Raw genomic sequence first — 51,894 nt, 5'->3', positions numbered from 1 at the left:
GCGGGGGATGGAATCCCGGAGTCAATCGGGTGAGTACTCACTGGAGCGTTTTATATTTAATTGCGCCTAGCTACTTAGATCTCCTGCATGAATACTCTGCCCTCCTCACGAAGTGGGGCGAAGCCCTCGCCAACCCTTCTCCCTGGTGAGAAGGGAGCCATCTCTTGTTCCCTCTCTCTGGGGAGAGGGCTAGGGTGAGAGCAGAGTATTTATGCAGGAAGCGCATTCAGAGACGAAAGAACTTTCAGTTGATCACACTATGCAAACTTCACAACATCTTTGTTGAAATTGATGCGATTCTCTCCGGTGGGGAACCCGGCTCTACCGTCGCCATCGCCATCAATGTTGGTGTGAAGATTGGCATAGAGATCGCCTGCCAAGAAAGCAGCTTGCTCGGTTGGAGTCAACTCAAACTCAGCCGAGATCGTGCCAGACTTAGCATCGGTTGGGGTATTCGTTAAGAAGCGAACAACGGTTGCATCAGCAAAGTTTCCGCGACTGTCTCCAGAAGGGCTAAAGTGCAGATGAGTTCCAGAAAGGAGATTGCCTTCGACATCTTTCGGAACTTTCAAAAAGTTATTCACCAATGACACTGGGTCTGAGCCATTGAGAATTTTAGCGTTGGGGTCAATGGTAGTTTCGCCCTGGCTAAAGAGTGGGAAGGCATCAAAATTTTTGTAGGCGCCGTTGATTTTGAGAACTCCGTCCTTTAACTCACTGTTGAGTTCTGTCGTTCCGGGGCTGTCGTTGGCGAAGGGAAACTCAGCCGGGCCGGTGCCTTTAGCAGTGACCGTCTTGAAGCCATCGTTGCCGACATAGAGGAAGTCATCTCCGCTTCCGCCGACTAAGCGATCGTGCCCCAGGGTGCCCGTGAGCTTGCCATCGCCTTTCTGAGACTTAAAGCCTTCTTGCTTGAGATTTGCCAGACTTTGGTTTGCCTCACGACTGTTGAGCGCAAAGTTTTTCTCAGAGAGATCAGATGCTTTCACAAACGGCAACGATGCGAGAATGTGTTCTGTTTTTTTGTCAATGACTAGCGCATTGTTGACTGAATCGAGGGGTTGGTCTAGTCCCCCTTTGCCGGGGTTTTTGCCTTGAGCAATGATGATGTTTTTGGGGTTGACTCCTGAGATCACAAAGCGATCGCTGGAGGCATCAAAGTCAAGCACCCGGTTGGTCGTTTCCTTTCCAAGAATGACGGTATCTTTACCTGTGCCAGTGGTAATCGTGTTAAAGCCGCGTCCGGTTCCTCGAATCACGTCACTGTCGCCCGACCCAATCACGACATTGTTGCCCCCTTTGGGGTTTAAGTAGTCGCCTTTAGAGCCAAGGTTATCTCGAAATGAATCCTCACGAGTCAGTTTGCTCGCATCAAGACCCCTAGCAGAGGCAACCTGATCTAACTCAATATGAGTTTGAAACTTACCAAAGACTGGCGCGTGGTCGTGGTCATCGGGGGTAGCGACAATGGTTTCGCGCTCGTCTGGTGCGAGTGATTCATTAAGCGATCGTTCGAGGGTCACATCTTGCTCAAGGGAGCCTTTTGATTGGCTAGTCGAGGCATTAGAATTTGCAGTGCCGAGAGTTGGATCTGCGATTCCAGCCGCATTTTGTTGTGCTAACTGAGATTGGTTGTTCAAGGCTTCCATAGTGACTCCTAAAATTTCAGGAAAAGGACAATGTACAAAGATTAAACTGCTTGCATCAATGCTGATGTAGAGTTTGGTTAGTCAGTTTTTGACAGGCAAAAATCACTTCTAATAACGATAGATGGATTAACTCTGATTGCTGATGTTGCCGTAAATTTAGAAGTTATTGCTTCATGATTTAGAGGCTTGTTGAATATTAGCGGTAACGAGTGGTTGACACCTACTAATTCTTCAGAGTTAAGCCATCATCGTATTCAGCAGTGAGTAGATGATGATGAACTTGAAAAATAAAACTCTCAATCTCGCACAAGCTAAGAGAATCATCAAGAGATTTATGGGGTCTATCTTAGAAGGCTCTAAAGATGACAGGTGTAGTTAAAATCTCTGCGGTAAATGCTGGTAAGTCTAGAGAGTTAAAACGCTTGGGCAAAGTGGAGTTTTGAATTCTTCTGAGTCACATCGTCGCCCTGCACCTACTATAACAAACTTCAATCAAATGGCAACCCTATTTTCAATTAAATTCTCGTAATTAGAACCAGAATATTGTGAGTTCTAATTAATAAGGGGCACACGTCTAATAATAAATAGGGGCACGACATGTCGTGCCCCTACAGAATTACAGAATATTTAATCGATGATCGTTAGCGAACAGATTTCATGCCATCAAACGCCTTGGTGATTTCTTCGGTGACGTAACTGATCGGTGCTCGTTGTCGGACTTTGATCAAGGTGGTAATCGTCATGCCCGGTGTCAACGAAAATCGCTGCGATCGCCGCTCAAGAAACTGGCGATCGAGCCGCACTTCGATCGGAAAAACGGTCGATCGTGGGGACTGCTGACTCACCGGAACCGCTTCACTGCCCACTTTTGAGATCACTCCTTTTACAGCGCCAAACTCGGTGAAAGGGTAAGCATCAATGCGAACATCTACAGGCATACCCACACGAACATTGGCAATATCAGCATTTGCTACCTGAACTCGCGCCGTCAGCGACTCATTGGGCACTACTTGCAGCAGCGTTTGACCTGGCTGAGTGACCGCACCCGGCAGTTTTGACCCCAGTTCAAACACCACACCATCGGCTGGGGAGCGCAACCCCTGATTTTTGAGATCAAGACGAACTTGATTGAGCTGCGAGTTGACTTCAATCATCTGACGCTGATTGTCCTTAATGATGCTGTCAAACTTGGTATCTAATTCAGCCAACTGTTTTTGCAAATCCTGTTGGGTTTCATTCAGCAGTTTGCCGTCTTCAACCCTGGTTTGCAGTTGCCCAATTTCTACCTGTTCTTTTTGCAGACGACTCTGGATCAGTTGTTTTTGCAGATCGCCAACCCCTACCTCACGCTGCAATAATGTGACACGAGGAATCGCACCTTGCTTGACTAACGGGCGCAATCTCGCGAGCAGTTCTTGCTCGCGCTGTAGTTGAAACTGAGTTTGAGTAATTTGTGCATCAGAGTCAGCAATTTTGGTTTGCAGACTAGACTTTTGTAGCTGACTGAGGGATTGACGATCGCGCAATTGCTGTTGATAGAGGTTATAGCGTTGGAGTTGTTCTGGGGCAAGACTGCTGGGGTTCCCGGTGAGTTGAGCCACCAACAGCAAGCGCGTTTGTACTTGGCCCGTGAGTTCGGGTGTCATCTCAAGATTGCTTTTTCCTAAAGTCTGCAATGATTTTCCCTGTTGGGCAACTCGCAGCACCGCTGTTTCTTTAACAAGTCTCTGACGTTGAAGCAACAATTCCTGCAACCGATTCAGCAGCGCAGTTCGATCAAATTGCATCAACAGTTGCCCGTGTTTAACCGATTCACCTTCACGCACTAGCACAGCCGTTACGACCCCTCCTGCTCTAGCTTGAACAACCTGAGACTGTGATTGTGGCTCTAATTTACCGCTAGCGTTGACCACCACATCCACTCGCGCCAAAACTGACCAGCCTACCCCAACCGTGATTCCTAGCAAAATCACTTGCGTCAATCGCTTTGTCCAATTGCCAGCAGTGGGCAACCCTGTGGCTTTGGTCTCCAGGTCATGTTCGACCTGATCTTGCATGGTTCGGTAGCGCGTTTGCAGTGCCGCTAAGGGAGCAAACAATCGAGGACGACTCATAGATCTTCTCCAGGGAAGTGATGGGTTTCTGTGAATAAAAATGGACGGTGGGAGTGGGCGATCGAACACAGACGTTCAACAATCTTTTGACCGATTATGGCTGCCGTGATTGTTGGGCATAGAGGCAGTAATAGAGTTGACGACGTGCCATTAAGTCTTGGTGGGTTCCCTGCTCGGCGATGATGCCAGATTGCATAAAGAGAATCCAGTCGGAACGGGCGATCGTATTCAGTCGGTGGGTAATAAAAAAGCAGGTGCGACCCTGAAAACGCTGCATCAAATTGGTGCAAACTCGACGTTCGGTTTCATAATCTAAGGCACTAGTTGCCTCATCGAAAATCAACAATCGTGGATTGCGAAGCACCACACGAGCGATCGCAATTCGTTGTCGTTGTCCGCCTGACAGTGCCGAGCCACGTTCGCCAATTTGCGTCGCGTAACCATCGGGCAACTGCATGATAAAGTCGTGAGCTTCGGCCACCCGCGCTGCTTCCATCACGACCTCATCGGGCAGATTTTCAAACAAGGCAATATTGTCGCGAATTGTTCCTTGAAACAAAACGGCATCTTGAGAGACGACACCGACCTGCGATCGCAAAGAATGCAAATCAACTTTGCAAACATCATAATCGTCAATGGTAATGCTGCCGCTTTGTGGTAAATATAAACGCGGTAATAATTTCATTAATGTGCTTTTTCCAGAGCCACTCTGACCGACGATTCCGACAAAGGTGCCCGGTGCAATGTCTAACTGAATCGTTGATAATTGCAGTTGCCCTGGTTTAAATCCAAAACAAACCTCGTGATATTGAACCCGACCAACAATCGGTGGAATTTGAAGCTGTTGCTCTTGAGATAACTCCTCTTCGGCGGGAGAGTCTGCAATGTCGGCTAACAGTTCCATCGAAAGCGAAGTTTCTTGAAATCGCTGCCAGAGCCGTGCCAAACGCAAAAGTGGGCCTGTCACATATCCGGTTAAAATGCGAAAGGCGAACAGTCCACCCAGGGTTAATTCACCTGTCAAGACTAGTTCGGCACCCACCCACAACACGATTAGACTGCTCACCGTGTTGAGAAAGTTGCTGTAGGAATAAAAGACTGTATTGATGTTGGAGGTTGTGAAGCCACTGGTTAAATATTGCACGTAGCGATCGCGCCAGGTTGCTTCGACTAGAGACTCCATGTGCTGAGATTTGACCGACGCAATTCCGCCTAAGACTTCGACCATATAGGATTGCACTTTCGCGCCCTGATCGGCTTTAACGCGAAGCAATTTTTGCTGAATTTTAGACATCAGCAGGGTAGAAACAATCACAATCGGAACGGTAGCGAGAACGCAGAGAGTTAGACGAACGTTATAGAGCAGCATTACGCCAATATAAAACAGCGAAAACACCACATCCATCACAGTGGTGATCGCAGTTTCTGTCATAAATTGACGAATATTTTCTAATTCTAATAATCGCGATGCCAACTCTCCGACCGATCGTTGCTCAAAAAACTTGAGCGGTAAGTGCAGCATGTGACGCACAATCTCAACGCCCAGATGCAAATCGATGCGGTTTGTGGTGCTGATCAACATTTGCGTTCGGAGAATGGTCAACACGCCCTCTAAGAGCGCAAACATGATCATCAACATCCCAAACGTAGACATTGCTCCTACATTGGCACCGATAATCACCTTATCGACCACCTGCTGCACCAACAAAGGATTGCCCAAACTCAAAAGCTGAATCACGATCGAGGCGAGCAAGACCTGCACTAAAACATCGCGCTGTTTGATCACCATTGGCACAAACCGCTGGAAGCCAAACCGCTTGGTCGGCGTGGTCGCAAATCGCTCTAGAACAATCGCTCGGCAAGTAGTCGGCGCTGAATCTGAAGGATCATCGATCGTCAACTGTTTTGCTAACCGATCGGGAGTTAGGCGCACCAATCCGGTTCGGGGTGAACCTAACACAGTTGTTGTCGGAGTCACGTCATACAGCACAGCAAACACGTCACCAAACTGAATCAGTGCGGGGGTAGTCAGCCGATTGATGCCGCCACCTGTAGGCGTAAAGTTAATCACTTGAGCATTTAGCCCGATCGCTTGAGCAATCCGCAAATAGAGATCGACGGGTTCAAATTTATCGATCGCTTGCTGCTTTAATGAGCGGCGCATTGAATCAGGGCGATAAGGAACTAGTAAGCGTTCGCAGACCATGCCAAAACACGCCACAATATCTTCGATCGTCTCTGGAGAACGTGACTTCCAAGCGGGATAAGCTTTGTCATCAGGTGGAGAAATTTTGGGAACAGTTGAGATAACGGGTTCGATCGAAGCAACACTTGCCGGAGTTTGTTGAAATGTTGAGGTTAAGCAGGCACGATCGAGTCCTAACAAACGCACCGGGAATCGAGAGGGACGAGTTTGCTGCAATTGGTTGACGTGGGTGATAGGTGTCCCGATCGGTAAGTTAAGACCTTCACCACTGCTAACCAGCCAGATACGATCGTCTGACAGCGTAGCCGACCCATTTGACATTGCTGCATCCCAATGTTTTGCAATGGCAAACTGTTCTCGATCAATAGACTGCACGACTTCTAATAAATCGAGATCAGAGGCAGGATCAAGCAAAAGCGACCGATCGCGAGAAAGCGTATCAAAGAGTTCTAACAAACTCACCTGTTGTGTTAACACAGGCATCAAATATTTTAAGGCGAACGATTCAAACTCATCGGCAGAGAGCGCCAGCGTTAACACTTCCCGATCGGCAGTTTGAGAACTCATCGCGGCTCTCACTGACCCTGCCCCAACGCGACGAATCAAGCTATCCCAACCCACCACAGTGCCTGCGCCCGACACTGCCAGCGTTGGGGTTTGCTGTGAGTCAGAGCCGAGAATCCGCACACTTCCCTGCACAATAAAATGCACGGCTGAGGGCAATTCTTTAGGAGGATAAATTACTTCTCCTGGCTGAAAAGAACACAACCGCAGTTTTGACGCGATCGATTCTCGCAGATTAGGAGGCAGCGGTTTGAACAGCCATGCCGTAAAAAAATCTGTCAGAAACGATTGCATTCGTTCATCACTTTGCATCATCGACACGAATCCTCACGCGGTGAACTCTGTTAATCCTGTCTTCTGATTGGTGGACATTAATTGTTATCGCCGAGAGGTGCTGCTTTGCGGGGTTGGTAGGGTTGCTCTGTCGAATTTGACTGCACCGCGATCGCTCCCGGCGTATTAATCACTCTTTGAACTTGTGTTTGCAGCCATTGAGTATAAAGACGATCGACCACAGCCGTACGAGTCACCTCAGTCAGTCGGGCAGCGATCACCCGCTCTAATCGCACGACCCAAAATCGATCGTTTACAGGCACCGGAGCGTAGACAATTCCGGTCTGTTGGTTGCGAAATAAGGCTGCAACGTCGATCGGCAGCGTCGAGAGTGCCACCGGGCCCACCAAGCCGCCTGTGTGTCTCTCACTTCCTAATGAGTATTCTTGCGCCAGTTGTGCAAACTCTACGCCGTCATCTCGAAGCTGAAAATAGACTTCTTGCGCCAACGACCCATCATCAAGCTGAATCAGCGAATATTCCACGCGATCGAGGTCTGACTTGATGCGAAGAAATTCTGACTCTACTTGATCAGCAAACCGCAGTTGCTTAAATTTTTGCAGTTGCCACTCGCGCATCATCACTGCCTTGAAATAATCGAGTGTGATCTCCTTCTGTTGACACCATTGAGTGACAAAATTCTCAAAATCCTCCGGTATTGGTGTATCGGCCGCGCCTACTAGGGTGTGAAACACCTCCTGTTTTAATAAAGGAACTTCCTTGAAGACTTCATCTAACAAGAGATGCCCGACTAGGGGTTCTAGAAGCTTGTATTGAACTAAAGCAGAGATAATTTGGTCACCGTTTAATAGGCGACTACCAATCTTTAAGCAGCTACTCATGAGAGTGTTCCAAACGTTCAAGTAGACAATCTTTTCGATCAACTAATCTATGTCACGGCTTCTATAAAGCAGTAAACAATCAAGATAGTGACAGTCCTTCACTCTTTGATAGGCTACAACACAACTTGCCGTGCGTCTAGACTAATTAGAACCAACGTTGATATAGTTCTAATTAATTTTCGGCTGACTAGTCGTTAGTTATACCCTGACTGTTATTTATACAGGTTCATCCGCAATAAACCGGACGATATTCAATAATTTATTTAATTGGAACAATCTCCTAAACCAGTAGGTTCTAATTAGCAAAATTACCGCCTTTTGGTTAAAAATATAACACTACATACTAAGTATTGTTTTTATTTTGCCATTCAGATTATTCTAAAACCTTTACAGAATGGGTATTTATCCTAAACGCATTCTAAATTTGCAAGTTTCTCTAAGTATAAAAACCTTAAGCAAGCCCCAAAAAGTTCTGAGATTACCAGGTTGGATAAATCCTTTTACTTCTTTACTCTTGGTATAAGGATGTGCTTCATAGTAAACTTATGGAGTGTGCAACCTTAGTTAAGCTTCATCCGCTAACTCTCAGAGACTTGTCAAAACAGAATCAACGGCAGAGTCTATCAGTGGTGTTAACTTCAGGGTGCTGAGGTCGTGCTGTTAATCGTCTTTTTCAAATAGCGCGATCGCGCCTCACATTATTTCAACCAACCTGATTCAGATGGCAACAGCTTCTAGTGTGTAAGCCGATCTGAGCAGCTTCAAAGTTTAATCAACCATAAGGAAATCACCATGACTATTAGCAACCCAGTTGGACTACAGGCACTTTCAGCGCTTCTAAGCGAGACTACCTCAGTTACCGTCGCAACCGATGGAGTGAACTTTAACGGCACCGAGCTAACCAATGATCTATTTGTTGGAAACGCAACCAGCAACACGGCTAGAGGCAACGAAGGCAACGATTTATTTCTCGGCGGTGATGGAGATGATTTGATTTTTGGTGATGCGGGTAATGATGCCCTGTTTGGAGAAAATGGAGCCGATCAGCTCAGGGGTGGTGTAGGCAACGACACGATCGATGGCGGTGTGGGCAATGATCTACTAGTTGGAGACAGCGGAGTCGATCAACTCATCGGGGGCGAAGGAGCTGATCAATTTGCCTATGCAGGCGATGTGTTTGCAAACGGCATTGCTGCACCTGCTGGAAAAACGGGTATTAATGTCCTAAACCAGCCTGATGTGATTTCAGACTTTACGATCGGCGAAGACCAATTTGCGCTCAACAAATTTGATTTGAACCTTGACACCCTCACATTTCAAAAAGGACAGTCTTCACAAATTGCGGGCAACGGCAACGTGATTGTGCTCACCGATCCTTTTCCGGCGGCGGGGGCTGCGGCTCGTGCGATCGCCAACAACAACAACATCACAGCCGATGCAGGCGCTTTTATCTACTTCAACTCGACGCTAGGCTTGACCCGTTTGGCCTACTCTCAAGATCTGGGTGACGGTGGAAATGTGAGCGTGCTGGCCAATTTAGACAATCAACGGGGCGAGGCTGGGTTGGCAAATGTCGCACAGTTTTCAGAGGCCAATTTCACCCTCGTCTAGTCTTCGATCTCGAAGTTTTTTTAGTCAATTAACTTCCTGCATCAATACTCCGCCCTCCTCACGAAGTGGGGCGAAGCCCTCGCCAACCCTTCTCCCCAAGGAGAAGGGAGCCAGAACTCTCTTGTTCCCTCTTCTTGGGGAGAGAGCTGTCCGGATTCATGCAGAAGGTCTAATTAGGGTGCATCTATTACGATCGTTTATTGTGTAATTTTCCAATTATGAGCCATCAGCTATTAGAGCCGATTACCGACCCCTCGATCGCACCCTCGTTTAAGACAAACCGCCGCTTGCCCTTCAATGCTTCTGACCTCAGAATGGCTGCCAGCAGTGGCATGATTGTTTGCTCTGCACTGTTGATCAACAATGGTTCACAAGCAGCCGCAGAGATCAATACCCAACCCTGCGAACAGCCATCTAACAGTGCTGGAGTAGAAAAACATTGTTCTAAAGCAGTACAACACTCCACAGCCGCGTCTCCAGAGCAACTTTCTAATCATCAATGGAGTGATCAGTTGCAAAGCCATGAGCAGTTAGACAAATTGCCCAGCCAAATGGAGGCAGCATACGCCGACTTACTAAACCAGGCGCAAGCTGCTGCAAGTCGCGACCAGTTAACAGAAGCCGTCAACACCGTTGCTGGAATCCCAAAAAACAGTCAGCACTATGAGTTGGTGCAACAACTTCAGGAAGAATGGTCACAGGAGTTAGTGCGCCAGGCAACCAGCCACATTCAACAAGCTGAGATTACACCTGCGATCGCTCTATTAAACAGCATTCCAGAAACTAGCCAATGGCACGATCGCGGCACAGAACTAAAGCAGCGCTGGAGTCAACAAGCTAAATTGTTTAATCAGGCAGTTGCCGCTAAATCGGCAGCAGATTGGCAGGGGGTGATTGACGCAATCAAGTCGCTTGAGGGTTCTCCCCTCTACAATAGTCTCCCGGTTCAGGAGTTGTTGCAGCAGGCAATGACAAAACGCTATGAGCCAGACGCGGCTCTGCTGCAAATCGCCACCGCAGACGCACCGATGATGCCAACCGTTGTGCCGCCAGAGACGGTGAAGATTACGAAGACTGGGTTTAGATATAGCAATCCTAAGTGAATTGTGGGACAGGCTTCTAGTCTGTATGGGTAAGATGCCCATCCCACAATAGTCTGAAAGAAGGCACAGTAGGGGCACGACATGTCGTGCCCTCTAGACATCGTTTGTTTGGTATTAGCCTTTGGTCGGAGCAGGTTTAGAAAACTCTAGTCCAAACAATTTCTTCAGGGCAATCAGGGGATCAGTCTGAGGAAGACTCATCTCTATAAACAGGGTGTGAGCCAGCTTTAATTGAACAGCACTATATTGTCTCTGGCTTTGGGCCTGGGACACCGCTAAACTCAAATCGTGAAACCACTTCATTAAAACGGGAAGTGAATGTTCTAAGACAACAGCGCTCAGATTGGGTGAGAATCGCAGAATTCGCCGCTTAAACCGGGCATTCATCAGGGTGTAATCGCCCGCATCTTGAATAATTTCCCATTTCGATTGGGGCATAGCTTTCTCGCTCCAAGCCACCCATAAACGCATTCGTTTTAAAATCGCATCTGCGTCACCCCGATCGCTCAAATAAAAGGTCAGTAGTTTTGGTTGCAGTTCTAGCACTCGGCGCAGGGGTTGAGCAACCTGCTCAGCGCGATCGAGGGGCGAGTTGAGGTCGAGTTGCGGCGATGAGACAGAATTTGTTGAAGGCAAAGGTTCAACCACAGACGTTTGAGGGAAATGCTGACGTGCGATCAGCAGTTCGGGAGCCTGGGTGACTGTGGTCACTTCCCAACGATAGCGATCGAGCTTGCCGCCCTCGTGCATGCACATCGGAAACGGGTAAGTCAGCTTTGCGATCGGCTGATGGGTTTGGAGATCGAGATATTCTAGATGTAGCTGAATTTCGGGCAGATCATTTTGCTGTTTGGCGAAGGTGTAATCTGGCGGCGGAGGCTCTAAACAGAGCAAACGCACGACTTGAATAATGTCAGGATTCTTGCTGTCTCGCAGTTGAAAGACATTGTGAGGGGGGTTAAAGATCAGCCGTTCTTCAGCATCTAGAAAGTAGGAAAGCGCGCAGCCTTGAGGCAGATGAAACAGCGTACCAATGTATCGATCTAACTTGGGTTTACGCCGCCTTAAATAGACAAAATATTGAGTGGGTTCAGTCAACCCGCGAGCTTGATAACTGTAGTCTTTTTTGAGCAGCAGACGAGTGTTGTGCTCGACTGGGGCAGATGCAGCGACACCATGACGATGACGATCGCCAATCTCTCTTAGCCCAAATTCGACAATGGTTTGAATGTTGTCAGCTTCGAGTTGAGAAATGAGTCTGCGAATCAAAGCCACCTTAGCCTTGGCGGGAAGTTGAATCGCATGATCGAGTAAGTCAGCCTGACGCTCAAGGTCGTCTTCAAGTATGGTTTCTGCTGGATCAAGCGTATTCTGAAAAACCCTTTCAGTCACCGCCTCAACGTCTGATTTGATCGCTGCTTGAATTAGCCGCTCGTCAACGCCCACCGGGGAAATTTCACGACTCATATTAGGGCAAAAAAATTGTGGAACCTACACACCACGGAGCGATTTGATTAAACTAACTCGATCGACCCAAGTGGGTCAACTCGGTGAACTTATTCTATCCTAAAGCTCTCTTAATCTAGAAAGTCTAAGTAAAAGATTAGACGAAGAAGCCCGGAGATTTGTTAAGAATCGCCTTTCGATACGATTCAATTTCAGGCGTTGCTGAAGGGTGACATTAATTGCAAAGTTTGCCCTCACCCTCAACCCTCTCCCAAAGGGCTACCGTGTGTACATAAGTCATTTCGCTTCGTTGTGAGCGGCTTCTGCCCCCTAAATCCCCCAAAATTGGGGGACTTTGAAACTGAAAGCCTGGGTCAAAGTCTCCCAGAATGGGGGATTTAGGGGGCGAAGATCTCGGCAATGACGAATTGAGAGACTTGTGTGTACACGGTAGCCCTTTGGGAGAGGGGACAAGAATTCTAGGGCAAATTCATGCTTCGATTCAGCAATACCCAATTTCAGTCGATCGCTTCACGGTGACGTAATACCTTTAGAGGCTTACGATCGCTGATATCTAGCAGCACGCCATCGAGCCATAATAAATTACCGTTCTGGTCAAAAAATCCTTGTTTACGTTCGCTCACCCAACGAATCTGACCGTTAGCATCAATAATTCGATAGTCGATCGAACTGCGATAGCGGTCTAAAATCGCTTGAACGAGGGAGTCTTTGAGAATGTGAATGTCATCTGGGTAAACAATACTGAGATACGATCGAACTTGATTATTGACAAACACTGAAGCTGGATACCCGGTAATGTCTTGAATTCCGTCACTGGCGAATTCCATCATGTAGCTAGAATCACAGCGGAACACAGCGCCTAAACTGTTGAGAACCAGCGATCTAAACTTTTCTTCATTAGCTCTCAGTTCGACTTCTAAACATTTACGATCGGTAATATTGTGTCCACTGATGATCACGCCATCAATTTCTAACGCTGATGGAAACTGTTGCCCTTGAATCGACAATGCAACCCATCGATTAGACTTCGATCGCCACCAACATTCGATGCTGGGCTGATTGGCTTGAATGTGGCTGTTCCATAGCTGTAGAGCCAGTTCAACTTCATTGAGATTGCTGGGGTGAATGAGTTCTTTGATCTGCCGACCGAGCAACTCTTCTTGTTGATAGCCCAACAAGTCTTCAACCGCAGAACTCACATAGATCATTTGTCCGCTAGGGCTGGTTTGAATAAACAAATAAGGGCTATTTAGAAAGAGTGTCTTCCACTTTTCTTCGGTTCTGACTAACGTGCTATAGATTTTTTTACTTTCTGTAACATCCTCTAATAGCACCGCGTAATAGCGTTGATGCCCATGGATGCAAGCAGAAATTGCGATCGAGGAAACGTTAACATTCAGCCAAAGAACTTCGTTGTTTTTAGCAATGAACCGCTTCTCGATCGTATAAGTGTGAATGCTTTCATTCAGCAAATTCTGCTTTAAATGCTGATCAATTAGCCGATCGTCAGGATGCACAAATTGCTCAAGATTGAGGAGGTCTCGATCGCTCGTTCCCAAAAGCTTGTGCAGATTTTGATTACACTGAATGATGCCACCCTGCGGATTGATCAAAACAGTCGCCAGGTTAGCGTGAGCAGATCTTGAAATTGCTCGTTCATAAGCTTCTGTGAGGTTGCGAATCCTTTCTACGGCATCAATTTTTTTAGCATTGACCCACATCAGTTTTGCATCTGAGTCAAATTGAAGGGAACATTCAAGCGTTTCTTCTGCGTCTCTAGTTTTAGAGAGAAAACGAGTCGTTTCTCCTTGCAAAGCCCGATCCCAAAACTTTGTCAGTTCGGTGAAGGCGATCGATGTGGATGGAAAACAATCCAAGAAGTTAGCTGGCACAACAGGGGTTGGCAGCAGTTCTAAGAAGCTCTGGCTTGCGTGAATGATCTGTCCTTGATCGTCATATACCCCAATCGGAGGCAGCGATCGCTCTAAAAACTCTAATGACTTGCGAGATTGAATTCCAGGAATATCCCAAAAAGTAGAACTCATCTTTGAATCTATGCCTGTATTTTGGGCGGAGCTATATTGAGTAGGTTTACATCTACCCCGAAGGTTGGCAGTGATCTGAGCCAATCATTTCTCAAAGCTCTTGAAGCTGAGGATTTGTTGACTTAATCACCAGTCGCTTAAATTGCGCGAGTTCGACCCTGATTGACGAACCCTCTAGTAGCTACACCCATCTTTCTCGGCAAACGTGTCTACCTTAGCAAAAGGCTAAACCATTTTGTAAGCGTTTGCTCAATTGACTCATTCTCACCCATTCTGATTACTGCGTCTTAGGTTCATTGATTCTCAACAAATTAAAATCCGTGTCTGTGCTTGTTTCTAAAGTGTCACAGTCTTTAATCTCCAATGTTGATAATAATCAGCAGTTTTGGGTAGGCTTGTTGGCGAATTGGCACACAATATCTACATCAGCAAATTATTCTAGCGTTGCCCAATAGAGAGAGGATTGGGTAGGGGCAATCCCCCGGTGGTTGCCCTCCAGTCGTTAGGGTAGGCACGGGGGCGCTACCCCTACAGTTAATTAGAACGGGTGCGTTAGACTCAGTTCCAATTAATCTACTCTTTTTTTAGTCATTTTTTGCAGAATGGGTAGTCAAGAATGATACTTGTCGTTATAATCTACACGAGCATCTAACCAGTATTGCAACTGAATTGTGAGTGGATCAGGGTTAAGCTGAGGTTCGTCTACCGCTTTGGCTTAATTTTTCACAGCATTTATAACCTGAGTAAGAAAATTCTACTGTCCCAACGAGCGGCAGCGAAGACAGTCAAGGCTGTGGTAAGTTTCGCAGGCCTTTAAGAACGTCCAACATTCACCTGTTCAGTCCTTCTGGACGATCGCGACGAGTTTTTTAATGAATTTCGCGGACACCAGCGATTTGAGCACGTCCGCGCTCAAAGGGTATGAGCATGATTGGGCAACTATTAACTGGACGCTACCTGATTTTAGAGAAGCTAGGAGCGGGAGGATTTAGCGAAACCTATCTGGCTCGTGATAAATATCTTCCTCGACATCCGCTGTGCGTCGTCAAGTGCCTCAAACTGCCCTTGCACAGCACGATTTCGCTAGAGACCGCACATCGCTTGTTTGAGACAGAAGCTCATCTGTTAGAGCAGTTTGGGCGACATCACCATCAAATTCCGACGCTCTTTGCTTATAGTCAAGAGCAAGATTCGACTTATCTGGTGCAAGAGTATATTGAGGGTGAAAATTTCAGCACCTGGCTGAGTCAGGGAAAACGCTTTACCCAAAAGGCGGCGATCGCCCTGCTGCTAGAAATGCTTCCTATTTTGAACTACATTCATTCGCATCGGGTGATTCATCGCGATATTACGCCGAGCAATTTAATTTGTCGTCGTCGAGACAGTAAGGTGGTTTTGATTGACTTTGGCGCAGCTTATTGCCTGCCAGAAACCGAGTCTAGTATGCAACCTGACACCGAGCTTCCGCTTGAAATTGGCACCCCTGGCTATATGCCTGACGAACAACGTCTGGGAATGGCTCAGACCAATAGTGATCTTTATGGGCTAGGAATTTTGGTGATTCACTTGCTGACGGGTGTTGATCCGCGACAGTTTAAGCAGGATTTGATTTCAGGAGAGCTAGATTGGCAACGCTATCTCCAACCGTCGTCTGTCTCATCAGAGCTGCTGGCAATTCTCAATCGAATGGTGCGAAGTCGGGTCGGCGATCGCTACCAGCAAGCATCAGAGGTTTTGACCGACCTTCAGGCATTGCCCGCAGCCCAACGTTTTAGGCAGAAAGGGACGAGTCAGCGCTCATGGGTGCAACAGATGGTTTTGCCTGCCAGCACAATGTTGTTAATCGGAGCGATCGCTTCGCAGGCTTTTAAAGGGACAATGGGAGGATGGTTTTCTGATTATGGTCAGCAAGCTAAATCTGCCCTTACTCAACTGGAACAGAGGTTTCTTCCCCAGTCTGATGGGCATTTAACAATGCTGCGAGAAATGTCGATTAAATCGGGGGTCGAGCGGGTGCTGATTGCCCCCAACAATCAAGTCATGGTGACTGCCGGAGCCGATCATGTCTTACGCCTGTGGTCGTTGCCCAGTGGGAGGCGCATCAAAACTCTGGTGGGATATAAAGCACCCGTGACGACGTTAGCCATTAGCCAAAACAGCAAATTGTTGGTCAGTGGTCGCGAAGATGGCACTCTCCAACTTTGGGATGCAGCTTCAGGAAAATTTCTTAAAACCTTTAAAGGACATCAAAAGTCTGTAACCGCGATCGCAATTAGTCCGGATCTACAAACATTGGTCAGTAGTAGTAGTAAAGATAGAACCTTGCGCCAATGGAATTTAAAAACTGGCGCACTGCTGCAAACTCTAAACCTCCCGCAAGCAGACGTGACTGCTATCACCTACGGCGCGACTTCTAACACTCTGATCACTGCCAGTCGCGGTTTCTGCAAAGCTGCACCTTGTGCTAATCGTCAGCTTCAAGTCTGGGATCTCCGCACTGGGAAGATTCATCGAACGTTTTCAGGGCATACCGACACGATCGTTGGCTTACAACTGGTCAATGATCACACGCTGATTAGCTTCGGCAAAGACCGAGGGCTGATGTGGGATCTCAACCGCGAAGCTTTAGTCCAGGTTTTGCCAGAGGCCTCTGCTAATCCTATTCTAATTTCCAGGTGCAATCGCAATATTATGACCGTTCATAGCAACGGCAGCATTCGCACTTGGATTCCTCAATCTGGAAATTTAGTGATGCGAGAGACAGGAACACTAGAGCATCCAGCGAATGTTGCATTTAGTCCAGATCATGACTATTTAGTGACTTGGAATGCAAATAAACGGGTGAGTTTTTGGCAAATCAATCACGAAGCGATTCATTAATCAATTTACTAACGGCTACTGTTTTCACGGGGTTGTTTATCGATAAATTTTGATCTGATTTTGCATTTTCGTCGTGTCTAACTGACGTGACGCTAACCGTTCCGAAAAGAGGTAACACCTATGCTGAATCAAGTTTCCGAGAAGACCATGCATCGCGTTCGCTGGTTACTCACCATTGGATGGCTATTGTTAATTGCGTCGCTTTTTTATGATCCCATCACCACCGCGTGGACTCAACCCAACAATCTAAGCAGTCCCTTTCACGTTAATCTTAGTCAGTGCGTCAAGGTTCGAGAGCGGTGTCTGCCCCAGTCAGCCTTTTCAATGAGTGCTTTGATCTGGTGGGCAATGGTGGTGCCCACTGGGATTTTTGTTCTATTGGTGCTTGGACATGAATTTTGGCGACGGATTTGTCCCCTCTCATTTTTGTCACAGATTCCGCGCGCGTTGGGAATTCAGCGACGGCGAAAGGTGGTCGATCGGGTCACGGGTGAAGTTCGGCGAGAAGTGGTGACGATCGGCGAAAACTCTTGGCTAGGACGCAATCATCTCTATGTTCAGTTTGGGCTATTTGTGCTGGGGTTAGGACTTCGCATTTTATATGTCAACTCCGATCGGTTTGCCTTGGGAATTTTTCTGATTGCAACGATTTTCTGTGCAATGCTGATCGGCTATCTATATGCAGGCAAAAGCTGGTGTCAATATTTTTGCCCGATGGCACCTGTGCAAATGGTTTATACGGGGCCGCGATCGCTGTTGGGCAGTCAAAATTATCTCAAACCCAGGGCAACGATTACTCAGTCAATGTGTCGTACCACCGACTCAAAAACGGGTCAAGAACAAAGCGCCTGTGTCGGATGTAAAGCGGCTTGCATCGACATTGATGCCGAAAAAACCTACTGGACAGATTTTACTAAACCAGGTCGGCGGCTCGTTCAATATGGGTATCTAGGCATGGTGATTGCTTTTTACCTATACTATTTTCTCTACGCAGGCAATTGGGATTATTATTTTACAGGTGCATGGACTCACGAACGAGATCAAGTTGCCAATGCATTCGACACAGGTTTTTATCTTTATAACCACGCCATTCCGATTCCAAAAGCGTTCGCAGTTTTCATCACGTTTGCGGTTTTGATTGCGATCACTCTAACATTAGGGCTGATATTAGAAAAACTGTGTCGCAAGGTGATTGTCCGAAAAGGTCGCGCGATCTCTCAAGAGCAAGCACAACATATTGTGTTCACGCTGTTTACCGTCACTTCTTTTTGGACATTCTTTTCTTATGGGGCCCGTCCTTCGTTAAATCGCTTGCCCGATTATCCATTGTTTGCCTTTAACGCACTCATTGTTTTGGTTGGCTCTCTGTGGCTCTATCGCACTTTTCGCCGCACCCGCACTCAATATGAGCGCGAAAACATGACCACTAGTTTGCGTAAACAACTGCAAAAGCTGTCGATCGAGCCAACGCTGCTAGAAGGACGATCGCTCGATGATCTTACGCCAGATGAAATTTACACGCTGGTAAAAGTTTTGCAGGGAGTCTCTCAACAATTGCGACTGCAAACCTATACAGGTGTTGTACTCGACTTGTTGCGGCAACAAACCACGAGTGCCTCTGGCAGTTTTGAATTTTGTCGGCAACTGAGACAAGATTTGCAGCTAACTGATGCCGATCACTTTTCGACGATCGAGACGATCGCTGCCACAAATTCAGAGATTCTGTCTGGCTCTCAACCGTCAACAGAAGCCTTTCACACGGCGGTAACTCTAGCAAGAACGATCGCAAAACCATCCAAAAAATCGAACGCTTAATGACAAGCGGTAAGAATTCATGCCAATCACTGATCACCCAGGAGGTTACTCACGATGTTGATTCTAAAGTCAGTCAACTTTGAGCAACGAGAATTTCAAAATCATCAGCTTCAAGCATCCCACCCCGGACAAACAGAGTGGGTGATTGGACGCAGCACCACCTGTGATTTAGTGCTGATGAGTCCAGAGGTGAGTCGAGTTCATGGGCGAATTGTCTATCTCGACCCGACTTACTATTTTGTTGATGTGGGCAGCGCATCGGGTTCACTACTCAATGGTGAGACCATTCCCATAGACGATCCGCATCCCCTTCAACCTGGTGACTTGCTTCAGCTTGGGCAAACATTTTTACACGTTGAAGCCTTGGTAGCTCCTTTGTCTGCGGCGGCTGAAACTGCGATCGATTCTAATATGCTACCGACTCAGATCTGGGCAGGAGAAGATTTGCTCTGTCGTTGTTGTCGCATTGTTGATGAAACTCCTGACGTAAAAACCTTTTGTTTTGTTGCAGAACCGCCCGTGTTGTTTTGCTATCAACCAGGGCAGTTTGTCAATTTAGAGATTGTGGTTGATAACAAGCCAGTCATCCGCTGCTACTCGATTTCTTCGTCTCCGACCCGCCCTTATCACTTGAGCGTCACTGTTAAGCGAGTGCCCAGCCCGCCTGATCAGCCAGAATTGTCCCCCGGTCTGGTCTCTAATTGGTTGCACGATCATCTTAAAGTCGGCGATCGCGTCAAGCTGATCGGCGGCGCGATGGGGAACTTTAGCTGTTTGCCCCAAGTGCCCTCTAAACTACTGTTGATCTCAGCCGGGAGCGGCATCACGCCCATGATGTCAATGGTGCGTTGGGTGCAAGACACGCTGACAGACTGCGACATTATCTTTCTTTATAGTGCTGCTTCGCCAGAAGATATTGTGTTTCGGGCAGAGTTAGAAGCGATCGCGGCTCAAATGCCAAATCTGCGTTTAGCAATCACCGTAACTCGACCGTCTCCCAAACACGCTTGGATGGGATTGACCGGACGCATTTCTGAATCGATGCTGCCCCTAATGGCACCCGATTTTCTGGAGCGATCGGTTTACGTGTGTGGTTCAGAAGGCTTTATGCAAACGACTCGCTCTTTGTTAGAAAAGCTGGAATTTCCCATGCAAAACTACCAAGAAGAAAGCTTTGGCGGCAAGTCGTCAAGCTCACCCGTTTCAGCCCGGTCTGCATCTGAGGAGGGGCAGCTCGATGCGACGTTGATCAAAACGCTTCCGTCTGAGTTTTTGAGTGCCAGCAATGGTAAAAACTCTCGTTCAGATCCGCTGCGCTCAGCTCAATCCGCTTCCCAAAACACGGCTTCTGTGATTCACTTCACCAAATCTGATCAACGGGTTTTGGCAGACGATGGTATGTCTATTTTAGAAGCAGCAGAACAAGAAGGCGTTCAACTGCGTCATGCTTGTCGAGTTGGCGCGTGTGGGGCGTGTAAGGTGAGCGTTCAGAAGGGAGAAGTTCGCTATCAGACTTCTCCAACCGCATTGACGATCGCGGATCAGAAAGCGGGTTATGTGCTGACGTGCGTTGCTTATCCGGTCGGTTCTCTAGAGATCGATGCTTAGGATTGTGGATTGAATGGTGTGTTACTGCAAGGATAGTGGACACGGCAGTGCCATGTCCCTACGAGGTGGGATTTTTGGGGGCTTGGCGGAGCGATTCGCTGACCCCTCTTCCCAACAACACAAACAAAACTAGCGTTCCTTGAATCACACCCGCGAGAGAAGATTCTAAATTCAAATCTAACGGCAACTGTAGACTGCCAATATTCAAAGCGCTAAAGAAAAATGCAACGGGAAGAATAAACCAAGCATTCAGCCCTACCAACATGGCGACTAATAGCGCGAGATAACCTAACCCACTAGAAATATTAGGAATCAGACGATGAAAAACCGCCAGCACTTGTAACGCTCCGGCAACACCAGCAAACCCACCACAGATCGCAAACGCACTCAGCAATTGACGAATTGAAGGAATGCCTAATGTATAGGAAGCGCGAAGATTCTGCCCAACGGCTCGTAGACGCAAACCAAAATAGGTGCCTTGCAAAGTAATTAGCGTGATGGCAACGGCAACGATCGCAATCAGCAACGCGATCGGGCTGGCATCAGTATCACCAAACGTCGGCAACCACAACGCTTCTGAAAACGGCTCAGTGCCGCTCATTGAGGCAACGCCTTCACGCTTCCAAGGGCCAAAAATTAAGTAGAGGGCTAACCCATCGGCGACAAAGTTAAGACCTAAGCCTGCAAAAATTTCGTTAATGCGGCCATAAACGTTGAGTGCACCCGTGAGTAACCCCCACAAAACGCCCCCAACACCGCCCATGAGAATTGCTAACAAAATCACCAACGCTGGAGAGAGCGCATTTTGAGTCAGTTGAATTGCAAACGTGGAAACGATCGCTCCAAACGCAATCTGTCCTTCAATGCCTAGATTATATAATCCTGCTGTGAATGTAAATAACAATCCACTCGCACACAGCAAAAGAGGCGCAAGAGTTGCGATTACTCTCGCAAATTGTCCCACTGTGCCAAAAGAACCCGACCACATCGCAGCGATCACTTCAATGGGAGACGCGCCCACCACTAAAATGATTGTTGTGATGAACAGTAACGCCAGCGCGATCGCAGCCAGTTGATAATAAAGAGTTTTTTGGGTCATGAAATTGCTAATGGCTCCATCGTATCGCTTAACCTGCCGCCGATTAGTTCTCCTAAGCGATCGACAGTGAGATCCGCAACAGCGATCGGGCGAGAGGCTTGACCGCCACTAAAAACAATGACGCGATCGCTATAGCGCATAATTTCATCTAAATCGGAGGACATAAACAAAATCGTCGTTCCGGTTTGACATCGAGCAATCAATTGTTGCCACACCCACAACACTGATTCGATATCTAAACCACGAGTTGGATGCTCCATTAACAACAGATTTAATGGCACTGGCAGCAATGCTAATTGAGTGCGCTGTTGATTGCCGCCCGATAATCGTTCTACAGGTGTGTTGGGCTTACCGCGAATGTTGAAGATCGCGATCGCCTGCACCGTCTGCTTTAAAGTTTCTTTCCAATCGACAAAAAAACTTCGAGCAGGAGTCCGTAGGGCAACGTGTTCGTGAATTGACAATCCGCTTACCAATCCCTCCTTTAAACGATCAGCGGGTAGATATCCAATCCCACGATCGAGATATTCCTGGTAGGGTTTGTGCGTCATCTCCATACCATTGATCACCATCTGACCTGAAGCAGAGTGCAGCAACCCCGCGCAGAGTAATAGCAATAATTCTTGTCCGCTGCCTTCGAGTCCAGCGAGTCCGATAACTTCGCCTTTATAGACGGTAAGATCGCCGAGGTGAAGAGACAGTCGATCGGTGTCAACGCGAATCTTTTCGAGTTGCAGTGCCGCTTCGGATTGGCGAGTTTGGGGCTTGAGTGGGAGGGCTAATTCGCGACCAAACATCATCTCGATCAGCACCGCATCAGGGCAAGGAATCTCAGCCCGACCTATGACTTTACCGTGACGAAGAACAGTGACGCGATCGCATAATTCTTCGACATCTTCGAGTTTATGGGAGACAAAAATAATTGATTTGCCCTGGGCTGCTAGTTGCTTAACTGCTTCAAACAGGGCAGTCTTTTGAGAAGCAGAAATTCCGGTTGTGGGTTCGTCTAAAATCAGGGTGCTGACACCTAGCGACAATAAGCGCAGAAGTTCTAACTGCTGACGTTCGCCAACCGTGAGATTGTTGACGGTTTCGTAGCCGTTGAGATTGAAATTAAAATGAGCCGCTAACTGCTGTAATTGACGGAGCGATCGCCCCCGATCAATAAATCCTGTCCCAGTTTTGCCTACCATAAAATTGTCTAACACCGACAATGGCGGAAAGTCTAGCGGATCTTGGTGCAGCATTCCGATGCCAGCAGCGATCGCGTTAGCAGGCGTTTTAATTTCAACCGATTTTTCGTCTAGCAAGACTGCTCCAGAATCTCGGCTGATAAACCCACTCAGCACTTTAACGAGTGTGCTTTTTCCGGCTCCATTTTCGCCTAACAATCCATGAATTGTGCCTGCTTCAACGAGCAACGAAACCTGATCATTTGCTTGAACACTGCCAAACCGTTTTGAAATATTCTGAAGTTCGACTCTCATCAGTTGTCATCTATGATTGGCTTGGGCTCGTATAGCAATCCTAAGTGAACGTCAGTTCGACGAGTTTTTTCGCTTCGTTATCAGCGGCTTCTGCCCCCTAAATCCCCCATTCTGAGGGACTTTGAAACCGGAATTTTGGCTTGAAGTCCCCCAACTTTGGGGGATTTAGGGGGCTTCCCGAATTCACACTGCCTTCGGCTCAACAAAGCTGTTCGGAGCGAACTATTTCTGTCGAACTGACGTTAAGTGAATTGTGGGATGGGCATCTTGCCCGTACATGCTGGAAGCCTGTCCCACTCTTACAACTGAAATAGAATTGCTATAGATTAAAATATTGGTTACTTGCAATCCTAATGGGCACGGCGGTGCCATGCCCCTACGTCTTATTTGCTTGATCCTTCCATTCCTGCTAACAATTGTGGCAAATACCAAATTTGTTGATCGGTTGCGGTTTCTCCTGCTTTTAAGAACGGCGTTCCGTCTTGGAAGTTTAACGGGCCTTTAAAGGGATTAATGCTGCCATCTCCTAAGCCTTTGATAAACTCATCCAAAAACTTTTTATTATCGCCCAGTGCGGTTCCAGGATTGAAACCAACCATTGACGTTTCAGGATTGTTGATATCTTTCCAATCGGGTGCAAGCCAGGTAAACTCGCTGGTATAGTTGCCCGCGATCGCTTTTTTAATCGAGTTCGCATAAGGAAACGACCAGTTGTAATAAGGCACTCCCAGACAAATATCAGGTGCCAGATTGCAGCCAGAGGCTAAGTCATAGTGAACAAATTTGACTTTTTTTCCAGCTTCCGCCGCTTTTTTGCCCTGCACGGCGGCTTCGGGTGTGTCAATCCCCGACATAACGACATCATAGCCACCGTTATAATAGTCATCTGCGACTTTGGTCGGGTCTAAAGTCTTACCGGGAATGTTGAACCAAAACCCAATCCAAGTGACTTTGAAGTTGAGGTTTTCTGCCTTTTTTTTGCGGTAGGTCTCCCAACAATATTTTGCCCCCAGGTAGGCAGATGACGAATAGCGGCGCGTTTCATCGTTAATTAGGGGGCCGAGATAGCCGATTTTTCCGGTTTCGGTTCCCAAGGCGGCAGCACAGCCCGCGATCATTTTGCCATACTCCATCCGCCCCATGATGTTGCCCAGGTTTGGCTGATTTTTGAAGTTTTTCCCTTCCTTCCAGGCATAGTCACCAGAGGCGTGAATCACTGTCACATCGGGGTGTTTTTTTGCGGTTGCCAGCGCATCATCTTTAAAATCGTCAGAGTTAAAAATCACAAACTTGGCACCTTTGCTGATCAGATCATCGGCAACTTGAGAGCCTTTAACATTGGGACGATCGGCAACGTTGACTTTATCGACATACTCCAACTTTGTGCCGGGAATGGTCTTTAAAGCAGTCTGAATGCCTTCAAATTGTGCCTGATTCCAGCCGCCGTCTTGTTTGGGCCCGACTAGCACCATGCCAACCGTAAAGTCTTTCCCGGCGGCGGGCGATTCTGGAGATGCCCCTGTGGGTGAAGTGGGTGAATTAGCACTGGGGCTGCCGCATGATCCTAGCAGCGCTCCGAAAACCGCAATCAGGCTTAAGGATTTTAGAGTGGAGTGATTGATCGTCTTAACTAGCAAACCATTCAATCTCATAGGGGGCGCTTTAAACACAAACTTAGTTCCACTTAACGCGATCGCTCTGGTCGAGAATGTATCAAAGCGAACCACTTTTTATTTGATCGCGCCTCGCACCAAAATTACCGTACAGTCACACTGCCGTGCAATCTCTTCTGGAATATTCCCTTTGATCACCTGTTGCAGCAGTCCCTCTCGCGTTGCGCCAAGCACAATCACATCACACTGATCTTTTTGAGCCAGATCCACCACGGCTTCAGACACCGAGTTGGCACAAACCGATCGCAACACCACGGGGCACCGCAGACGATTACTCAAAAACACCATCGCATCCTTTAAGGCTTCGATATCAGTTCGCGATCGCTCAGGCTGATGCACCTGACACAAAAATACTTCTGGCTGTTTTGTTAAACGCGCAAAAGCAGGCAAAAGCTGAATTGCCTTACGAGAATTGGGTCCGCCTGCGGTGGGGATCAGCCAGCGATCGAGCTTAGGATGTGCAGGCGCTGAGTTGGGATTTTTGATCAACACCACATCACAACTCGCTTGCCGGATGATGGTATCGACTACACTGCCAAACACTCGCCCCGGTGTCACCGTACTGCCCTTCCAGCCCATGAGCAGCAGGTCAATGTGGCGGTCTTTAACCGCTTCTAAAATGGCGTGAGCCACATCGTGAGTCACTCGCACCTGAGTATGCACAGGAATTTGCCACTCTTCGCCCAATCGAGCGGCGCGTTTTAAAAGACGACGGCTGATCGTAGTCGAAACTGGCGTTTCAGCCGGATCTTGGTGTCGAGCGATCGGAATCACTTGTAGACATTCCAACTCATAGTGACGCTCACGGGCGATCGCGGCTGCCATTTGCAGCAGAGACTCGGCGGTTTGAGGGTTAGAAATCGGCACGAGCAACCGTCCTTTTCCGACCGCAGGCGCACGGGTTTGATAAACCACATAAGACGGATCTGGTTGTATACCCACTTGCTTAACTTCACCACTGAGCTGATCTGACTCAGCGCGAATAATGTCAGCGCGGGTGATAATGCCCAGCAATTTACGCCGTTCGAGCACGGGTAGACGACTGACTTTAAATCGGTTGAGCAGATAGAGAACCTGAGAGAGCGGAGCCGTCGGGCTAACCGTGACTGGATTGGGAGTCATAATCAGATTTAGAAATAAATCTCCCGCCAGATCGCGCTCGTGAATTCTCGTTAAATCGCTTTGGGTGACAATGCCAACTAACTTGCCATCATCGACTACTGGAAAGCCGCGATGGTGCGATCGTGAAAATGCCTGAATCGCTTCATCTAATCTCATCTGACTTGAAACAGTTTCGACATGACGCTGCATAATATCGGCAGCAGTTAACCCCGCGAGACGGGTATCGATCGCCGTTTCTGGCTTGAGGTGAATGCCATTCGATGCCAACAAATGTTTATAAATTGATCCACCGTAGATGCTTTCAGCGACCAGATAGGCGGTCACTGAGCCGATCATCAAAGGCAACACCAGATTAAAGTTAGTGGTCATCTCAAAGACAATGACGATCGCCGTAATCGGGCCTCTGGTGACTGCACTAAAAAAGGCTCCCATGCCTGCCAGGGCTGAGGTGGTAATCAGTCCTTCACCAAACTCAACGCCTAACGGAATGCCCATTAACTGCAAATGCTGGGCGGCTGTGCTGACGAGATAGCCCAGCGCAGACCCCAAAATCAGTGAGGGTGCAAACAATCCTCCGGGGGCACCTGACCCAGACGCGATCAAAGTCAGAATGAATTTGGTGACAAAAATGAGCGCGGTGATTTTCCAGCCCAGCGCACTGGTGAGCCAAACCTCTTGCAGACTTGCGGTGTCGCGCAAAACCGCCGGGAGAAAGGCGACTGCCAACCCTGATATCAATCCTGCAAAGCCGATTCGCCAGGGTAAGCCGACCTTTAAAGAGCGACGATTAAACGCCAGGCTCAAGAGTACGCCTCGATTAAATAGGGCACCGAACAATCCCGCTAAAATTCCTAGTGCGATAAATAAAGGAATCTCAGCGATCGAGAAGCTCGTATACAGTCCCGTCATATTCACGTTGAGTCCGCCACCGCCTAAAAGCCGAGACACGACGGCACCTATAAAGGATGCGAGGATGGCGGTTCCCAAAGTTAGCCCCGACACGTCTTGCAAGAGCTCTTCGACAACAAACAAGACTCCAGCAATCGGGGCATTAAACCCGGCAGCAAGCCCGGCGGCAGCACCCGCAGCGATAAGCTGGCGGCGGTGTTCTGGCGACGTGGGCACCCAAGCGCTGAGTTGAGCGGCGATCGCGGCTCCGATTTGCACAGTCGGGCCTTGCCGTCCCAATGTCAGGCCCGATCCCAGGGAGAGCAGTGTGCTGAAAAGTTTGACGATCGCCACTCGTGCATTCAGCGCGATCGAGACGTGCCCCAGCGCTGCTTTCACTTGCGGAATGCCGCTTCCGGTCGCTTCGGGGGCGGCTCGTTCAATTAGCAACCCTGCCAAAAATCCTCCCACCAATCCCACAATGGGCAACACGACCCAGACCGGATATTGATGGGCCAGATCTAAGCGCCAACCTGCGATCGCGGCGGCTCCTTGCTTCAGAGAGACGGCAGCTAAACCAGAAATTAAACCAATTAAACACGCCTCAAAGATGGCGAGTTGATTAGGCTGGAGCAATCGAGGCAGACGCTTGAGAAAGGCAGTTTGCCACATAAAAATCAGGGTTGGCAGAGCGAGTAGAGACTATCATTATCTTGCCCAATCGTGGCATTAGACGACTTACGATCGCTTCGTCATGAGCGATCGCCATCAGAGTTATGCTATAGCAATCCTAAGTGAATGGTGGAATGGGCATCTTGCCCGTCCAGGCTAGAAGCTTGTCCCACGCTTACAACTGAACTAGGATTGCTATATTTGTGCACAAGCTGCTCGATTTGGAATGGCTCGAACTGGCTATACTCTACCCGTTTTTGCAGTTGCGTCAGCAAAGGCGGCATTAATTTGTTTGCTAGATCGGTCAAATCAGGACGATCGATTGAGTCCGATCGCGATCGATATTCTGCCTGGAAGCGCTGACATTCCGATCCAACAAGTTGCCCCGTTAGATGAGACTAGTGCCCTAGCTGTCACACTAAGCGAACCGGGCGACAATCTTGATTTGACTCGCAATACGCCGATTTGGGCATGGGTGAAATTGTCACAGCGCCAGTCTCACCCATTAGTTTTAGAAGCAGGTGAAGGACTTGGACGCACCACCACAGGCGAAGCCGCGATTTATCGCTATGCTCGGCAATTATTTGATGCCAATCTGCTACCGCTGATTCCTGCCGATCGCACACTCACTGTACGGATTATTTTGCCTGAAGGTCGTCAACTGGCTCGACGCACTTCTAACGAAGCGTTTGGCATTTTAGAAGGCTTATCGCTGTTGGGAACGAGCGGCATCTCTAAGCCACTATCAGCCGCCGATCATCTCGAAGAATTTCGGGCGATCTTGCAGCAGAAAGTCGGTGAGTCACCTAATTTGGTGTTTTGCATTGGCAGCAATGGTCAGCAAGTTGCTCAACGTTTAAACATTCCCGATCGGGCGATCGTGCCGACCGGAAACTGGCTCGGTGCGATGCTTGTCGAAGCTGGGTTACACCAAGCACAATCGGTTTTGCTGTTGGGATATCAAGGCAAATTAGTCAAGTTAGCGGGCGGAATTTTTAACACCTCTAGTCACTTGGCAGACGCAAAACTAGAAATTATTAGCGCTGCTGTCATCCGATCGGGCGGGAGTTTAGCGGCGGCCGAAGTGGTTCTCAATGCGAAGACTGCTGATGAGGCTCATCAGCAACTAAGCAAACTGGGGTTAACTAACTCAGTGTTTTCTTACTTAGCAGAATTAATTAGCCAGAAAGCAACGCAGTATGTCAAAAAATATGCAGATGCTTCGCTGAAAGTGGGCACGTTTTTGTTCGATCGCAAGGGACAACAAGTGAGTCAAGACACGATCGCTCAAGAATTGATTGACGCGATCGTGATTCCTCGTCCTTAGAAATTCTGGCATTGTGGGTAGGGGCAATCCCCCCGTGGTTGCCCTCCGTCAGGGGTAGGCACGGAGGCGCTATCCCTACAGCCATTTCATCCTCTTCTACAATGCTGAATTTCTCTACAAACATCGTTCTGTGGGTAGAAAGCTAACTCTCGAATCTACTCCAAATGTGGGCTGAGTCGTCTCACTTACGGAGGAAGAAAAAAGTCTTTGGCTAGATTAATGTTCTATCTGGATAGATTTTAAGGAGATTTCAAATGAATCGCATTACACAATGGTTTCGCACAGTTAGATTTCGTTCGATCGTTACCCTTGCTTTGGCGGTGTTAACATTCTTGTCAATTCCTGCGTTTTATTCAAGTCAACTGTCAGCACAAGCAGGCTCTATGATGGGTAAGACTTCTGATAAAGGCATGGTTCAAAAGGTTCAGCAAGATGCTGAAGATTTAGGTGATAGCCCCGATCGTCCGATTGGTCAAACGGGGCTGAAGAATATTAAAAATCTGGGAGAAAACATTAAAGAAACCGTCGATCTTAACGTTAGACAAAAGGGTGCAATCTACAACCCCAAAGAGTCGGACAAACTAGGAGCGCTCAAAGAAGCTCAAGAGGAAAGCGAGAGAGCCGCGAAATAGGGCATCGTGTAGGGACGTTTCATGAAGCGTCCCTACAAGCCATCAGTTTAGCCCCAATTCTAAACGGGCACTTTTATAAACAGCGTGGTGTCAGCGGTTTGGGCACTTACACCGGGTACAACTTCACCGCGCAAATTGTAGCCCGTCACTTTATAAGTGTAGGTAAACGCTCCGCTATCAGGCTGCACTAGTGAGACAATTCGTTCGGCGGCTTGACTGGGCGTGAAGATTGTAGACTCTCGATCGCCCTCTTCTCCCGTTCCAATTAAATCGACTTTGATAGCGGCGAGTCATGCTTAAGTCATGTCTTGACCGAGCAATTTAACTTTGATTCGATGCGTAGTTCCTGCTCCATCAGAGATCAGCACAACTGGATTATCAGTGACGATCGGTTCGGATTGATAAACCGATCTATCTAATCGAACAACAGTGACTTCGTAAGTGTAGTTTTCAGGATTTTCGGCGAGGGTAGGAATGTCGAGCGATCGCCGCTTCATCGTGTCGGGCGTGTCGGGTGAGAACAACTCTCGGAAGCGGCGAGTATAACCTGTTGTTGGCTCGTGATAGGTCAACTCTACAACGGCTTCAACTAGGTTGTTGGGATCGAGAAGCGGCACAAATCGAGTATTCAATTTACCTCTAAACGGTTCGTTGACGACCAAAACTGGGTCTTGTGAAGTCTGCCAATCAGTGGTGACTTGCAGGTTATCTTGCAGAAAATAAGTCACGCGATATTGATAAGTCCGCAAGTTGGGATCTGAGAGGCGTAACTTCCAATGTTTACTGGCATCTCCCGGTTTGAGAATAAATGTTTTCACCGTCTTGAAATCATTCGCAGCATCGTCATAAATCAATTCCAGTTGGGCTTGACTAATCTGTCCGCTATCGAGTTCACCGAAGGCAATTTCTAAATCAAACAGTCCGATTTCGCTGAGAGGATCGATCGTCAATTGTCGCGATCGAGTCGAGATCCAGTCAGACTGATAATGGGCTTCTTTGCCGACCCAAGGCGCATCAGGCTTAAAGTGAATGTCTAACTGATAGCGATAATCGAGACTTTTTTTGTCATTCAGCCAAGTGGTGAACGTCTTAGGTGTGAGATTATCGGGACGAAACACGACACCATCAACGTGCATCGGGTCTTGATTGGGCTTGCGCTTGTCAGGATATTCGAGATTGACAGCGATCGCGTTGATGCCAGATGCGTTTAAGTCACCGCCGATCGAAACCGTTGCCACTAATCGCTTAAAGAAATCGTCGTCTAAATTGATTTCTTTGATAGCGCGATCGAGGTTGAGTCCTTCGACGATCGTCGAGAATAATCCCTGTGGTGCGGCTTGTCTGGCAACGGCTGCCTGCATTGCATATTCAAAGGTGCGCGTCTTCAATTCCTCCTGGTGACAATATTTCAGCGAGAATCCGACTTGAAAGGGCGAGAGAGAATTTGCGCCTCCTCGATTTGCGCCTCCCGTTCCCCCTGTTGTCCCTGGATTGGTTCCAGCAAACGTACTTTGAGCACCTTCTTGCATGGTGGTTGCACCCGGCGCGGCATTGCTCGGCTGAGTCGTTGGAGTGCCCATCACAGGCTGACATGACCCGGTTTGCGTCTGTCCTAGCTGACCTAAAAAGCCTTGTAGCTGTCCGAGTAAGCCACCGCCCGATGATTGAGTCATAAAACTCGGCGGCTGAAGGGCAGTTTTAAAGAAATCTTTGAGCAACTCAGTCTTAAACCAATTAAACGCTTCATCGGCTTGTTTTTTAATGTCAGCGTCATCCGTGAAGTTAATCACTTCAACTTTAACTGCGCCATCGTCTCGAAGCTTTTGGAACGCGATATCGATTTCTGCGGCAAGAGAAACGACTTGAATTTGTCCACGAGCCGCTAATGAGATTTCTAAGTGATCGTAAATGCGTTTATATTCAGCCGTGATTCGCACGTTAAATGCAGGTCGAAGTCCTAAATACTCAAGATCGTAAATCACCCCGATCGGACTAATGCCTGCTTTTAACGCCTCTTCAAATAGAGTTGCAGCTTCTTGACCTAACACAACTGAGAACGTGGCGCGATTGTCTCCGATTAAAGAAGGTTTTGTTGTTCCATACACTTCTTCAAAGAATTTGAATCCTTTAGGCTCGTCTGCGGCGGCATTCGGAGCATCGGCAGCATCTTTGCTAATCGACAATCGCACCGATCCTTTGCGAAACTGAACCGGAGCTAACTTAACGTCTCCATCGGCAAATCGGGATAATTCTTGTTTGACTTCGTTAAGCTGATCCTCATCAACACCTAAGTCAACTGTGAAGGCTAAAAATCCTCCGCCTAGCGATTCTTTTGTCTCTGGATCGAAGTTGGGATTGTCGGTGATATCGCGTTTGTATTTGAGATAAACAAATTCTGGAACTCCATCATTTCGCGCCAATCGAGGACGCTCTGACACGTAATAAAACAGACTTTGATCCTGGTGATCGCGATAAATCACCAACCCTTTGATCAGTCCGATCGGGGAATCGAGATATAGCATGGCAATTTTTCCTGTGATTTAAAGAATGGCGACATCGGGAACCCAATAGCCTTTGATCCAGGTCAGCAGGTCTGACTCAGCGATCGACTCTAAAGCGGCTGACGGATCGTCATAGCGACGGGGCGGATTGGTGGCAGTGGTGCCGATCGCCGCCGGGGGGTGAGAGCCAGGATACTGAGGATTTTTGAAGAAGATTCGCCCGTTGTCACGACGCACGGCTAAGACAGCATGACCAAAGTTGTAAGGCTGACTCCAAAACATGGCCAAAATCATCTGCTGTTGCTTGGCAGGAAGAGTGCTGAGAAAATCGGTGTGAATTCCCGGTTGAGCGGCTTGCTCGTCAGCTTGAGACGTGAGCGGAATGTAGTGTTTGGTGAAATTGACGTTAAAAATTCCGTCTAGAGCGCGTTTGGTTTCATCTGCCGCTAATCCGTGATTCACGCTGGCTTGAAACACGGTGTTAATGCCATTTGCCGCATTTGCTGCCGCACTCGGATCGTAAGCCGGAAACGCGCCTCCTCTGGCGTATTTCAAAATCGTGGATTGAAACGCCAATTCTGCATAAGTGCGAACGATAAACGGCTGACCCGCAGGATTAGGATAGCGGAACAGTTGAAAGATTCCGGGTGGAATAGAGATGCTGGAACCGTTTGCTAGTTGGGTCGCGCCTGTAGGGCTGAGTAAGCCCAGTTGTAGCCGCACATATTCAGACGGATTCACTGTAATCAACAACGTCTGAATCGAGGTCGGTGAACACGTATTGGCTGAACCCTGATTAATCTGTCCATTAGGATCAAGGATTTCGGTAATCACATTATCCAGCAATTGTTCTTTGCTCGTTAGCGTGACAAAATCTGGATGCGGATTGATATCCAGTAGTGATAATAAATTTTCAACCAGCGTTTTGCCGCCTCTCAAATCCTGTTTCAGAATAATCGTCGTAGTGATGTTGCTCCCAATCGCCGTTTGTCGATCGAGCAGTTGCGCCAACCGAGGTCGCGCCGTTGCGCCTGCAAATAGCCAGAGTTTGAGAATCTTTCCACGAATGTTAACATCCGCGATCGATTGGAAATTAGGATGCGCGAAGATTGCGGCGAGCGATCCGCGATTAGGATCATTGAGCGGCAGCGCTTTCCAAAACATTAGCAGCACTGATTTCCACAAGTTGGGAAACAGCGCAATACCGCCCATCGCCTCAACTGCTGCCATATCGGGCACAACCTGGGCAACTGCATCGCCGCTGATCGTCAAAATCGAGATCCGAGACTGAAGCCACGTCGGAACGCTAGAGAGATTTTGCAGCGTGGCATCGGTGGGATACAACACTGCCTGACTGCCACCTGGAGGCGTGACTCGCACTCGATAATAAATGCTGCGAACAAACGTGGTTGTTGAAGGCGATCGCAGCGTCTTAAACGTTTCTTCGACATAAGCATCCCACAAGTTTTGGGGCATCACCCAAGTAGCGCGTCCACCTGTGAGTTGAATGCGTTGAGCCGGGACATTTAGCGTCATGGTCGCACCGTTATCTTTGATCAACGTGGCGTTAAAATTAATGTTCGTGCTGTAATAGCGCAGCGCTTCAGAGGCGGGATAGGAAGCGGGAGCCATGAGCGCGGCAGGATCCCAAGCGAGTTCGATCACTGCGTCGCCATTTTCGTCAGACGTGACTTCTAAAACGGGCGGTTCGCCTCCTCCGGGTAAACTGCCTAAAAACGATCGGATACGTGCCCAAGTCATAAAATTATCTCCTGTGATTAAAGGGTCGGAACGGATAGATAAAACTCCAAATCGATCGCGCGATCGCCGCATAATTCGACTTCAACGGCGCGCCCGATGCGAGTAGAGTGGTTAAAACGGGCAGAGTCGAGCAGTTTGTAGAGCGCCTCACCAAAACGGCTGTCTCCGCCCATCTGACCTACGATCGCTGCCATGCGCTGATGTTTGCGAGACGCTTCGGGAAATCTTGCCCATAGAGTTGTGCCGAGTTTGAGATGAGGATCTGATGCGTCTAGATTGCAAGAGAGGCTCCAAGGCCCTGAGCGGGGCAGAATCGATCGTCCGAAGAGGTCTTGCAGAAGCTGAATTGCATCGAGTGAGGCGGCGCACTGGCAGGCAGCGATCGCCTCGGCGGGTGAGGTGGCTCGATCGAGTTGCCAAGTCACCCAATGAGAATCTGAGGAATTTGATTCATAGCTGGTTTGAAAAATTCGTCCTTTGAGACCCAAAATGGCGTGATAGTGATGAAATTGAGCGAGACGATCGGCAGATTTAGCAAACGCTAATGTGTGTTCCCAGGCGGCGGTTTGATTACGAAAAAAGGTATCGGTAATTGAATGAGCCGTCATGCCATTGGGCAAATAGTGAGTTCCGATCCAGCGAGGGAAATTGGAGTCAGGGGTTGCAGTTGGGGATTGACGAAAGACTCGTAAACTTCGCTGCTGAGTGGCTTTGACGGATAGCAATAATGGATTTCCAGCATCAATGCAGGTACGTTGTGATAAGTGATTGATTTGCGTTGTGTCCAGCGTTGTGATCACCGATCGCGCACGAGATCCTAATCCTGCTAAGAGTGCTGCACGGAAGAGTAAATCGAGTGGCTCGATCGCACCATTCATTTCTGGGGTCGATAGTGTTAATAAACTGACCATTGTTACCAATTCCGACATTGCTGAATAGAGGAACAATTTGGGTAGGGACAATCCCCCCGTGGTTGCCCGCCGTCAGGGGTAGGCACGGGGGCGCTACCCCTACAGCCATTTCTCAATGTGCCTTCTACTTAGGTGGAATCGAGGAAATCACGAGAAACGTGTCTCTCGAAGAAATCGGGCCTACCTTGCGTTCAAAGCCTGTTTTCATCACGTAAATCACCTCATATTGGTAATCTCGTAAGTTCGCTTTCTTTAACGGCACACGCCACACTTCGCCCTTCCCAGGCTGTGTAAATTGCATTTGTGTTTCCGTTGTATAGTTATTCCCTGAATCTTTGTATTTAAGATTCAGTTTGATCATCTCCAGTCCTCTACTAGACAGAGGAATTCCGATTAATTCCGGTTGCACTTCCATCAACTGAGTATAAATTACGCCAACAGGTAGCGTTGTTTTTTCTTCCTGAATCCATCCTGTCTGCGTCATATTCCCATCAGTATCAATGAGCGTTTGGTTATACGAATAGCGTCGCTTATGAGGGTCAACGAGTGGAATTTTCCATTCATTTACCTTATTGAGATTCGTTGAATCTAGGATGATAGATCCACTCTCAAACACATCATTTTCGGGATCTTCGTATTTGAAATCTACGAGTAAGTTAGCGATTTTGCTACGATCGCCACCCACCAATAGCCGCACCGCCAACATCGTCGGCAACGGATCTTGCACCAAAATCATATCGCTGGCAGTTGTTTGCCAGGTGGTGTCGATTTTTTCACCATTCGATCGCAGATAGGTAAACCGATAATTCACGTCAGCCAGTGCATCACGACTGATTCGTAAGGCCAGCGGAAGCCGCAAACTTTGCTGATCCAACAGGGCAGAATCTTCGTAAACCCAGTTTGTTTTGGGATCTTTATATTGCAGATGCACATGAACTTGAGCGTAGCGATCGAAGGGAAAATTCCGTGTCAACACTGCCTCGACTTGACGTAACTGATACAAATCTGAGGGCGTAATCACCACGAGATTTCCTTCGTGATCTTGCCAACTGCTCGACAGCGATTTCTGTGCCCCTGGAATGCTCCCTGGCGCAAAAAATACCGTGTAGCGATAGCGAAATTGATGCCCCACTTCGGGATTAAACCAGGCGGCTTTCTTAACTCGATTGTTGGTTTTATCGAGCAAAAATGACCACGTTGCAGGCAAATTCTCAGGATGGTTTGCGAGAGGCAATCCGTAATAAACATCGACTGCGATCGCGCTAATACCTTCGCTGGTGAAATCGGTGTTGACTGAGATATCAAACTCGACTTCATCCCATAAAGCATCTTTGCCGTTTACAACCGTGACGACTTGATCACGAGTCAGGTTGTAGTCTTCAAAAAATAGGCTGAGATGCGCTTGAGGCGAGATTCTGCGCTCTACCGCACGAGTCACCGTGTAATCGACCTCGATCGTGCGAATCTCGCTAATATCAAGTTCTTTGCGGCTATAGCCAACCTGTGGCAAGCTTAAACGTCCGAGATCTCGCAGCGTATCTATAACTTGATCGGCAGTGGAGTTTTCATCAGGCTTATTCGGATTCACCGCTGACTTAAAGAACTTATCTAAAACCAATTGCTGAAGTTCTTTTCTGACGTTGTTAAATTCGCTTTCCATGCCTTCATCGCCAACTCCTTCTAGCGATGCAGTAATTTTGACGATCTTTTTCTCTTCCAATTCACTGATGATTTTATCGGTTTCGATCGAGAAGAAGATCAGATCGGCTGAAAACTGTTCACGAATGTAATGATAAACCTGTTCCCAGTCTGCTTCGACGTGAACATTAAAGGCGCGCTGCATTCCTACATAGGTGAGGTCATAAATTACCCCAGCAGGCATGAATCCTTCAAAGGCACCAAACAGCAGAGAGGTCGCTTCTTTGGTCAGCATGGCGCTAAAAATCGCCCGATTTTCACCATACAGAGACGGCACACCACTCGCCTCTAGAAAGGGAACCCAGCGTTCTTTTTTGGGTTCATCTTCATCCTTTGGTTTGTCTTTGTCGGGATCATCACTCGGCACTTCAGAAGTACGATCGAGAAACATTACCCGCACCGTTCCCCCTTTATAGAGCAATGGAGATAAGCGAGGCGGTTGATCGAGTTTACGATCGTCCTGAATCTTCTGTGCTACCTTTCTGAGTTTTGATTCTGACCAAGCAAGGCTGGTGTCAAATACCAGAAACCCTGCGGCGTGGTCTTCACCGGGTTCAATTTCGTCGAGGTCTGCTTTAAAGGCAATAAATCGGATTGCGGGTCGTCCTTTTTCATCAACAGCGAGATGAGGACGATCGGGATAATAATAAAACTGATAAGGGTCTTGATAATCTCCGACAACGGGAACCCCTTCATACATATAAAAGGGCGGATTGAGATATAACATGGGAACTCCTAATAGAATGGATTGACTGTAGTAATGCTAGATAGAACAGCCAGCATTACTGAACAGAGAAATGATTGGGGTAGGGGCAATCTCCCTGGGGTTGCCCGCCGTCAGGGGTAGGCACGGGGGCGCTAACCCTACAGTCCATCGGGGTTGGTTGTGTGATTAATTGGTCGCTACAAACTTGGGAATAATCAACTGTTTTTAACTCGTGGTTGTCGGCTGACCTGCAACAACTTTGCCATCCCCTTTGTAGTAAGTGATCGTAACTTGATAGTCTTTGGGCGAGTTGTCGTGAATCGGAATTCGGAACGTCTGCGGAGTAGCATCTCCAAACACGAGCGTCTCTTCGGCTTCGATGTCGTTCTGATCATCTTGATAAGCAATTGACACCTCTACCAGTGGCGTATCTGTAAAGTTGATCAGCTTGGGTGTCACGTTACAAACAATTTCTGGAACGTTAGGTTTATTAATCGTGAATGCTTCTGCATCCGTGAGTGTGTCAGTAGTGGTGATAGAACGACCATCGCTCAGATGATAAGTCAGTTGATAGCGATATTTGTTCAGCGCAGAACTCGCGATCGGGAAACTCCAACTCTGAATATCGCCATTAATAAACGTGAATGTCTCAACTTCATGGATATTTGCAACGTTATCGTCATAGTGAAGCGTGCATTCTACTACGGGCGTAACTTTGAAATCCAATAGATTTGGCAACACTTTCACATTCAGATAGGGCGTTTGCTGCACAATGATCGGAATTGCCTGATTGCCATCTGCATCAACCCATGCGCCTTCTTTAAAGGTGCCATTCTGGAAGGTCGTCAACACTTTATATTGAAACTTGCGATAGGTTTTATCTCGCAGCACGACAAGCCAGGACTTAAATTCGTCAGGCTTTTTAATTGAGAACGCTGCATCAGTGGTGTAACCGTTGGCAGCATCGTTGTAGCGCAAGCTAATCACTGACTGAACCACGCCATTCCAATTTCCGGCAGGGACTAATTGGGCACTGGTTCCGTTGGATAGGGAAGGCTGAATGCCCTCTTGAATATGGGTTAGAAGGCATAACGAATTGAGAATAATTCCAGCCATGACAACCCGACTTCCAAAATCCCTAGTTTCACTGCCGGGACAACTTTGGTTGTGAAATGAACCCGGACAAAGTTGTGAATTAACCATTGCAGGTCTAGCGTCCTTTGTAGATTGTCCCGAGTTTTTGCATACATGTTTGTTTTGCGCCGAAAGGCCGCATTTCGTCGTCTCAAAGAAGCATTTAATGCTTCTACATGATTGGCATGGATTTGGACATCTTCAATCCGAGAATCCGTCTCCGGATGCTCTGGCACAGGGGCTTGATACTTCGGTCGTTTTTGCCCTGAGCGTTTCCTCGAACCTTTATTTTTTAAGCGGACACGCCCACCATTACGCAGTCGCTTTGGCGGTCTGCCGGGTTGTCCAGTGCGAGACACTTCATGGCAAATTGCAAATAAAATATTGCCGTAGCGCCGTTCGCCATCCGTCAGTAAGGTCAAGTCTTGCGTTTGTCCAATCACCTTACACAGCAGTTGTAAAGCCTTCTCAAACAGAGTCTGATCTTTCGGTCCACAGTTTAGCTCCCACAAGAACCGACTACTGCGCTCCATCAGCACGATCGTCCAACCTTCTGACTCACTCGCGGCGGTATTATGGTGGACTTTGGTGTACAGTTCATCGCCTTCAATCACCAAGCTCAGGAACTGATGGCATACTCCGTACAAGGTTAAAGCGGGCTTCAGTTCCGATAAGCGCCACTCCCAATCAATAATGCTCTTTTTAGAGACACCCAAGATTCGCGCTGTCGCATTTAATCCTTGTCCTTCTGTTCTCGCTTTCAGCACCTCAATGATCCGGCTCAATGGCGTTCTTAAGCCAGCCATTGGAGTGGCGAAGGTATCACTAAAATAAATATCGCAACTCCGACAATGATAGATCGCGTGGGTGCCATTATTTTGAGTCGTATAGCGGGTACGAACATCAACTTCGGCACTGTCACAGCAAGGGCAGTTCTGAGAGAATAAATCCATCATAAGATCCAATTGAAGTCCAGGGTTGGCAGACTACTGAATCCCTGTAATATAGCAATATCAGGACTTGATGCCTCCTCACTCAGCGGAACCAGTGCCCTACCTTACTGACCCGCTTTAACTGAGTAGGCTCTACCTGACGATCGACTCCTACAACTTTGACCTGATCAATTTGAGCTTTCTTGATATACCGAGTTTTAACACTGGCTTGGCTGCGATCAGAGTTAACTAACTCCAGATTGTTCTCATCTACCATATCGGTAACTAGCACTTGCTTCTCAGACAGTGCCAGCGATCGACTAGATAGATCGACACGATCGCTAACAATTTGTCGCCAGGTGCGATGTCCGATCTGAGCAAAACAATCAATTTGTAGGCGTGCCTGAAAGCGATCGTCGCTCATGATTTGAAAGACGCGATCGAACTCTTCTTTGCTGTTAAGCGCCAAACGACAGCGCCGAACCTCGGCTGAGACAACTTCTAATGCTCCAACTTCGAGGGTAAGACTGGCAGAGTTTTGCGCCTGCTGCATCACAAATTGATCGGTGCGATCGGTACGTCCATCAGCATCGGTGTAGTCGTCAAACGTTGTCACCTTTAACTGATTGTTGGACAACGTAGCGGTTACGGAGGTACGCTTCCAGCCAAAATCGTAGGTGCCTTGCAAGGTTCCAGCATTGTCGTGCGCTGCGATTATGCCCCAATCACAATCGGTTGGGTGACACTTGTCAAAGCCGTGAAATGCCCAGCCAGAATCTGTTTTAGTGATGTCTAGCCGCGTCATTCCGCTCGTGTTAGGGTCAATGTTTGTCCAGGCTCCTGCCCAGCGAGCGCCCACAGGTTGTCCTTCTACAGGCAGTTGGTAAGCAATTCTCACAACGGCTTGATGATGAATTTCTTGCAGCACAGCCGTTGATTGGGGCACTTCGGGCGTAAGTTCGATCAGCAACCAGGCAAGCGCACCATTGGGGTCATCTTGCGGGCTTCGCCACTTGAGAGAGGTGGTGAATTGTTGGTTGACTTGTCTAAGTTGATAGCGGGGCAAATAATAGCGAACGGCAGGATCTGAAGAAGATTCGTAAAGCTCTCCAGCTTTTAACAACCCATCGAGTGAAACCGGAATCGGTGAATCGGTTTCTCCTTGAATGCTGCCTTTTTCTGACCCTTGACCCACCTGTTTTAGGTATTCAACCGTTTTTACATTGGCTAACTGATATCGAGGCGAATAAACCGCTAAATTTTCATCAATGATATACATTTGACGCTTCCCAAACATAGAGCACCGACGCTTCTGAATCTTTGTCAAAAAACTGTTTGTCTCTAACTACTGTTATCTAATACTGTGCGTGATTTCTGAAGAGTAGACAGTACCTCATCGGGTACTTTAGCGTTGGGATAATGCAGACTTTAAGGTGACATCAAATGATGCAACGTTGGCGAGACAGCACAAAACAGCATTGCTGAATAGAGGGATGATTTGGTAGGGGCAATCCCCCCGTGGCTGCCCTCCGCCAGGGGTAGGCACAGGGGCGCTACCCCTACAGCCATTTCATATCCTCTCGCAACGATCTTTAAACCATCCTCACAGTGATGAGGTTGTTTAAAAGTCACTAGTGGTTTAGATGCGATTGCCTTAACATAGACCTTTGGTAAGCTGCACCTATCAATAGAGAGGGTTGAGAGTTGGGTAGTCAATTAATTGAAGAACAGGCATGGAGCGCTCTTGAAAAATCGATCATTTATTTTCGAGGGCAACCGATCGGCACGATCGCGGCGCTCGACCCAGAAATTGCCGCCCTAAACTACGACCAGTGCTTTATTCGAGACTTCATCTCCTCAGCCCTGCTTTTTTTGATCAAAGGCAGACCAGAAATTGTTCGCAACTTTTTAGAAGCGACCCTGACCTTGCAGCCCAAAACAGGACAGCTAGACTGCTCGAAACCGAGTCGAGGTCTGATGCCAGCTAGTTTCAAAATTCAGTCATTTAACGGGCAAGAATATTTAAAGGCTGACTTTGGAGACCATGCGATCGGGCGAGTTGCCCCCGCCGATGCCTGTTTATGGTGGGTGATTTTATTGCGGGCTTACACGCTCTCGACTCAAGACACTGATCTAGTCGAGCGAGAAGATTTTCAAGAAGGCATTCGCTTAGTTTTAGAACTCTGCCTCGTCACCCGATTTGACATGTATCCGATGGTGCTAGTGCCTGACGCGGCGAGCATGATTGACCGACGGATGGGGCTTTATGGGCATCCCCTTGATATTCAATCGCTGTTTTTTGCGGCACTCAAAGCGAGTCTTGAGATGCTGGTTCCCAACGAGACGAATCAATTTATGATTCGGGCGGTGGAAAATCGCTTAATCCCGTTAACAAAACAAATACGAGAGAATTATTGGTTAGACCCCGATCGCCTAAATGTGATTTACCGCTTTCAGGTTGAGGAGTATGGAGAAGAGGCACTCAATCAGTTCAATATTTATTCAGACTCGATTCCGTTTTATCGGTTAGCAAACTGGTTGCCCGAAGCGGGAGGCTATTTGGCGGGCAATTTAGGCCCGTCACAGCTAGATTGTCGCTTTTTTTCACTGGGCAACTTGATGGCGATCATTGTCTCGCTGACAGACGAGCAGCAGTCTCACAAGATTTTGAACTTAATCGAGCTACGCTGGAATGATTTAGTAGGGCACATGCCGATGAAATTGTGCTACCCGGCGTTAGAAGACAGCGATTGGAGAATAGTGACCGGAGCCGACCCCAAAAATCGCCCTTGGTCTTATCACAATGGGGGAAGCTGGCCCGTCTTATTGTGGATGTTGACTGCCGCCGCCAAAAAAATGGATCGAGGAGAACTGGCACACCACGCGATCGCGGTTGCAGAACGCCGTTTAATGGAAGATCATTGGCCCGAATATTATGACGGGCCGGATGGTCGTTTGATCGGTAAAGAGGCGCGCACATGTCAAACCTGGACGATCACAGGATATTTGTTAGCCAAGGAGTTGCTTGCAAATCCTGATCACTTGAAGTTGATCACGTTTGCAGAGGAGCAGTGATCGCAGAGTAATAATAACGTCAGTTCGATGAGTTCTTTCGCTTCGTTCTTCAGGGCTTTAGCCCCCTTGAATCATCGATTCAGTTTCGCGTCTGGTAACGCTTTCCATACTTTCTCTTTGTAATCGCCCAAGTCAGACAGATCGAGAGATGGTAGCCAGTCCATAACGACACTCAGCGAGATGACCTGAATGATACTATAGACAAAAAATGAATGCTCGATCGGGTTCTTTTAACAGCCTTGTCGTAGATTAGTAATATTGATGGTTACGATCGTCAATTAAACATTGTCGGTTATTTGCAAGGTTAATGGGCACGGCAGTGCCATGCTACAATTTTTGGATAAAACCTTTGTCTCTAAACGCGATCGCGATTCCTCCAAAATCTGGCAAACCCCCAACGGGCTTAATCGTAGTTCTGCACGGTTGGGGCGCAAATGCTCAAGATGTAGCGTTTCTTTGCTCGATGTTAGAACTGTCTGATGTCCAGTTCATGGTGCCCGATGCTCCCTTTCCCCATCCCTACGGCATTGGCGGGAAGATGTGGTACGACTTGTCAGATAATTTGACCTTTGGCGGAGATATCAGCACTCAAACTGATCTAGTCACTAGCCGAAACCTGCTCACAGACTGGCTTAACTCTCTCGAAGCCAACATCGGAGTTCCTTTATCTCGGACGATGCTGGGTGGCTTTTCTCAAGGGGGCGCAATGACGCTCGATGTCGGGCTGCATCTACCATTAGCAGGATTGATGATGCTCAGTGGCTATCTGCACGGAGCCGTCTCGCCTCAAGAGGTTTCTTATCCACCGATTTTGATGGTGCATGGTAGACAAGATGCAGTGGTTCCTGTGTCGGCGGCTCGCAGTGCGCGCGATCGACTCTCAGATTTAAACGCCACGATCGTCTACGAAGAATTTGATATGGGACACGAAATCTCACCGCTAGTCCTCAGTGAAATGCAACGATTCATCCATCAGATCATCGGTTAAGAAATCATTCATCAAATGACTTGAAACTTTATAGTTCAGCATCCTCCCCAGTGCTGAAGTAAAATTTCGTGCGAAAAGATGGGTTAGTGTGGTTAAAGTTGGCTAACATGCGAGAACAGATTGAGGGAGGCGCAGATTATGACGACTTCAAATATTGAGCAGAGAGATGTCTCTAAATTGACAGAAGTTGAAGTAGCAGACTTGGCTACACGACTAGAGCAAGATGACTATGACAATGTGTTTGATGGGCTAAACGACTGGCATTTGCTGCGGGCGATCGCCTTCCAGCGCCCCATATTGGTCGAACCCTATCTCTATCTGCTAGATCTAGAATCGTTTGACGAAGCCTAGAAAACGCGCATGCAGGGAAGACGCATTTTAATCGGCGTAGGCGGCGGAATCGCTGCCTACAAAGTTTGTGCGGTTGTCTCAACGTTGGCAAAAGCGGGGGCAGAGGTGCAGGTGATTTTGACTGACTCTGCCAAAGCATTTGTGACTCCGTTGACGTTCGCTACACTCAGCCGTCATTCTGCTCACACAGACGATTCTTTTTGGCAACCGACGCACGATCGTCCGCTTCATATCGTTCTCGGTGAATGGGCGGAAGTGTTTGTGATTGCGCCGCTCACCGCTAACACGTTGGCAAAACTGACTTATGGAATGGCAGATAATCTGCTAACCAACACCGTGCTGGCTTCGATTTGCCCGGTGCTGCTTGCCCCCGCGATGAATACTGATATGTGGCAGCAGCAGAGCGTACAGCGCAATTGGCAACAGATTCAGACTGACTCGCGTTATCATGTCGCCAATCCGGGTGAGGGCGTTTTGGCGTGCGATCGAGTTGGCACCGGACGCATGGCAGAACCCGAAGAACTATTGCCCCAAATCGTTTCGCTTCTGCACACTCACGGCAAACGGGATTTAACTGGAAAACGAGTTTTAATCAGCGCCGGAGGCACACGAGAATTTCTCGATCCGGTGCGATTTATTGGCAATCCTTCGACAGGCAAAATGGGTGTGGCATTGGCTCAGGCAGCTTTGCATCGGGGAGCGATCGTCACCTTAGTTCACGCGGCGATCGAGCCTCATTTGCTGGCTCCTCTCCGCAACATTCGCACGATTTCGGTCACTAGTGCGGCAGAAATGCAGCAAGTTATGCGAGAGTGTTTTTCTGATGCTGATTGGATTGTGATGGCGGCGGCGGTGGCAGATGTCAAACCCACGACCTACAGTGCTGAGAAATTAGCCAAACGAGATTTGCCCGATCGTTTACCGCTATCTCCAGTGCCCGATATTGTTGCAGAGTTGTCAACGCTCAAACAGCCTGACCAGCGACTGATCGGGTTTGCGGCTCAATCGGGCGATATCATCACGCCAGCTTTAGAGAAGTTGCAGCGCAAAAAACTCGATGCGATTGTGGCGAATCCGATCGACCAGCCAAATAGTGGCTTTGGAGTAGATATGAATCAGGCGGTGTTTATCGATCGATCGGGTCGTCAAGTCCACATTCCGCTGGGCAGCAAATTGCAGATGGCGCATCAATTGCTAGATCTTGTGCAAGAAATTTCTTAAAACAACGTGAGTTCGACGGAGGGTAGAGCGAAAAAGGAAAGCTGAGACTTACCGGAACGGAGGGTTCGGGAACCGTTAAAGCCCTGCTCGTTTACGACGGGGATGAAGAATCGGGTTCCCGCGTAGCTTCTTACTCAGTCCCCTACGGAGGGAAACCCTCCTTCAGGTCTGAGCGCTGCTTCAGCCACAGAGATCTCCTTGTTTGGATTCGGAAGTCTGTCTATCCAATCTTCTATCAATTGAGTCATTGTCTTTTTCCGCTCCTTTGCAACATCTCTAAGCTTTTGGTGCCTAGACTCCTCAACCCGAAGATTTATACTGTTTTCATTGTTATCTATACGTTGTCTATACGATTAATGCTACCATAGACCCATGAAAACCTTGAAGTTCAAGTTGTACAATCACAAGCGGAATCGATTTCTCAAGCGCTCAATTAATGCGGCTGGAGTCATCTATAACCACTGTATTGCTCTCCACAAACGCTACTACCGAATGTGGGGCAAACACTTGAACTGTGCGAAACTTCAGGCTCACATTGCCAAACTGCGGCAGCGCAAAGAGTTCTGGCAGCTAGTCGGCTCCCAAGCGGTGCAAGATATCTGCCAGCGCATTGAGAAAGCCTATCAACTGTTTTTCAAACACCCCAAAAAAGGAGTTAGACCGCCCAACTTCAAGAAAGTCAGAAGGTACAAATCGTTCACCCTCAAGCAAGCTGGTTACAAGTTCTTGGGTGGCAATCGCATCAAGATTGGAGCGAAGGTCTATCAGTATTGGAACTCCAGAGAAATTGAGGGCACGGTCAAGACGTTGACGATCAAACGGACTCCATTAGGGGAGTTGTTTATGGTCGTGGTCGTTGACAGCGTGGATATTCCTGAAATCAAAGTCGAGACGAGTCGCATCGCTGGCTTTGATTTTGGCTTGAAAACGTTCCTTACGGTCTCGGATGGCTCCCAGATTGAATCGCCGCAATTCCTCAAACAATCGCTGACTGCGATTAAGAAAGCGAATCGTCAGCACTCTAAAAAGGTGAAGGGTTCAGCCAATCGGGAACGAGCTAGAAAGCATTTGGTTCGCAAACATGAAGACGTGGCGAATCGTCGCTCTGATTGGTTCTGGAAGTTGGCGCATGACCTGACGGACAGGTTTGATGTGTTGTGCTTTGAGACGTTGAACCTGAAAGGAATGCAGCGCTTGTGCGGTCGCAAAATCTCTGATTTAGCCCTGAGAGAGTTTCTGCAAATTCTCGACTGGGTTGCCCAAAAGAAAGGCAAGCTGACGGTCTATATCGACCGTTGGTATCCATCGAGCAAGACCTGCTTTGAGTGTGGTCATGTCCTCAAAGAGTTGGATTTGTCAGTCAGGGAATGGCGCTGTCCATCCTGCCAGTCAATCAATGGGCGCGATGAAAACGCGGCTAAGAACATTCAAGCAGTTGGGGCATCAACTGTTGGGTTAGGTGATGTCAGACGGGCTTTGCCTGCAATCGCTGTCTGATCCCAGAATCCCCGGGCGTTTACGCCGGGGAGTATGTCAAAACGGTGTTGTGGGCAGGCACAATGCAAAGGTGTTAGTGTATGCCACCGATAACCGCTGCATCGCTCCAGATATTTCATCTGTTTTACACCGCACCAACAAATGGTAATGATTGGGCATCAAGCAATATGCCAGCACATCAAGCGTTTGTTCAATCAAATGTCGGCGCACGAGGCGCAAAAAGTACAGGTAGTTTTCCCATTCAAAAAAGATGAGATTACGATCGTTACCGCGATTGTAGAGATGGTAGTAATAGTCTGGCTAGAATGTGAGATAGCGACGCGGCATGGAGAAGGTTTGCATGCAACAGTTCCCTTAAGGTTCCCAACTCCGCCAAGACCAGACCTCGGAGGTTTTCAAAACCTCCGAGGTCTACGCTAACCCATCCGATTGGTAGCAGGAATCCAAACCGGAGTCGATCGGGCAAATCGCGTCCAGTGATCGTCGGCACTCAAATAGCCAATCTCAGCCATATAGGTACGATCGCTGGCGGGGATCGGCACGTTGCAACTCAGCGCCAAATCGTCACAGTCAAACTGCTGAAATTTGTCGGGAGTTTGGGTCGCCAGGTCAAGCCCTGTGACATCATAAAGCCTCACCACTAAACGCTCTCTTCCTTGGCGGGGCACGTCTGCTCTGAGCGATCGCGGCACATCCCATCGAAGGGTCGCCCACTCAGCACTGCGCGGCAAAATGCTAATCTGCCCTTGCGTCTCAACGTTAGGAAGGTTGTCTAGCCCATTGCTCGGAGCCGCCTCCGTTTCTGCATTCAGGCGCGAGGAGTTTGGTTGAGCTTGATCGTCCGATGCTTGATGACTCGATCCTTGATGACTCGATAGAAACGACCACGCGGCAGCTCCTGCCCCACCTGCGATCGCGGCACCTGCTGCCAACGTCGATCCGCCTGCTGTAGCTGCGCCATCTGCCAAATTTGTGGCTTCTCCCAGAAAGTTAGGAGAACCCGCGATCGGGTCAGATGTCACCGTTGGATCTAAAGGATCGTTGAGTTGCGATCGAGTTCCGTCAAAATCTGGCTCAGACTGATGCGGGTCAAATCCTCCAGGAAAGTTTGTGTCATCGTAGCCAGCCGGGTCATTATAAGCCTGGGGAGACGGGCGCGATCGCTCTTTGCCCAACATCCAAAAGAGCGCCGCCAGTGATCCCAACGGCAGCAGCCACCACCAAGAAGGCATTCCCCCGTCTGACTCAGTTGCGCTGGTTGCTCCAGAAGAAGGCAGCACGGCGGTTTTACCATTGGGGTCAGCCGTCTGACTCGGCGTGGGAGCATTCAGCGAAGCGGCTTTGTTGCCAGCAGAATTCTTTGCGGCTTTGTTAGCGCCAGCATTACCAGCAGAATTTACCTTCCCATTAGCAGCAGCGATCGGTTTCGTTGCTAGAGGAGCCGCTTTTGCGTCCACAGAATTGAGCGCGATCGCTTCAACCCCAGACGCTTTGATCGCTTCCTGACCTGCTTTTGCAGCCGTGTAGCCCAAAAACGCCTGCACTGCCGTGCTGGGAGGAGTTTCTGCTTTATAGACGTAAAACAAAGCCTGCGAGAACGGATATTTAGGATTGGTCGGAGCCGTCCCGTGCATGGGAATAGCTTTCACGCCAGCCTGACCGCGCACTTGATTAGCCGGGAGATAGCTAATTCCGTTCGCCCCTAGTTTTTGAATCACTGCCGCCGTGCTTTCATCGTTGAGCTTATCGGCAGTGGCACCCGTCTCAAAGGGGGCACCTTTAAAAGCTGGATAGTTGCGGAATGCCTGGCGAGTATCATTCACTGCGGGTCGATCGACCACACGAATTGCGCCTGCTTTTCCGCCCACTTCTGACCAGTTCTTGATCTCACCCCTAAATATTTTGGCGAACTGGTTGATATCCAAACTTTTTGATAGGGGATTTTTGGTGCCTACCACGATCGCAATTTTATCGCGCGCGACTGGCACAGCGACTAAGCCTTGAGCTTTTTCTTGAGCCGTTAACGGGCGACCGATCGCGGCTAAATCTGCTTTTCCGTCGAGCAAGGCTTGTATCCCATCCGAGGTGCCACCGGTTGCGATGTTGACCTTTGTGCCAGGATATTGCTGCTCAAAGCGCTGCTTTAACGACTGATTGATGCTTGCCATGCTGGTTGAGCCGTTAATCTGAATGGTCGTTCCTTGAGGCACTGAGCTAGGCAGCGAAAAGTTAACCGATTGTGCCCAAACTGGATTGATTGACAAAGAGGCAGCGATGGGCTGCGAGGTTGCTCCCAAGCTCAAGAGTAGGGCGAGGCTACCGATTGAAGATCTTTTTATGGTCATTTTGTTTGCACCCACCAAAATGTAGGGATTTTTTCAACGCTGCAATCTCAAAAATACGATCGGTCTTTCAGATATTTATAGAACTAAAGTGCAACACAATAAATTTAGGATAAATCTGTTACGCTCACTGAAGACATAAGACTTTATTAATGCAGTGCGGCTTTAAAATCAAGGTGACTCCTTCAAAACGTGAGAAAATTGGGTGCCTCTGTGCATAGACTCTGCACCAATCTTCTAGAATTGCCCTTGTGACTCAACCCACGACTCAACCCACGACTTCGCTGTTTAAAGATGCTTTTAAACAGCAGGTGAGAACTTATTTTGATCAGATTGCACCCGACCTCGATCGCTGGAACCGTCGCAATGGATATTATTATCAGGATCTCGATCGCCTACATCAATTTTTGATTCCTCCAGGCAGTCGCCTCTTAGAAGTGGGCTGTGGCACCGGAAATCTTCTGGCTGCACTAGACCCAGATGTGGGCGTAGGAATTGATTTTTCTCAGACTGCGATCGACATTGCTAAGGCAAAATATCCTCATCTACAGTTCTATTGTCGGGATGTTGAAACGTTGACTCCAAAAGAGCTTGGCAGCAATGTTGCGTTTGACTTTATTGTGCTGTCGGGCACGTTAGGGCATTTGGGAGACATCCAGCAGGCTTTGCAGCAGCTACAAGCCTTTTGTCACCCTCGGACGCGGCTAATTCTGACGTTTCATAACTTCTTGTGGCAGCCACTATTACACCTCGCAGAACGAATCGGTCAGCGTCGTCCGCAGCCGCCTCAAAGCTGGCTTTCGATGACCGATGTGCAAAATTTGCTGAAGATTACAGGCTATTTGCCCGTGCGATCGGGTCGGCGTTTTCTCATGCCCAAACCCATTCCCGGCTTGGCGTTTCTCTTCAATCGCATCCTCGCTCATCTGCCCGGAATCAACCATCTTTGTCTGACGAATTATGTGATTGCAAGACCTGATCTCCCAGCCACCGATGCCAATGATTACACGTGTTCAGTGATCATTCCTGCCCGAAACGAGGCGGGTAATATTCGGGGCGCGATCGATCGTCTCCCGCAGTTGGGCAAACACACCGAAGTCATCTTTGTAGAAGGACATTCTCAAGATCACACCTGGGCAGAGATTCAGCGAGTGGTGCAGCAGGGGCACGATCGCTTTACTCTCAAAGCATTTCAGCAATTAGGAAAGGGAAAAGCCGACGCAGTGCGATTAGGATTTGATCACGCGATCGGCGATATTTTGATAATTCTAGATGCTGATTTGACCGTTCAGCCTGAAGACTTGCCCCATTTTTTTGCAGTGATCACTTCCGGTCGCGGAGAATTTGCCAATGGTTCTCGGTTGGTCTATCCCCGATCGGGTGAAGCGATGCCTTGGCTGAATAATTGGGCAAACAAGTTCTTTAGTCTGACGTTTTCGTTTCTGTTGGGGCAACCGTTAAAAGATACGCTGTGTGGCACAAAAGTTTTGCGGCGTGAAGACTACGAAAAAATCGCCGCCGGGCGCAGCTATTTTGGAGACTTTGACCCCTTCGGAGATTTTGATCTGCTGTTTGGTGCCACAAAGTTGAGCTTACACATGGTCGATGTGCCTGTGCGCTATCAACCTCGCACTTATGGGGCATCCAACATTGCTCATGTCCGTGAAGGCTTGATTTTGCTGCAAATGTGCCTCTACGCTTCTCGTAAAATCAAGTTTTTTTAAGAGTTCTGGCTTGAGAAGCGATCGACCAACTGTTCGCGAGATTGCTGTAGCAAAAGCGGCGTAAATTCTTCGGGTGACAAGGCTAAGAGCGGCTCATACTAGGTCAGAAAGCTGTGTATCAAGGGCACCAAAGCGGACTTTGAGGAGGTTCTCGATCGTAACGGTTCGAGTAGACAGGGAAGGGCGACCATCTGCCCCAGTAGCCCTAACTCTTGGCGTTGAACGATCGAGTAGCGTTGGGTAGAAACCAAATATCAGCATGGCGGCGTTCCCCTTTGGACTGACTACGCTTTTTTGTGTACCTGCAAATAACTCACGATCCAATCCTACATTCAGCAACGCCGTGTGAATATGTAACCCGATCGTGCCCAATAGACCACCCTTCTAAAACTGATGGGGAATGCGACGACGACATCGCTCTGTGGGGTGGCACCTTGGCAAGAATTTCGGATCACGCTAGAGCAATACCTCAGGAAAACTGGAGGTGATGCCTGCTCTCATTTTGGTTGATGGATCTAACTTGGATGGGCGGAAGAGCTACTCCCCCTCGACCCAACCACAATTTTTGAATAAGAGCCTAAAACCCTTGATTCCTCATTGTCACCTCAGAATTATAAAGAGCCTGAAACCCATGTTCCGCCGTTGGCAATCATCCCCTTTGTGAAGACTGTCTGGAGTATTGTAACAAGATGGGCACATTTCAAGTTCAACTACTGCCTGGGAGCCGCAGCAAAGATGTCAGATTGAGTAATCAGCAAGCCACTGCCAAGAGTAGCAATTTGTATCTGTGGGGTTGAAGCAGAACAGGTGCGACCTCTACCTGATACTAAAGTGACTCAAGCCTCCTGCTGATAAGGTTTTTGAACGATTTCACAGTAGTCTTTTTGATTATTCATTGATCAATTTTACAGGCACTCAAAACCCTTATGGAGCAAAAGGTAATCGGTTTTTTCCAATGTATCGGATGGAGGTCGCACCCATCAGAACCATCTGAGTCGAAGGAGAAAGCACCCCTTGCAGCATCATAGATAAATCGGTGGCTGCTGGTCATTGCCGCCGTGCCAAGGGCAAACTGAGCTTCCGTAATTTCAGCGTTGGCAGCCAGTCCGCCACCAAAACCTATAGCGGACACAGCAAGCTTGTCAGTTCCCACCAAGAAGTCGGTAATAGTATCAACACCTCCAGTTAACGAATCAAAGACAAACTGATCTTTCCCGACCCCACCTGTTAAGGCATCATCGCCTGCCCCTCCAATAAGGAGATCGTCGCCTGCGCCTCCAATGAGAATATCGTTACTAGCTCCACCGTTAAGAATGTCGTTGCCTATTCCACCATCGAGAGTATTAGCATCTGCATCACCCATAATGGCGTTGTTTGCCTCATAGAGTGTGCCATCGCCATTGGCATCTACTTGGAAATTAACCTCCAGGTTCAAGCCTTCTGAGGAGGTTGCAGACCATCCACTGCTGCTCGACTTGTAGTTCCACTGGTCATCGAGATTCCACAGATAGAGGTCGTTGGTAGCAGCCAGCTTCCACAACAGACGGTTCTCACCGTTGACCGTTTCGGCTCCGAGCACTTGCCAGCCTGCAAACATGTCTGCTTTCACCAACTTCTGGTTCAACAGAATTGAATGCTTGACGCTGTTGCTCTCAACCGACAGATTGTTCAAAGCATCATGCACCAAGGTGGTATTGCCCACCGATTCGATCGATGTAACGGCATCCCCGATTGCTTTGTCCTCGTTGAGGTCTTGGCTGAAGTCGCGCTCCAGGTTCAAGCCTTCTGAGGAGGTTGCAGACCATCCACTGCTGCTCGACTTGTAGTTCCACTGGTCATCGATGTCTTCAGGTGCAAAGACGCACAGAAACTCGACCAACTGGTCAAAGCGCTCTTGCGTGTTCGAGTTGCCCCGC

General features: G+C 48.3%; 34 protein-coding genes and 1 pseudogene. 13 read left to right on the top strand and 22 right to left on the bottom strand.

All coding sequences use genetic code 11. The annotated features are described in order from the left end of the window. Positions 1-257: 257 nt before the first annotated feature. From C7B65_RS19720 to C7B65_RS19705, 4 genes are all read right to left on the bottom strand, one after another. Positions 258-1,649 (bottom strand): hypothetical protein, encoded by a 1,392-nt coding sequence (locus tag C7B65_RS19720; RefSeq protein ID WP_073072850.1) that lies wholly within the window; start codon positions 1,647-1,649, stop codon positions 258-260. A gap of 641 nt (positions 1,650-2,290) precedes the next feature. Next, positions 2,291-3,763: an HlyD family type I secretion periplasmic adaptor subunit gene (locus C7B65_RS19715; RefSeq protein ID WP_073072842.1), complete on the bottom strand. Its 1,473-nt coding sequence runs from the start codon at positions 3,761-3,763 to the stop codon at positions 2,291-2,293. A gap of 94 nt (positions 3,764-3,857) precedes the next feature. Further along, positions 3,858-6,848: a peptidase domain-containing ABC transporter gene (locus C7B65_RS19710; protein ID WP_244913246.1), complete on the bottom strand. Its 2,991-nt coding sequence runs from the start codon at positions 6,846-6,848 to the stop codon at positions 3,858-3,860. Positions 6,849-6,904: 56 nt separating this feature from the next. Then, entirely contained in the window at positions 6,905-7,708 is an 804-nt protein-coding gene (locus C7B65_RS19705) for a peptidylprolyl isomerase (RefSeq protein WP_073072838.1), read from the bottom strand. Positions 7,709-8,500: 792 nt separating this feature from the next. On the opposite strand from C7B65_RS19705, the gene C7B65_RS19700 reads away from it, so the two are divergent. Together C7B65_RS19700 and C7B65_RS19695 are read left to right on the top strand one after the other, a co-directional pair. Further along, positions 8,501-9,319: a calcium-binding protein gene (locus C7B65_RS19700; RefSeq protein ID WP_073072836.1), complete on the top strand. Its 819-nt coding sequence runs from the start codon at positions 8,501-8,503 to the stop codon at positions 9,317-9,319. Between the two features lie 218 nt (positions 9,320-9,537). Then, entirely contained in the window at positions 9,538-10,422 is an 885-nt protein-coding gene (locus tag C7B65_RS19695) for a hypothetical protein (protein ID WP_073072835.1), read from the top strand. 114 nt (positions 10,423-10,536) lie between these two features. On the opposite strand, the gene C7B65_RS19690 is transcribed toward C7B65_RS19695, so the two are convergent. Both C7B65_RS19690 and C7B65_RS19685 read right to left on the bottom strand, forming a co-directional pair. Further along, positions 10,537-11,889: a hypothetical protein gene (locus C7B65_RS19690; protein WP_073072833.1), complete on the bottom strand. Its 1,353-nt coding sequence runs from the start codon at positions 11,887-11,889 to the stop codon at positions 10,537-10,539. A 497-nt stretch (positions 11,890-12,386) separates the two neighbouring features. Next, positions 12,387-13,934 (bottom strand): PAS domain-containing protein, encoded by a 1,548-nt coding sequence (locus tag C7B65_RS19685; protein WP_073072831.1) that lies wholly within the window; start codon positions 13,932-13,934, stop codon positions 12,387-12,389. A gap of 927 nt (positions 13,935-14,861) precedes the next feature. Between C7B65_RS19685 and C7B65_RS19680 the strand changes: the two genes are divergently transcribed. From C7B65_RS19680 to C7B65_RS19670, 3 genes are all read left to right on the top strand, one after another. Beyond that, on the top strand, positions 14,862-16,814 hold the full coding sequence (locus tag C7B65_RS19680; RefSeq protein WP_181314450.1) for a serine/threonine-protein kinase: 1,953 nt from the start codon (positions 14,862-14,864) through the stop codon (positions 16,812-16,814). A gap of 120 nt (positions 16,815-16,934) precedes the next feature. Next, on the top strand, positions 16,935-18,629 hold the full coding sequence (locus C7B65_RS19675; RefSeq protein ID WP_073072828.1) for a hypothetical protein: 1,695 nt from the start codon (positions 16,935-16,937) through the stop codon (positions 18,627-18,629). Positions 18,630-18,683: 54 nt separating this feature from the next. After that, positions 18,684-20,237 carry an FHA domain-containing protein gene (locus C7B65_RS19670; protein ID WP_073072826.1) on the top strand — a complete coding sequence of 518 codons (1,554 nt, stop codon included), beginning with the start codon at positions 18,684-18,686 and terminating at the stop codon, positions 20,235-20,237. A gap of 58 nt (positions 20,238-20,295) precedes the next feature. Here the strand turns inward: C7B65_RS19670 and C7B65_RS19665 are convergent, their stop codons facing one another. The 4 genes from C7B65_RS19665 to C7B65_RS19650 all read right to left on the bottom strand — a co-directional run bounded on the left by C7B65_RS19665 (position 20,296) and on the right by C7B65_RS19650 (position 27,178). Then, the gene (locus C7B65_RS19665; RefSeq protein WP_073072825.1) at positions 20,296-21,336 is read right to left on the bottom strand and encodes an ABC transporter permease; all 1,041 of its coding nucleotides are present in this window, start codon (positions 21,334-21,336) and stop codon (positions 20,296-20,298) included. Continuing rightward, positions 21,333-22,823, bottom strand: coding sequence for an ABC transporter ATP-binding protein (locus C7B65_RS19660; RefSeq protein ID WP_073072823.1), 1,491 nt, complete (start codon positions 22,821-22,823; stop codon positions 21,333-21,335). The genes C7B65_RS19665 and C7B65_RS19660 overlap by 4 nt, the downstream gene beginning before the upstream one ends. 383 nt (positions 22,824-23,206) lie before the next feature. Then, on the bottom strand, positions 23,207-24,550 hold the full coding sequence (locus C7B65_RS19655; protein WP_223257402.1) for a BMP family lipoprotein: 1,344 nt from the start codon (positions 24,548-24,550) through the stop codon (positions 23,207-23,209). Positions 24,551-24,553: 3 nt separating this feature from the next. After that, positions 24,554-27,178, bottom strand: coding sequence for a chloride channel protein (locus C7B65_RS19650; protein WP_073072821.1), 2,625 nt, complete (start codon positions 27,176-27,178; stop codon positions 24,554-24,556). A 226-nt stretch (positions 27,179-27,404) separates the two neighbouring features. Between C7B65_RS19650 and cbiD the strand changes: the two genes are divergently transcribed. Both cbiD and C7B65_RS19640 read left to right on the top strand, forming a co-directional pair. Then, on the top strand, positions 27,405-28,505 hold the full coding sequence (gene cbiD / locus C7B65_RS19645; RefSeq protein ID WP_073072820.1) for a cobalt-precorrin-5B (C(1))-methyltransferase CbiD: 1,101 nt from the start codon (positions 27,405-27,407) through the stop codon (positions 28,503-28,505). A 254-nt stretch (positions 28,506-28,759) separates the two neighbouring features. Beyond that, positions 28,760-29,137, top strand: a complete 378-nt coding sequence (locus tag C7B65_RS19640; RefSeq protein ID WP_073072818.1) for a hypothetical protein — start codon at positions 28,760-28,762, stop codon at positions 29,135-29,137. A gap of 59 nt (positions 29,138-29,196) precedes the next feature. Here the strand turns inward: C7B65_RS19640 and C7B65_RS29350 are convergent, their stop codons facing one another. From C7B65_RS29350 to C7B65_RS19605, 8 genes are all read right to left on the bottom strand, one after another. Further along, positions 29,197-29,325: a hypothetical protein gene (locus C7B65_RS29350; protein ID WP_262983544.1), complete on the bottom strand. Its 129-nt coding sequence runs from the start codon at positions 29,323-29,325 to the stop codon at positions 29,197-29,199. A 108-nt stretch (positions 29,326-29,433) separates the two neighbouring features. After that, positions 29,434-31,659 (bottom strand): hypothetical protein, encoded by a 2,226-nt coding sequence (locus C7B65_RS19635; protein WP_073072816.1) that lies wholly within the window; start codon positions 31,657-31,659, stop codon positions 29,434-29,436. A gap of 18 nt (positions 31,660-31,677) precedes the next feature. After that, positions 31,678-33,399: a hypothetical protein gene (locus tag C7B65_RS19630; RefSeq protein ID WP_073072815.1), complete on the bottom strand. Its 1,722-nt coding sequence runs from the start codon at positions 33,397-33,399 to the stop codon at positions 31,678-31,680. A gap of 17 nt (positions 33,400-33,416) precedes the next feature. After that, positions 33,417-34,310 (bottom strand): hypothetical protein, encoded by an 894-nt coding sequence (locus C7B65_RS19625; protein ID WP_073072813.1) that lies wholly within the window; start codon positions 34,308-34,310, stop codon positions 33,417-33,419. A 124-nt stretch (positions 34,311-34,434) separates the two neighbouring features. Further along, positions 34,435-36,735 (bottom strand): hypothetical protein, encoded by a 2,301-nt coding sequence (locus tag C7B65_RS19620; RefSeq protein ID WP_143162066.1) that lies wholly within the window; start codon positions 36,733-36,735, stop codon positions 34,435-34,437. A gap of 204 nt (positions 36,736-36,939) precedes the next feature. After that, positions 36,940-37,830 carry a hypothetical protein gene (locus tag C7B65_RS19615; RefSeq protein ID WP_073072802.1) on the bottom strand — a complete coding sequence of 297 codons (891 nt, stop codon included), beginning with the start codon at positions 37,828-37,830 and terminating at the stop codon, positions 36,940-36,942. Beyond that, positions 37,794-38,804: an IS1 family transposase gene (locus C7B65_RS19610; protein ID WP_219898661.1), complete on the bottom strand. Its 1,011-nt coding sequence runs from the start codon at positions 38,802-38,804 to the stop codon at positions 37,794-37,796. The genes C7B65_RS19615 and C7B65_RS19610 overlap by 37 nt, the downstream gene beginning before the upstream one ends. 79 nt (positions 38,805-38,883) lie before the next feature. Continuing rightward, positions 38,884-40,059 (bottom strand): hypothetical protein, encoded by a 1,176-nt coding sequence (locus C7B65_RS19605; protein ID WP_073072799.1) that lies wholly within the window; start codon positions 40,057-40,059, stop codon positions 38,884-38,886. A gap of 425 nt (positions 40,060-40,484) precedes the next feature. On the opposite strand from C7B65_RS19605, the gene C7B65_RS19600 reads away from it, so the two are divergent. The 5 genes from C7B65_RS19600 to C7B65_RS19575 all read left to right on the top strand — a co-directional run bounded on the left by C7B65_RS19600 (position 40,485) and on the right by C7B65_RS19575 (position 45,912). Next, positions 40,485-41,855: a glycoside hydrolase 100 family protein gene (locus C7B65_RS19600; protein WP_073072797.1), complete on the top strand. Its 1,371-nt coding sequence runs from the start codon at positions 40,485-40,487 to the stop codon at positions 41,853-41,855. Positions 41,856-42,204: 349 nt separating this feature from the next. Further along, positions 42,205-42,843 (top strand): alpha/beta hydrolase, encoded by a 639-nt coding sequence (locus C7B65_RS19595; protein ID WP_073072868.1) that lies wholly within the window; start codon positions 42,205-42,207, stop codon positions 42,841-42,843. Between the two features lie 138 nt (positions 42,844-42,981). After that, on the top strand, positions 42,982-43,194 hold the full coding sequence (isiD, locus tag C7B65_RS19590; RefSeq protein WP_073072795.1) for a protein IsiD: 213 nt from the start codon (positions 42,982-42,984) through the stop codon (positions 43,192-43,194). Positions 43,195-43,203: 9 nt separating this feature from the next. Beyond that, positions 43,204-44,415 (top strand): bifunctional phosphopantothenoylcysteine decarboxylase/phosphopantothenate--cysteine ligase CoaBC, encoded by a 1,212-nt coding sequence (gene coaBC / locus C7B65_RS19585; protein WP_073072794.1) that lies wholly within the window; start codon positions 43,204-43,206, stop codon positions 44,413-44,415. Positions 44,416-44,787: 372 nt separating this feature from the next. Then, the gene (locus C7B65_RS19575) at positions 44,788-45,912 is read left to right on the top strand and encodes an RNA-guided endonuclease InsQ/TnpB family protein (RefSeq protein WP_073072792.1); all 1,125 of its coding nucleotides are present in this window, start codon (positions 44,788-44,790) and stop codon (positions 45,910-45,912) included. Between the two features lie 36 nt (positions 45,913-45,948). Here C7B65_RS19575 and C7B65_RS19570 read toward each other — a convergent pair. Together C7B65_RS19570 and C7B65_RS19565 are read right to left on the bottom strand one after the other, a co-directional pair. Further along, positions 45,949-46,194: pseudogene (locus C7B65_RS19570) on the bottom strand (transposase); the annotation flags it as partial. Between the two features lie 134 nt (positions 46,195-46,328). Then, on the bottom strand, positions 46,329-48,257 hold the full coding sequence (locus C7B65_RS19565; RefSeq protein ID WP_073072788.1) for a substrate-binding domain-containing protein: 1,929 nt from the start codon (positions 48,255-48,257) through the stop codon (positions 46,329-46,331). A 248-nt stretch (positions 48,258-48,505) separates the two neighbouring features. Between C7B65_RS19565 and C7B65_RS19560 the strand changes: the two genes are divergently transcribed. Next, a complete protein-coding gene (locus C7B65_RS19560) occupies positions 48,506-49,978 on the top strand; it encodes a glycosyltransferase (RefSeq protein WP_181314448.1) in 1,473 nt (490 codons plus the stop codon). 93 nt (positions 49,979-50,071) lie between these two features. Here C7B65_RS19560 and C7B65_RS27985 read toward each other — a convergent pair whose 3' ends face one another. Both C7B65_RS27985 and C7B65_RS19555 read right to left on the bottom strand, forming a co-directional pair. Next, on the bottom strand, positions 50,072-50,350 hold the full coding sequence (locus tag C7B65_RS27985; RefSeq protein ID WP_181314451.1) for a hypothetical protein: 279 nt from the start codon (positions 50,348-50,350) through the stop codon (positions 50,072-50,074). Between the two features lie 520 nt (positions 50,351-50,870). Then, on the bottom strand, positions 50,871-51,894 hold a 1,024-nt coding region (locus C7B65_RS19555), incomplete at its 5' end, for a M10 family metallopeptidase C-terminal domain-containing protein (protein ID WP_181314447.1).

It is taken from the genome of Phormidesmis priestleyi ULC007 (assembly GCF_003003695.1).
GTDB classification, from domain to species: domain Bacteria; phylum Cyanobacteriota; class Cyanobacteriia; order Leptolyngbyales; family Leptolyngbyaceae; genus Phormidesmis_A; species Phormidesmis_A priestleyi_A.
Note: the sequence above shows the minus strand (reverse complement) of the source record. Positions and strands in the feature narration are given on the sequence as shown.

Excerpts from the sequence above, each read along its gene's own strand:
- C7B65_RS19720 (WP_073072850.1), bottom strand. The coding sequence starts at position 1,649 with ATGGAAGCCTTGAACAACCAATCTCAGTTAGCACAACAAAATGCGGCT.
- C7B65_RS19715 (WP_073072842.1), bottom strand. The coding sequence starts at position 3,763 with ATGAGTCGTCCTCGATTGTTTGCTCCCTTAGCGGCACTGCAAACGCGC.
- C7B65_RS19710 (WP_244913246.1), bottom strand. The coding sequence starts at position 6,848 with ATGATGCAAAGTGATGAACGAATGCAATCGTTTCTGACAGATTTTTTT.
- C7B65_RS19705 (WP_073072838.1), bottom strand. The coding sequence starts at position 7,708 with ATGAGTAGCTGCTTAAAGATTGGTAGTCGCCTATTAAACGGTGACCAA.
- C7B65_RS19700 (WP_073072836.1), top strand. The coding sequence starts at position 8,501 with ATGACTATTAGCAACCCAGTTGGACTACAGGCACTTTCAGCGCTTCTA.
- C7B65_RS19695 (WP_073072835.1), top strand. The coding sequence starts at position 9,538 with ATGAGCCATCAGCTATTAGAGCCGATTACCGACCCCTCGATCGCACCC.
- C7B65_RS19690 (WP_073072833.1), bottom strand. The coding sequence starts at position 11,889 with ATGAGTCGTGAAATTTCCCCGGTGGGCGTTGACGAGCGGCTAATTCAA.
- C7B65_RS19685 (WP_073072831.1), bottom strand. The coding sequence starts at position 13,934 with ATGAGTTCTACTTTTTGGGATATTCCTGGAATTCAATCTCGCAAGTCA.
- C7B65_RS19680 (WP_181314450.1), top strand. The coding sequence starts at position 14,862 with ATGATTGGGCAACTATTAACTGGACGCTACCTGATTTTAGAGAAGCTA.
- C7B65_RS19675 (WP_073072828.1), top strand. The coding sequence starts at position 16,935 with ATGCTGAATCAAGTTTCCGAGAAGACCATGCATCGCGTTCGCTGGTTA.
- C7B65_RS19670 (WP_073072826.1), top strand. The coding sequence starts at position 18,684 with ATGTTGATTCTAAAGTCAGTCAACTTTGAGCAACGAGAATTTCAAAAT.
- C7B65_RS19665 (WP_073072825.1), bottom strand. The coding sequence starts at position 21,336 with ATGACCCAAAAAACTCTTTATTATCAACTGGCTGCGATCGCGCTGGCG.
- C7B65_RS19660 (WP_073072823.1), bottom strand. The coding sequence starts at position 22,823 with ATGAGAGTCGAACTTCAGAATATTTCAAAACGGTTTGGCAGTGTTCAA.
- C7B65_RS19650 (WP_073072821.1), bottom strand. The coding sequence starts at position 27,178 with ATGTGGCAAACTGCCTTTCTCAAGCGTCTGCCTCGATTGCTCCAGCCT.
- cbiD (WP_073072820.1), top strand. The coding sequence starts at position 27,405 with ATGGCTCGAACTGGCTATACTCTACCCGTTTTTGCAGTTGCGTCAGCA.
- C7B65_RS19640 (WP_073072818.1), top strand. The coding sequence starts at position 28,760 with ATGAATCGCATTACACAATGGTTTCGCACAGTTAGATTTCGTTCGATC.
- C7B65_RS19635 (WP_073072816.1), bottom strand. The coding sequence starts at position 31,659 with ATGCTATATCTCGATTCCCCGATCGGACTGATCAAAGGGTTGGTGATT.
- C7B65_RS19630 (WP_073072815.1), bottom strand. The coding sequence starts at position 33,399 with ATGACTTGGGCACGTATCCGATCGTTTTTAGGCAGTTTACCCGGAGGA.
- C7B65_RS19625 (WP_073072813.1), bottom strand. The coding sequence starts at position 34,310 with ATGGTCAGTTTATTAACACTATCGACCCCAGAAATGAATGGTGCGATC.
- C7B65_RS19620 (WP_143162066.1), bottom strand. The coding sequence starts at position 36,735 with ATGTTATATCTCAATCCGCCCTTTTATATGTATGAAGGGGTTCCCGTT.
- C7B65_RS19615 (WP_073072802.1), bottom strand. The coding sequence starts at position 37,830 with ATGGCTGGAATTATTCTCAATTCGTTATGCCTTCTAACCCATATTCAA.
- C7B65_RS19610 (WP_219898661.1), bottom strand. The coding sequence starts at position 38,804 with ATGATGGATTTATTCTCTCAGAACTGCCCTTGCTGTGACAGTGCCGAA.
- C7B65_RS19605 (WP_073072799.1), bottom strand. The coding sequence starts at position 40,059 with ATGTATATCATTGATGAAAATTTAGCGGTTTATTCGCCTCGATATCAG.
- isiD (WP_073072795.1), top strand. The coding sequence starts at position 42,982 with ATGACGACTTCAAATATTGAGCAGAGAGATGTCTCTAAATTGACAGAA.
- coaBC (WP_073072794.1), top strand. The coding sequence starts at position 43,204 with ATGCAGGGAAGACGCATTTTAATCGGCGTAGGCGGCGGAATCGCTGCC.
- C7B65_RS19575 (WP_073072792.1), top strand. The coding sequence starts at position 44,788 with ATGAAAACCTTGAAGTTCAAGTTGTACAATCACAAGCGGAATCGATTT.
- C7B65_RS19565 (WP_073072788.1), bottom strand. The coding sequence starts at position 48,257 with ATGACCATAAAAAGATCTTCAATCGGTAGCCTCGCCCTACTCTTGAGC.